The organism is Nocardiopsis yanglingensis (assembly GCF_045809185.1).
Taxonomy (GTDB): Bacteria; Pseudomonadota; Gammaproteobacteria; order Xanthomonadales; family Xanthomonadaceae; genus Stenotrophomonas; species Stenotrophomonas yanglingensis.
Genome location: NZ_JBJNRH010000023.1, coordinates 1 through 40,753 on the forward strand (window position 1 = coordinate 1; position 40,753 = coordinate 40,753).

Annotated in this window: 35 protein-coding genes and 1 tRNA gene; 16 read left to right on the plus strand and 20 right to left on the minus strand. The window is 67.4% G+C overall.

Annotated elements, in window-relative coordinates; translation table 11 throughout:
- Nucleotides 1-38: 38 nt before the first annotated feature.
- The 7 genes from ACJ7C5_RS20115 to ACJ7C5_RS20145 form a co-directional block, all read right to left on the minus strand.
- Nucleotides 39-899 carry an IS3 family transposase gene (locus ACJ7C5_RS20115; protein ID WP_412703693.1) on the minus strand — a complete coding sequence of 287 codons (861 nt, stop codon included), beginning with the start codon at nt 897-899 and terminating at the stop codon, nt 39-41.
- Entirely contained in the window at nt 896-1,189 is a 294-nt protein-coding gene (locus ACJ7C5_RS20120) for a transposase (RefSeq protein ID WP_006388655.1), read from the minus strand. Before ACJ7C5_RS20120 ends, ACJ7C5_RS20115 begins: the two co-directional genes overlap by 4 nt.
- Nucleotides 1,190-1,472: 283 nt before the next feature.
- Nucleotides 1,473-1,877, minus strand: a complete 405-nt coding sequence (gene gloA2, locus ACJ7C5_RS20125; RefSeq protein WP_164162053.1) for an SMU1112c/YaeR family gloxylase I-like metalloprotein — start codon at nt 1,875-1,877, stop codon at nt 1,473-1,475.
- Nucleotides 1,874-2,944: a serine hydrolase domain-containing protein gene (locus ACJ7C5_RS20130; RefSeq protein WP_412704891.1), complete on the minus strand. Its 1,071-nt coding sequence runs from the start codon at nt 2,942-2,944 to the stop codon at nt 1,874-1,876. The genes gloA2 and ACJ7C5_RS20130 overlap by 4 nt, the downstream gene beginning before the upstream one ends.
- A gap of 17 nt (nt 2,945-2,961) precedes the next feature.
- The gene (locus ACJ7C5_RS20135; RefSeq protein WP_412704892.1) at nt 2,962-4,902 is read right to left on the minus strand and encodes a DUF885 domain-containing protein; all 1,941 of its coding nucleotides are present in this window, start codon (nt 4,900-4,902) and stop codon (nt 2,962-2,964) included.
- Nucleotides 4,903-4,996: 94 nt separating this feature from the next.
- Nucleotides 4,997-5,782: a queuosine precursor transporter gene (locus ACJ7C5_RS20140; protein WP_093999780.1), complete on the minus strand. Its 786-nt coding sequence runs from the start codon at nt 5,780-5,782 to the stop codon at nt 4,997-4,999.
- Entirely contained in the window at nt 5,779-6,462 is a 684-nt protein-coding gene (locus ACJ7C5_RS20145; RefSeq protein ID WP_014038041.1) for a DUF502 domain-containing protein, read from the minus strand. Before ACJ7C5_RS20145 ends, ACJ7C5_RS20140 begins: the two co-directional genes overlap by 4 nt.
- A 76-nt stretch (nt 6,463-6,538) precedes the next feature.
- On the opposite strand from ACJ7C5_RS20145, the gene ACJ7C5_RS20150 reads away from it, so the two are divergent.
- A complete protein-coding gene (locus ACJ7C5_RS20150; RefSeq protein WP_412704893.1) occupies nt 6,539-7,861 on the plus strand; it encodes a hypothetical protein in 1,323 nt (440 codons plus the stop codon).
- 8 nt (nt 7,862-7,869) lie between these two features.
- On the opposite strand, the gene ACJ7C5_RS20155 is transcribed toward ACJ7C5_RS20150, so the two are convergent.
- The 5 genes from ACJ7C5_RS20155 to trxA all read right to left on the minus strand — a co-directional run bounded on the left by ACJ7C5_RS20155 (nt 7,870) and on the right by trxA (nt 13,443).
- A complete protein-coding gene (locus ACJ7C5_RS20155) occupies nt 7,870-8,586 on the minus strand; it encodes a hypothetical protein (RefSeq protein ID WP_412704894.1) in 717 nt (238 codons plus the stop codon).
- A gap of 42 nt (nt 8,587-8,628) precedes the next feature.
- Nucleotides 8,629-9,081, minus strand: coding sequence for a DUF4442 domain-containing protein (locus ACJ7C5_RS20160; RefSeq protein WP_125432301.1), 453 nt, complete (start codon nt 9,079-9,081; stop codon nt 8,629-8,631).
- 74 nt (nt 9,082-9,155) lie between these two features.
- The gene (locus ACJ7C5_RS20165; RefSeq protein ID WP_097049805.1) at nt 9,156-10,781 is read right to left on the minus strand and encodes a CHASE2 domain-containing protein; all 1,626 of its coding nucleotides are present in this window, start codon (nt 10,779-10,781) and stop codon (nt 9,156-9,158) included.
- Nucleotides 10,778-12,433, minus strand: coding sequence for a FecR family protein (locus ACJ7C5_RS20170; RefSeq protein WP_412704895.1), 1,656 nt, complete (start codon nt 12,431-12,433; stop codon nt 10,778-10,780). Before ACJ7C5_RS20170 ends, ACJ7C5_RS20165 begins: the two co-directional genes overlap by 4 nt.
- Nucleotides 12,434-12,585: 152 nt before the next feature.
- Entirely contained in the window at nt 12,586-13,443 is an 858-nt protein-coding gene (trxA, locus tag ACJ7C5_RS20175; RefSeq protein ID WP_088026714.1) for a thioredoxin, read from the minus strand.
- A gap of 123 nt (nt 13,444-13,566) precedes the next feature.
- Between trxA and ACJ7C5_RS20180 the strand changes: the two genes are divergently transcribed.
- The 9 genes from ACJ7C5_RS20180 (at nt 13,567) to ACJ7C5_RS20220 (ending at nt 21,561) form a co-directional block, all read left to right on the plus strand.
- Nucleotides 13,567-14,169: a DUF998 domain-containing protein gene (locus ACJ7C5_RS20180; RefSeq protein WP_412704896.1), complete on the plus strand. Its 603-nt coding sequence runs from the start codon at nt 13,567-13,569 to the stop codon at nt 14,167-14,169.
- A 105-nt stretch (nt 14,170-14,274) separates the two neighbouring features.
- Nucleotides 14,275-16,917, plus strand: coding sequence for a leucine--tRNA ligase (gene leuS / locus ACJ7C5_RS20185; RefSeq protein WP_088026711.1), 2,643 nt, complete (start codon nt 14,275-14,277; stop codon nt 16,915-16,917).
- Nucleotides 16,918-17,053: 136 nt separating this feature from the next.
- Nucleotides 17,054-17,638, plus strand: a complete 585-nt coding sequence (locus tag ACJ7C5_RS20190) for an LPS-assembly lipoprotein LptE (RefSeq protein WP_088026710.1) — start codon at nt 17,054-17,056, stop codon at nt 17,636-17,638.
- Nucleotides 17,639-17,647: 9 nt separating this feature from the next.
- On the plus strand, nt 17,648-18,685 hold the full coding sequence (gene holA / locus ACJ7C5_RS20195) for a DNA polymerase III subunit delta (RefSeq protein ID WP_093999786.1): 1,038 nt from the start codon (nt 17,648-17,650) through the stop codon (nt 18,683-18,685).
- Between the two features lie 3 nt (nt 18,686-18,688).
- Nucleotides 18,689-19,354 (plus strand): nicotinate-nucleotide adenylyltransferase, encoded by a 666-nt coding sequence (gene nadD / locus ACJ7C5_RS20200; protein WP_412704897.1) that lies wholly within the window; start codon nt 18,689-18,691, stop codon nt 19,352-19,354.
- Between the two features lie 58 nt (nt 19,355-19,412).
- Complete coding sequence (gene rsfS, locus ACJ7C5_RS20205; protein WP_005418109.1) at nt 19,413-19,823, plus strand: ribosome silencing factor; 411 nt, start codon at nt 19,413-19,415, stop codon at nt 19,821-19,823.
- 66 nt (nt 19,824-19,889) lie between these two features.
- Nucleotides 19,890-20,360 (plus strand): 23S rRNA (pseudouridine(1915)-N(3))-methyltransferase RlmH, encoded by a 471-nt coding sequence (rlmH, locus tag ACJ7C5_RS20210; RefSeq protein WP_005418108.1) that lies wholly within the window; start codon nt 19,890-19,892, stop codon nt 20,358-20,360.
- A 22-nt stretch (nt 20,361-20,382) separates the two neighbouring features.
- Nucleotides 20,383-20,459 (plus strand) — tRNA-Asn (locus tag ACJ7C5_RS20215).
- Nucleotides 20,460-20,595: 136 nt separating this feature from the next.
- A complete protein-coding gene (locus ACJ7C5_RS20220; RefSeq protein WP_412704898.1) occupies nt 20,596-21,561 on the plus strand; it encodes an alpha/beta hydrolase in 966 nt (321 codons plus the stop codon).
- Between the two features lie 49 nt (nt 21,562-21,610).
- On the opposite strand, the gene arcD is transcribed toward ACJ7C5_RS20220, so the two are convergent.
- From arcD to ACJ7C5_RS20240, 4 genes are all read right to left on the minus strand, one after another.
- Complete coding sequence (gene arcD / locus ACJ7C5_RS20225) at nt 21,611-23,032, minus strand: arginine-ornithine antiporter (protein ID WP_412704899.1); 1,422 nt, start codon at nt 23,030-23,032, stop codon at nt 21,611-21,613.
- 129 nt (nt 23,033-23,161) lie between these two features.
- Nucleotides 23,162-25,972, minus strand: a complete 2,811-nt coding sequence (locus ACJ7C5_RS20230) for a TonB-dependent receptor (RefSeq protein ID WP_093999790.1) — start codon at nt 25,970-25,972, stop codon at nt 23,162-23,164.
- Between the two features lie 198 nt (nt 25,973-26,170).
- On the minus strand, nt 26,171-26,821 hold the full coding sequence (locus ACJ7C5_RS20235) for an energy transducer TonB (RefSeq protein WP_097049811.1): 651 nt from the start codon (nt 26,819-26,821) through the stop codon (nt 26,171-26,173).
- A gap of 217 nt (nt 26,822-27,038) precedes the next feature.
- Complete coding sequence (locus ACJ7C5_RS20240) at nt 27,039-27,776, minus strand: SIMPL domain-containing protein (RefSeq protein WP_093999792.1); 738 nt, start codon at nt 27,774-27,776, stop codon at nt 27,039-27,041.
- A 130-nt stretch (nt 27,777-27,906) separates the two neighbouring features.
- Here ACJ7C5_RS20240 and ACJ7C5_RS20245 point away from each other — a divergent pair, with 130 nt between their 5' ends.
- From ACJ7C5_RS20245 to tldD, 4 genes are read left to right on the plus strand one after another with little or no spacing between them, the layout of a single operon-like run.
- A complete protein-coding gene (locus ACJ7C5_RS20245; protein WP_093999945.1) occupies nt 27,907-28,515 on the plus strand; it encodes a Maf family nucleotide pyrophosphatase in 609 nt (202 codons plus the stop codon).
- Nucleotides 28,508-29,995, plus strand: a complete 1,488-nt coding sequence (rng, locus tag ACJ7C5_RS20250; protein ID WP_049444954.1) for a ribonuclease G — start codon at nt 28,508-28,510, stop codon at nt 29,993-29,995. The genes ACJ7C5_RS20245 and rng overlap by 8 nt, the downstream gene beginning before the upstream one ends.
- Before the next feature lie 30 nt (nt 29,996-30,025).
- Entirely contained in the window at nt 30,026-33,883 is a 3,858-nt protein-coding gene (locus ACJ7C5_RS20255; protein ID WP_412704900.1) for a YhdP family protein, read from the plus strand.
- Nucleotides 33,884-33,943: 60 nt separating this feature from the next.
- On the plus strand, nt 33,944-35,389 hold the full coding sequence (gene tldD / locus ACJ7C5_RS20260) for a metalloprotease TldD (protein ID WP_412704901.1): 1,446 nt from the start codon (nt 33,944-33,946) through the stop codon (nt 35,387-35,389).
- Nucleotides 35,390-35,430: 41 nt separating this feature from the next.
- Here the strand turns inward: tldD and yjgA are convergent, their stop codons facing one another.
- Nucleotides 35,431-36,018 (minus strand): ribosome biogenesis factor YjgA, encoded by a 588-nt coding sequence (gene yjgA / locus ACJ7C5_RS20265; protein ID WP_093999795.1) that lies wholly within the window; start codon nt 36,016-36,018, stop codon nt 35,431-35,433.
- 74 nt (nt 36,019-36,092) lie between these two features.
- Between yjgA and pmbA the strand changes: the two genes are divergently transcribed.
- Together pmbA and ACJ7C5_RS20275 are read left to right on the plus strand one after the other, a co-directional pair.
- Complete coding sequence (gene pmbA / locus ACJ7C5_RS20270) at nt 36,093-37,454, plus strand: metalloprotease PmbA (protein WP_412704903.1); 1,362 nt, start codon at nt 36,093-36,095, stop codon at nt 37,452-37,454.
- 87 nt (nt 37,455-37,541) lie between these two features.
- On the plus strand, nt 37,542-37,913 hold the full coding sequence (locus ACJ7C5_RS20275) for a DUF4870 domain-containing protein (protein ID WP_097049815.1): 372 nt from the start codon (nt 37,542-37,544) through the stop codon (nt 37,911-37,913).
- An 80-nt stretch (nt 37,914-37,993) separates the two neighbouring features.
- On the opposite strand, the gene ACJ7C5_RS20280 is transcribed toward ACJ7C5_RS20275, so the two are convergent.
- Genes ACJ7C5_RS20280 through tilS form a run of 3 tightly spaced genes read right to left on the minus strand, consistent with a single transcriptional unit; the run spans nt 37,994 to nt 40,529 of the window.
- Nucleotides 37,994-38,872, minus strand: coding sequence for a polyprenyl synthetase family protein (locus ACJ7C5_RS20280; protein WP_097049816.1), 879 nt, complete (start codon nt 38,870-38,872; stop codon nt 37,994-37,996).
- The gene (locus ACJ7C5_RS20285) at nt 38,862-39,122 is read right to left on the minus strand and encodes an exodeoxyribonuclease VII small subunit (protein WP_005410522.1); all 261 of its coding nucleotides are present in this window, start codon (nt 39,120-39,122) and stop codon (nt 38,862-38,864) included. Before ACJ7C5_RS20285 ends, ACJ7C5_RS20280 begins: the two co-directional genes overlap by 11 nt.
- 36 nt (nt 39,123-39,158) lie before the next feature.
- Nucleotides 39,159-40,529, minus strand: coding sequence for a tRNA lysidine(34) synthetase TilS (gene tilS / locus ACJ7C5_RS20290; protein ID WP_412704902.1), 1,371 nt, complete (start codon nt 40,527-40,529; stop codon nt 39,159-39,161).
- Nucleotides 40,530-40,753 lie beyond the last annotated feature (224 nt).

Consider the following 40,753-nt stretch of genomic DNA (forward strand, 5'->3'; position numbering starts at 1 on the left):
TGATCTGGCCCCCTGAAAACGGACGCCATGAAGCCGTTTCAGGCGGCAGCCCGGAGCTGCCGGGCGTAGTTGTTAGGCGAGTGGTAGCCCAGCGCCGAGTGTAGCCGGGCTGGATTGTAGAAGCCGTGGATGTAAGCAGCGATGGACTGGCTGGCTTGTTCTCTACTGGCGTAAGGCTCGGCAGCCTCTTCTGTCTTGAGCGTGGCAAAGAAGCTCTCGGCCACCGCGTTGTCCCAGCAATTGCCAGGCCGGCTCATGCTTTGGACCACCTCATGGGACTGCAGCAGCTGGCGAAACTGGTTCCCCCAGTACTGCCCACCACGATCTGAATGGAAGATCAGGCCGGGTCGTTGTGGATGCAGAGCCCAAGCATTGGCAAATGCTTTCACCACCAGCTCTTCAGTCAGACGCTTGGAAACACTGTAGCCCAGCACCTGCCGGGTCTGGACGCTGATGACCACGGCCAGATGCAGCCATCCCTGGCGGGTGGGGACATACGTGATATCCCCGACCCAGGCCGTCGGTCCGGTTCCGGGGGCAAATTGCCGATCCAGCAGGTTGGGGGCGAGCTGAGATGAGCCGCCGGAGGATTTGGGTCGGAATCGGCCTTTGGTCTTGCCCTGGATTCGCTCCTCGGCCATTAACCGTGCCACGCGCTTGTGGCCGACTGGATGATTCCTGGCTCGTAAGGCCCTGACCAGCCGACGTCGCCCATAACTGCGCTTGCTGGTCACATGAATGGCCCGAAGCTCGGTACGGAGGGCCGAATCGACATCGTACGTTTGGGCACACTGCCGGCGCAGGTAGTCATGGAATCCAGAGACAGAAACCCCAAGAACCCGACACAGCAACCTGGTCGGGTAGTGAGTCCTTTGACTGGCGACGAAGGCGTACCTCACTTGGACTCTCTGGCAAAGAACGCCGCCGCTTTTTTTAGGATTTCCCGCTCCATCTTCAGATTGGCGTTCTCGGCCCGAAGGCGGCTGATCTCGCTTTCCAGGTCGGTGGCTGGCCTGCGAGCCTCAGAGGTCAACGACCGGCCAGCACGGACCGCGTCAAGCCAATTTGCCAGCGTCTTGACCGACATCTCCAGCTGACGGGCCGCTGCGGCAGGTCCGAGCGACTCGGCCAACTCCACGGCTTGGTGCTTGAACTCATCGGTGTAGCTACGACGGGTGATACGGGACATAAGGGACCTCCAAGTGCGATCAAAGTATCGCTTCTTGGCGTCCGCTGACGGGGGGCCAGATCAAAGCGACCATTCCGTGGGATGGCGGGGCGGTGTGGGTGGGCAGGACACGCCGTAAACCCATCCATGGGGGCTCGATGGCGCCATCCATAGCGCCAACGGTCCTGCCCACCCACACCGCCCCGCCTCCGACAGATTTCTGCGACTGTGGGTGGGTGTCGACCTTGGTCGACACGGTAGATCCACGCCATGCGTGGATGGGACTTTCCGTGGGAACGGGGGATCAACCGACTTCGTACAACTCCAGCGGCAGGTCGTCGGGGTCGGCGAAGAAGGTGAAGCGGCGGCCGGTGTATTCGTCCACGCGGATCGGTTCGCAGGCCACGCCATGTGCAGCCAGGCGTTGGATGAACGGCTCCAGCGCGGCCACGCGGAAGGCGAGGTGGCGCAGGCCCTGGGCTTCCGGGCGGCTGGGCCGGGGGGGCGGGGAAGGGAAGGAGAACAGTTCCAGCTGGCCGCCATCGGGCAGGGCCAGGTCCAGCTTCCAGGAGTCGCGCGCGCTGCGGTGGTTCTCGGCCAGCACGCGCAGGCCGAGGATGCGCACGTAGAAGTCCTTCGAGCGTGCGTAGTCACTGCAGATCAGTGCGGCGTGGTGGATGCCCAGCAGGGCGCAGGCGTCATCGCTCATTGCAGGATGTCCAGCCAGCGCTGGGCGATCTTCTGCGCCAGCGGATAGGGTTCGGGGTCGTTGCGGTTGGTCAGCACGATCACGGTCAGGTGCTTGTCCGCATGGCGCACGATCACGTTGCGGAAGCCGATGCTTTCGCCACTGTGCCATTGCACCGGGCCATTCAGGCGCCAGCCGAAGCCGTAGTGCGGCACATCCAGTTCGGGTGTTGCCGTGGCCGGGCTGAACATCGCGCGGCGCGAGGCCTTCGACAGCAGGCGGTCGTCGTACAGCGCCGCATCCCAGCGGGCCAGGTCGTCCAGCGAGGAATAGATGCCGCCATCACCGAGCACTGCGCTGGTGGTGCTCTGGTCGGTGCGCTGCCAACGGCCGTCGATCTGGCTGTAGCCATAGGCGCGTGCGGCGACCGTGTCCACGCCATCCTGGTGGGCCACCGTATGCGCCATGCCCAGTGGGCGGAAGATGCGCTGCTGCAGAAAGCTCGCGAAATCCTGGCCGGAGGCGCGGCCGACGATCAGTGCCAGCAACGCATAGCCGCTGTTGCTGTAGCGGTACTGCGTGCCGGGTACGAAATTCAGGCGGTCCTCATGCGACAGCAGGGTCAGCACGTCGGCGTCATGCACCTGGCGGGCGTCGGCCGGGTCCATCAGGTCTTCGTAGTCGAGCAGGCCACCGGTATGCGAGAGCAGCTGGCGGATCGTGATGGTTGCCGCTGCCGGTGGCAGCTCGGGCAGCCACTGCCGGGCAGGTTGGTCCAGCCCGAGCCGGCCGTCTTCCACCAGCAGCAGTACCGCCGCAGCGGTGAACTGCTTGCTGACCGAGGCCAGCCGGAAGTTGCTGGCCGCGGTGACCGCGGAACCGTCCTCGACCACCGCCAGGCCGTAGCCGCGGCGGAATACCGGTTGCCCGTCGTGCAGTACCAGCACGGCGGCGCCGGGTACCTGGCCATCGTAGGCCTGCATCAGGCCGTCGATGCCCGCATCCGGTGGGGTCAGCACCGGTGCGGCGGAGCTTGCCAGTGGTAGCAGGCCCAGCACGACGGCGAACAGGGCGGCGGCAGGGCGCATGGCGGCTCCGGAGTGGGTCAGGGTGAAGGCGTGGGTGTGGCGCTGGCCGGCTGTGCCATCCAGCGTTCCATCTTGCGGTCCAGCACGTCCAGCGGCATCGAGCCGTCCTTCAGCAGTTCGGCGTGGAAGCGGCGCAGGTCGAAGGCGGCACCCTGGTGTGCCTTGGCCTTGTCGCGCAGGGCGACAATGGTGGTCAGGCCGGCCACGTTGGACAGCGCCTGGCCGGGCTGGGCCATGATCCGCTCGACTTCCGCGTTGGCGTCGTCGCTGCTCATGTCCACGGTCTTCTGCAGGTAGGCCACGGCCTGCTGCTTGCTCCAGCCCTGCGCGTTCACGCCGGTGTCGGCCACTACGCGGGCGGCACGCAGCAGGCGCGAGTACAGATAGCCGATGCGGTCGTAGGGATCGGTGTAGATGCCCAGGTTCTCGCCCAGCGTTTCCGCGTACAGGCCCCAGCCTTCGACGAAGGCGAGGTCGCCACCGAGGCGGCGGAAGCGCGGCAGCTTGGCCAGCTCCTGCTGCAGGCCCAGCTGCACGTGGTGGCCGGGGATCGCTTCATGCAGGTACTGCACCGGCACGTTCCAGCGCTTGCGGCTGGGCAGGTCGCGGGTGTTCACGTACAGCATGCCGGGTTGCCCGGCGGCCGACGGTTGATAGGCCGCTGCGGCGGCGGTCAGTGCACGCTCCGGTTCCACTGCGCGCACGTCCAGCGTGGACTTGGGCAGCGTATCGAGCACCTGCGGCAGGCGCGCATTGACCTGCTGCTGTACCTGGCGGTAGCGGTTGATCAGCGCATTGGCGTCGCCGTACTGGAACTGGCGGTCATTGCGCATGCTGCGCAGCAGTTTGGATGGCGTGCCACGCAGCTTGGCATCCTTCATCACGGTGGCGATCTGTGCCTGCAGCTCCTGCGCGCGCTGTTCGCCCAGCGCGTGCAGCTGCGCGGCGGTCTGGTCGCTGGCAGTGGTCTGCACGATCAGGTTGGCGTACCAGGCCTGGCCATCGGGCAGTGCGCCGAGGCCACTGCTGGCGCGCGTGGCGGGCAGGTATTCGGTGGCGATGAAACCGCGCAGGGCACGATAGGCCGGCATGATGCGCAGTTCGATCATGCGCTTGTACTCGGCACTGATGCGCGCCTTGTCCTCGGCTGCGATGGTGTTCGGCATGGTGCGGATCGGCGACCAGAAGATGCTCTCTTCAGCGGTCGGCTTGATGACCGCATCCAGCTGCGGAAGAACCTTCTCCATCAGGTCGCGCGGCTGCACAACACCGGCCTTCATGCCCTGGCGCATGTTGTCGATGGCCTGGTCGAACAGCTCGGGAATGCCCAGCGAACGGCGAGACCAGGTGTCGTAGTCCTGCACGGTGTTGAACGGCTGCGCGCCGGCACCGGCACCGAGGATCGCCATGATGCTGCCGATGTTGTAGTACTGGCTGATCGGCATCATCCAGCTCGGGTAGCGCTCGGCGGCCAGCGAGGCGCGCGCATCGCGCACGAAGATCTCGTAGCTGAGCAGGTCCTGGCCCTGCAGGCCGTCGCTGCCGAGTTTCTCGACCTTGCCCAGCCACTCGGTGGTGAAGTCGTGCGATTGCTGGCGCCATGCGGCAGACAGGATGTTGGGCAGCTGGTCGTTGTAGCGGGCTTCGCCCTGGAAGGTCGCCTGCAGCGGATTCAACCGCATCGAGGCATCCCAGTACTCGTCGTACAGGCGCTCCAGCTGTACCTGCTTGGGTACAGCCCGGGCCGGCGCGACCGGACGCGGCGTGGCGCGGCGCGCCGAACTGCCACGGGCCGGCGCGGTGGCGCGGGCGGGCCTGGCCTTGGGCTTGGCGGCCTGCCGGGTCTGCGCGGCGGCAGGGCGGCTGGCCTTCTTCTTCGCTGCTTCGGCCGACGGTACGGCGCTGAACAGGAACAACGCGGCGATGGCGGCGGCCAGGGCGCGGGTGGGATGCGGCATCAGGAGCTTCCGTGGAACACAGACCGTGGAGCTTGCACGATCCGGCCGCGTACGGCCAGCGTGAAGGCGCAGTCAGCTTTCTGCTGCTGGGGCTTCAGTCAGCCGCAGCGGCAGCCCGCAACGACGCAGCACGTTCGGCACCCAGATAGCGGGTGATGGCACGCCGCATCAGGTACAGCAACGGAATCAGTGCGATCGCAAAGCCCATCTTGTAGATGTAGTTGACGCTGCTGACCGCCAGGAACAGCGAGGTCGGCCAGTGTTGCGGGCCCAGCACGAAGGCGATCCAGATCACCACGAAGCTGTCCACCACCTGCGAGATCGCGGTCGATCCGGTCGCACGCAGCCACACGTGGCGTTCTCCGGTGGCCTGGCGGATGCGATGGAACACCGCCACGTCGATCAGCTGGCCAAGCAGGAAGGCCACCAGCGAGCCGGCGATGGTCCACATGCCCTGGCCGAACACCGCCGCGAACGCGGCCTGGTAGTCGGGCACGCCGTGGCCATCCATCGACGTGACCCACCAGCTGGCCGGCGCCAGCGAAATGGCCGCGAAGGCGAACAGGAAACCGTAGCCGATCAGCACCACCGCCAGCCACGAGATGAAGCGCACGCCGCGCTTGCCGAAGAACTCGTTGATGGTGTCGGTCATGATGAACACCACCGGCCACAACAGGGTGCCGGCGGTGAAGCTGAGCGAGCCGGTCTGGCCGAACAGGTTCCAGTTCAGCGGATCGATGCCCAGGGTGTCTTCCAGCGCGAAGATCTTCACCCCGATCAGCTCGGCCAGTACCGCATTGCCGCAGAAGAACGCGGCCAGCACGATGAACAGCAGGACCGCGCGGTCCTGCAGCGGGCGCTCGATCGGCGCCGCGGTCATTCGCTGCGATCGCCGGCGCGGGTGAACGGCACGCTGGACGGCGCCACTGCACCGCCGGAAATGATGAAGCTCATGGCCTGGTCGACGGTCCAGTCGGTCGGGGTCAGCAGCTCCACCGGCACGATTTCCAGGTAACCCGAAGTCGGATTCGGCGTGGTTGGCACGTACACCGCGGCCAGTTCACGGTCGGTGCCGTGTTCCTTGATCACGCGGGTGACCAGCCCGACCGACTTCATGTCGCGGTGCGGGAAATCGATCAGCACCACGCGCTGCGTGCTGCCCGGTTCGGTCTGCAGCATGTCCAGCAGCTTCTTGGCGCTGTCGTAGATGATGCTGGCCAGCGGAATGCGCTTGATGACCGCGCCGACCCAGCGCAGCAGGCGCTGGCCCAGCACGCGGCGGCTGGCCACGCCCACCGCCAGGATCACCAGCAGGGTGGCCAGCAGGGCGATGGTGTCCTGGATCCATTCGGCGCGCACCCAGCCGAGGTAATGCGGGAAGCTGGTCGCGATCTGCTCGGAAAGTGGTACCACCAGCGGACTGGAAATGCCCGACAGCAGCACGAACACGAACTTGACCACGACCCAGGTCAGCCAGATCGGCAGCAGGGTGAGCAGGCCGGTCAGGAACAGGCGCTGCAGGGAGGGGCGGGGAACCAGGGCGGGGGCTTCGAGCGACATGTGCGCATTGTAGCGGCCACGGCCGGTCGATTACGCTGGGGAATCGACTGCGGCAACGGCACATGGAAGGGAAGCTGTGTTGAAGATTCTGCGCGGACTGGGCTGGACCCTGGCAGGCCTGCTGGTGCTGGCCATCGTGGTGTGGTGCGCCTCGCGCATGTGGCCGGTGCCCGAATCGCGTTTGCAGGCGCAGCAGCGACTGGAGGCACGCCTGCCAGCGACCGGCCACAACGGTTATGCATTGTTGTGGACGTTGCCGTTCGACGATCTGGATGCCCTGCAGCGCGAGCAGGCGCTGGCCGAGGATGTACGGCGCTGGGAAGCCGACCCGCAGGGCGGTAGCAGCGGCCAGACACACCTGGTGGCCAACCATGCCGAGCTGCGCTCGCGGCCGGGTGCCAGTTGCGGGCCGGCCGCCAGCGGCTGCCTCGCCCAGGTCCGCGCGGACCCGCAACGCTTCGCGGAGGCCCATGCCGGCCACCAGCAGTTGCATGCGCGGCTGGATCAGCTGGCCGAAGCGGACTACTTCATGTCCCCGTTCCAGCCGAAGGGCGAGGGCATCCTGGTCCCGTTGCCGACGTATGGCCTGGTGGTGGACGCCACCAGTGCACGGGCACTGACCTACGTGCAGGGCGATATCGACGGCGCACTGCGTGGCAGCTGCCGCGGACTGCTGCTGGGAAGGCGGCTGGTGCCAGGTAGCAGCTATCTGATCGAGAGCATCATCGGCGCCAGCCTGGTCCAGGCCAATGCCCAGCTGCTGGCCGACATGCTGGTCGAACTGCCTGCCGGCCACCCCTTGCCGGCGGAGTGCGAACAAGCCATGCAACCGCTGCGCGCAGAGGAACAGAGCCTGTGCCGTGCGATGCAGGGTGAGTACGCGATGAGCCGGGCGGCGATCGAGACATCGGCCCCGGAATTTGGCGGCGTCCTGGTGCTGGATCGGAGCAGTACGTTGGCGCGCGTGGCCGGCAATCTTGGCTGGGCCTGTGGCGCAGCCGCGATGGCCGCGCTGGAGGCCGATCGGCCGTTGCCGGTACAGGCACCGCCGCAGCGGGATTTCGGTTGCCTGTCCAACGTGATGGGCTGCGTGCTGACCGAGATCGCCGCGCCTGCCTATCCCGCATATTCGTCACGGCCACAGGATGCCGCGGCGATGGTGCGGCTGCTGGGGGCGCAGCGTTGGCTGCGGCAGCAGACGGATGATCCGGTGGACGCCCTGCAGCGGCTGCCGGCGCAGTTCCGCTCGCCGGTGCGGTCGCCGCAGTTGTCCGCCGATGGCCGCCATCTGCAGGTGCCGCGTCGTTCGCCACCGCGTGGCAACGCTGAGAGCCCCTGGTTGTCCGTACCGTTGGTGACCGGCGCCGGTGTCGGCGCAAGTGCCACTGCCCGTGACTGAGCCGTGGCTCAGTCGGTACCGGCCTGCGGATCGAACGCCCAGCCATCGCCGACGGTCTGCAGCGTCCAGCGGCGGGTGCCGCGTAGTGGCTGCCAGCGCACGCTGTCCTTGTCGTTCTCGATGCTGCCTTCGGCGCGCCTTACCTTGCGCGTGGAGAAGTTCACGCTCAGCGATTCGGTTTTCCCGGAATTGCGCATCACCGAATCCTGGTCGTAGCCGATCAGCGCGAACGCGCCGTCCTGCCAGCGGAAAGTGAAGGCGGTGGTACCCATCGACCAGCTTCCGGCGCTGGCGAATGAAAACAGCGCGATCTTCAACGTGCCACGCTGGATGCTGATACCCCCTTCTTCAAGCGGATCGCTCATGACCGGGTTGTCCGGGCGCGGAATCAGCTGATGGTCCTGCACCGCCAGCACATAGCCGGTTGGGCGCGACCATGCCACGGCGAGAATGCGCGGGTTGCTGTCATACGGCGAGGGGCCGAAGCCATCATGTTCGATGACGTTGCGCGGGTCCTGCTGGCGCAGTACCAGGACCAGATCGGCGCGGCCATCCTGGTCGAGATCGCCTTCGATGCTGGACTCAAGCGTCCAGCCGTTGGGCACGAAGCCGGCGGCAGTCGCAGCCCGCGCCGGCAGCGCCGGGTACTGCACCGGCGGCAGGTCCAGCGCGTGGACCGCGCACGGCAGGGTGCTCAGCAGTGCTGCAAGGGTGTACGGGCGCATCGGAGCCTCCATGGCAGAGGGCCAGAGGATAGCGCCCTTGATTCAGCGTGCGTGGGGCTTCAGGCGCAGATAGACCTGCTTGCGCACCTGGGCGACAACCTCGCCGCTTTCATCGACCACGTCGTTGCTGAACCAGCGCAGCACCTTTTCACCGCCGCCCGCTTCGGCCCGCAGTTCATCCAGCAGTGCATCGTCGATGCGGAACGACGTACGCACGGTGCCGCGGCCGGGCTTGAGGAAATCGATGGCACCGGCCCGGTCCCATACGTAGTAGTCGCGGCCGAGGATGTGCAGCAGGCCCAGCATCCAGAACGGATCGGTCATCGCGAACAGGCTGCCCCCGAAGTGGGTGCCGACGTAGTTGCGGTTCCAGGGCCGCAGGCGCAGTTCGACATCGATCTGCCGGTAGTCCGGCGTGATGCGGGTGACGTGGATGCCGGTGAACAGGAACGGCGGCCAGAGATTGATACCGAAGCGGAACAGGCGGGCGTTCATGCAGGTCCGAGGCGCAGGGCGAGGCGCCCAGTCTAACCATTCGCATGCGTATGTTGCATCCCGGGCGGCGAGGGTCACGCCTCGCCGTCGATCACGTACCCGTCGCGGCCGTTGGCCTTGGCCTGGTACAACGCGGTGTCGGCGCCTTCGACGAAATGGTGCGGTTGCAGCGTGCCGTCGGGTACGCGGGTGAACACGCCGATGGTGAGGGTGACGCCTGCTTCGCTGCCGTCACCGGGCGCCGGCAGTGCACGCACGCAGGCGATCAGGTCCTCGATGACCTGGCGCGCGCCTTCGGCCGGGGTATCCGGCAGCACCAGTGCGAACTCATCACCGCCGTAGCGCGCCGCCATGTCGCGTGGGCGTCGTGCATGCGCACCGATCAGGCGTGCGACATCGCGCAGCACGCGGTCGCCGACCTGATGCCCGTGGCGGTCGTTGTGGCGCTTGAAATGGTCAACGTCGATCAGCGCCAGGCTCAGGGACTTGCCACTGCGTCGCGCGGCATCGCATTCCTGTTGCAGCGACTGCTCGAAACGCAGGCGATTGCCGAGACCGGTCAGCGCATCGCGGTTGGCCAGGCGGTGCCAGGCCGAGACTCGCCAGATCGCCCAGGCCAGCAGCACCAGCAGGATGCCCAGCATGGCGCTGGCCGGTGCCCACCACAGGTCACCGGCGCGCAACAGCAACCAGCTCAGCAGCGGAGGAAGCGGCAGTGAGCACAGCGCAGCAAGCCATGGCAGGCGCAGGCCGAGCAGGATCACGCACAGCGCCACCAGCACGCCGCTGATGGCGTGCTGCCAGAGGCGGGGCAGCAGATCGATCTGCTTGTGCTGCAGCAGCATCGAAGCGATGTTGGCCTGGTACTCACTGCCGCTCATCCAGAACTCGCGGGTGGTCGGGGTCAGCAGCCGCGGTGCGATGCCGCTGGCGGTCATGCCCACCACGATGCGGCGGCCATGCAGCATCGCCATGTCCACGTGACCATCAAGCACGTCGGCATAGGACACCTGCGGCAAGCGCTCGGGCGGCCCGGCATAGCGCACGCGCACGTAGTCGTTGCGCCGCCATTGATAGGGCGAACCGATCTCCGGATGGGGGTCGGGCAGGCCGTGCACCGCGCCCGGCGGCAGGTCGGCCAGCGCCAGGCCCAGCGCCGGCCAATGCGCCTGGCCGATGCCGGCGTGCAGGTACACGCCGCGGGCGACGCCATCGCCGTCCACTTCAACGTCGGTGTGGCCGATGGCGGCGGCACTGGCCGCAATCTGCGGTACCGGCAGCATTTCCTCAGCCATGCGATCACCGGCCGCGGGCGCGGCCAGCACCGGCAGCACCACTCGGCCATTGCGGCGGATGGCCGCGGCCAGCACTTCGTCCTGGCGGCTGTCGCGGCGGTCCGGCTCGGACAGCATCAGGTCCAGTGCGACGCGTCCGGCACCGGCGTCGGTCAGCCGGTCCAGCAGGCGGGCATGGATCGAGCGGGGCCAGGGCCATTGGCCGATGCGCTGCAGGCTGCCCTCGTCGATCGCCACGATCAGCACGCTGGGGTCGGGACGATAGTCCCAGTTGCCGACCATGGCGTCGTAGGTAGCTTCATCCTGCCGCCACAGCCATTGGCCCTGGCTGGCAATCACGGTCAGCACGCCGGCCAGCAGCGCCAGCAGGATCCGCTTCGACCACGGCAGCGGCGAGCGCCTCATAACAACAGCCACAGCAGCAGGGCGCCGCCGCCGGCGCTGTAGCACAGGCGGCACGGCAGCTTGATCTGCTGCGCCGGCGAATATTCGCCGGCATGACCGTCATCGTCGATGTACTGCACGCGTACGTGCAGGGTGCCGCTCCACGGCCGCTTGAAGCTGACCTGGGGCTCGGCAACCGTCTCATCGACCAGGGGGGCCTTGAAGTCGCCGCGGCGATCGACCTGCACCCGGTAGCGCTGGCCTTCGCTGCCGGTCTGCCAGCGCAGGGTCAGTTCACCGTGCGCGGCCTCCGGTGGCTGCAGGGCCGGATCGACCGGTTCATTGCTCAGTTGCAGCGGCAGCGCCTGACCATAGCGGCCCTGGTGGCCGTTGCCATCGCGCGAGGCGACGCGCCAGAAGTACTCGCCCGGCGGCAGTGGCTGCGCCAGGCGCAGGTCGGTGCCCTGGGTCGTCTGTTCCTGCAGTGGCTGCACGAAGCTTGGCTCGGCGGCGATCTGCAGCACGCTGCTGCGTGCGCCGGGGGCCTGGCTCCAACGGAAACGCGGCCGGTCGCTGTTGATCGTCTGCCCATGCAGCGGGGCCACCGTCAGCGGCGGCGGCGGCTGGTCGCTGAGTTCGAAATCAGCGCTGGCATCCAGGCCTTCCACGCCCTGCGCGTCGACGGCGCGCAACAGCATGCGCAGCTGACCGGGCGGCAGGTCGCCGATGGCCAGGCGGGTGTCTTCGGTGGTAGCGGCAAACAGCAGGATTTCCGGCGTTGCCGCCTGGACCACTTCCACGCGGTAGTGCGCGGCGCCGGGCACCGCTTCCCAGGCCAGCAAGGTCGGCAGCGGCGCCAGCCGGAGCTGGTCATTTCGCAGCGTCGGCGCCGGCAGCAGGGGCGAGACCGCAGCGGGGGCTGCGTCTGCGCTGCTGCTGCGGGTGGCCTGTCCAGGTTGGACCATGCGTTGGCCATGGGTGTTGCCGACCTGCACCTTGCCCTGCAGGACCTCGGTGGCCGCGACATGGGCTGTGTCGCCAGCGCTGACCCGGAACACGGTACCGCGCACGCTGCTGGTCGCGGTGGGGGCATCGATGATGTAGCGCGATGCCGGGCCGCGGGCGGGCGTCACCCGGTTGCTGGCACGGCCCTGCTGCAGGCGCAGGCGGGTATCGACCATGCCGGTATGGCCATAGCGGCTGAGCTGGTCCAGGCGCAGGCGGGAGTATTCACGCAGCTGCAGGCGGGAGGCGTCGGCGAATTCGAGGGTGATGCTGGATTCGCCCTCGGTCTGCACGGTGTCACCGATGTGTAGCTGCTCGCCGGCCAGGATGGCGCGGGTGGCACTGCCATCGGCGCCGGACAGTTCGACCTTGCCGCGCACCGACAGCACGCGGGCCGGCGCAGGCTCGATGCGCAGCCAGCTGATCGGGAAGCGCAGCAGCTGGCCGGGAGGCAACTGGTAAGGATTGTCGATGCGGTTGTGCTGCTGCAGCTGCTGCCAGCGTACCGACGGTTTCAGGTACAGGCTGCCCAGATCCCACAGGGTATCGCCGGGACGGACCCGGTAGTTCCAGTCCTGGGCGGCGGCCACGGCTGGCAGCAGGAGGAGGGCACAGAGCAGGATGCCCTGGAAGCGCATGGCGAACGACAGCGAGCGGACGAAGGTCACAGTTTGCAATCCCGGCAAAACGGGGGTGCAGCTGCAAGACCCCATGGCCCCGACCTCATCCCCCCGAACGGATCGTGGCGGCCGAACGGCCGCCATCCCGCGCATTATTGCCCGCGTTCAGTGCAGGGATTCTGAACGAAGTGCGTTCCCGTTCAGAACAGCAGGGAGGCCATCCGGCGGCGGTACTGGCCAACCAGGTCCTCGTCGGAGATCACATTGAAGGCGTCGATCAGCGCCTTGCGCGGCAGTCCTTCCTCGAAGGCGCGGTCGATCCGCAGCATTTCCAGGAACTGGGCGAGTGCGGCCTCATCGTGGCCGCCCAGCAGCAGCTGCACGCCGCGCAGGTGACGGGCCTTGAGGTCCTTGCCGTCGGCGGCAATGCGCGCGTCCAGCACCTCGGCTGCGGGTGCGTCCTTCAGCGCGGCGGCGAAGGACAGGCGGGCACGGGCGCGTACGGCACGGTCGTCGGTAGCGAGGTTGGCGGGCAGGCCGTCGATCAGCGTGCCGGCTTCGTCCACGCCGCCGATCTGCAGCAGGGCCAGGGCCAGGTCGAGCTTCAGCTCATCCTTGTCCGGCTCGGCGGCGATCTGTGCGCGCAGCACATCCACCTGTGCCTGCGGGTCCAGCGGAGCCTCGTCCTCGGCAGCGGCGTCGCCGATGTCGGCCGGCACGATGCCGTGCTGGGCCAGGAATTCACGCAGCTGACCTTCCGGGATGGCCCCCGGGAAGCCATCCACCAGCTGGCCGCCCTTGACCAGGAATACGGTCGGCACCGAGCGGATCTGGAAGGCCGCAGCGATCTGCTGTTCGGCGTCGACATCGACCTTGGCCAGCTCGAAGGCGCCGTTGTATTCGGCGGCCAGCTTTTCCAGCATCGGGCCGAGGGTCTTGCACGGCCCGCACCAGGTGGCCCAGAAGTCGACCAGCACCGGCGTCTGCAGCGACTTCTGCAGGACTTCGGCCTCGAAGGTCGCAGTGGTGGCGTCGAATACGTAGGTCGTCTCGGTCATGGGGGAGGCATCGTTTGGCATCTGGAGACCGATTCTATGGTGACGATCGACGTCGGTCTCAACCCGCGCTGCGGCAAATACCCGACAATGCGGCCTTCCTGTCGCCGCTGTTCCGGAGCCTGCATGTCGTCATTGTCCCCGCTGTTGCGCCTGTCCGGGCTGATTGCCGCGCTGCTGTTCGTGCTGGCGGTGCTGGGCTTCGGCTCCGGCCTGGAAGGATATGCGCAGGCGCGGCACCCGGTGGCCCTGCTGGGTGCGCAGGGCGTGCCACACGCGTTGGCCTTCAATCTGCTGGGTTTCGTGCTGCCGGGCCTGCTGGCGGTGGTGGTGGCCGAATGCCTGCGCCGGCGGCTGCCGGCCAGCGCTGGCTGGGCGCCACGGGTGGGTAGCCAGATGCTGCTGTTGGGCGGGCTGGCCTTCGCCGCGATGGGCCTGCTGCCGCTGGATGTGGACGATCTGCACGGGCCAGCCAGCCAGCTGCATGCCAGCGCCTGGATGGTCTGGGTGCTGGGTTTTGTCGCCGGGACCCTGTTGCTGGGCATCTCCCAGTTGCGCCAGGCGCCCGGCCGGGCTCTGGGCGGGGTGGCGGTTGCCTGTGGCGTGCTGGCGGCGCTGGCCGCCTTTGCCCTGCAGGGCGTGTTGCCGGCACCGCTGGCACAACGGCTTGCCTTCGCCTGCTGGGCAGTCTGGCTGGCACTGGCCCTGCCGCTGTCGCGACCGCGCTGAGACTGCCTCCGGGCGCGATCGGCGCCGGCGGCCGACGGGCAGGATTGGAGCCATTTGCCGCACTGCGGTACGCTGTACCGCTTTGCCGCCGCAACCGCGTGTTACATGACCAGCGTCGAACCCAACGTTTACGATCCGCAGCAGGTTGAATCCGCCGCCCAGCAGTACTGGGATGCCACCCGTGCCTTCGAGGTCGATGAAGCCTCGGACAAGCCGAAGTACTACTGCCTGTCGATGCTTCCGTATCCGTCCGGTGCGCTGCACATGGGCCACGTGCGCAACTACACCATTGGCGACGTGATCAGCCGCTACAAGCGCATGACCGGCCACAACGTGCTGCAGCCGATGGGCTGGGACGCATTCGGCCTGCCGGCGGAAAACGCGGCGATCAAGAACAAGACCGCGCCGGCGGCGTGGACCTACAAGAACATCGACCACATGCGCAGCCAGCTGCAGTCGCTGGGCTATGCCATCGACTGGTCGCGCGAGTTCGCCACCTGCCGCCCGGACTATTACGTCCATGAGCAGCGCATGTTCACCCGCCTGATGCGCAAGGGTCTGGCTTACCGCCGCAACGCGGTGGTGAACTGGGATCCGGTCGACCAGACCGTGCTGGCCAACGAGCAGGTCATCGACGGCCGCGGCTGGCGCTCCGGCGCGCTGGTCGAGAAGCGCGAGATCCCGCAGTGGTTCCTGCGCATCACCGACTACGCCCAGGAGCTGCTGGACGGCCTGGATGAGCTGGACGGCTGGCCGGAATCGGTCAAGACCATGCAGCGCAACTGGATCGGCCGTTCGGAAGGTCTGGAAATCCAGTTCGACGTGCGCGATGTCGACGGCAGCGCGCTGGACCCGCTGCGCGTGTTCACCACCCGCCCGGACACGGTGATGGGTGTGACCTTCGTGTCGATCGCTGCCGAGCACCCGCTGGCGCTGCATGCGGCGAAGAACAACCCGGAGCTGGCGGCGATGCTGGCCGACCTGAAGCAGGGCGGCGTGTCCGAGGCTGAACTGGAGACCCAGGAAAAGCGCGGCATGGATACCGGCCTGCGCGCGCTGCATCCGGTCACCGGCGAACCGGTGCCGGTCTGGGTCGCCAATTTCGTGCTGATGGGCTACGGCACCGGCGCGGTGATGGCCGTCCCGGGCCATGACCAGCGCGACAACGAAGTGGCCAACAAGTACGGCCTGCCGATCAAGCAGGTGATCGCGCTGAAGGATGCGCGCACCGAAGAAGAGCGCAACTGGGACGGCAGCCGCTGGCAGGACTGGTACAGCGACAAGAGCCGTGCCTTCGAGCTGGTGAATTCGGCCGAGTTCGACGGCCTGGACTTCCAGGGCGCCTTCGAAGCGCTGGCCGAACGTTTCGAGCGCAAGGCCCAGGGCCAGCGCCGCGTCAACTACCGCCTGCGCGACTGGGGCGTGAGCCGCCAGCGTTACTGGGGCTGCCCGATTCCGGTGATCTATTGCGCCAAGTGCGGTGCGGTGCCGGTGCCGGAAGAACAGCTGCCGGTGGTGCTGCCGGAGGACGTGGCGTTCTCGGGCACCGGTTCGCCGATCAAGACCGACCCGGAATGGCGCAAGACCACCTGCCCGGACTGCGGCGGCGCGGCCGAGCGCGAGACCGACACCTTCGACACCTTCATGGAGTCGAGCTGGTACTACGCCCGCTACACCTCGCCGGGTGCCCGTGATGCCGTCGACAAGCGCGGCAACTACTGGCTGCCGGTCGACCAGTACATCGGTGGCATCGAGCACGCGATCCTGCACCTGATGTATTTCCGGTTCTATCACAAGCTGCTGCGCGACGCGCGGATGGTGGACAGCAACGAACCGGCGCGCAACCTGCTGTGCCAGGGCATGGTGATTGCCGAGACCTACTACCGCCCGAACCCGGATGGTTCCAAGGACTGGATCAACCCGGCCGATGTGGAAGTGCAGCGCGACGAGCGCGGCCGCATCACCGGCGCCACCCTGATCGCCGATGGCCAGCCGGTGGTGGTCGGTGGCACGGAGAAGATGTCCAAGTCGAAGAACAACGGCGTGGACCCGCAGGCCATGGTCGGCAAGTACGGCGCCGACACCGTGCGCCTGTTCTCGATGTTCGCCGCCCCGCCGGAACAGTCGCTGGAGTGGAACGAAGCCGGCGTGGACGGCATGGCCCGCTTCCTGCGCCGCCTGTGGGCCCAGGTGCAGAAGCATGCCGCCGACGGTGCCGCTCCGGCGCTGGACGTGGCCGCACTGGATGCCAACCAGAAGGCGCTGCGCCGCAAGACCCACGAGACCATCGGCAAAGTCGGCGACGACTATGGCCGCCGCCACAGCTTCAACACCGCCATTGCCGCAGTGATGGAACTGATGAACGCGCTGGCCAAGTTCGAGGACGGCAGCGAGCAGGGCCGCGCGGTGCGCCAGGAAGCGCTGCAGGCCATCGTGCTGCTGTTGAACCCGATCACCCCGCATGCCAGCCACGCCCTGTGGCAGGTGCTGGGCCATGGCGAGACGCTGCTGGAAGACCAGCCGTTCCCGCAGGCCGACGCCGGCGCGCTGGTGCGCGATGCGCTGACCCTGGCCGTGCAGGTCAACGGCAAGCTGCGTGGCACCATCGAGGTGGCGGCCGATGCCGCGCGCGAGCAGATCGAGGCGCTGGCCCTGGCCGAGCCGAACGCGGCCAGGTTCATGGAAGGCCTGACGGTGCGCAAGATCATCATCGTTCCGGGCAAGATCGTGAACATCGTCGCTGCCTGACGTACCCCGCATCGGCCACCCGCGTGGTGGCCGGTGCCTTTCCGATGCAGGGCCATGTGCATGATGGCCCTGCATTCACGCGGCTTCGGGCACGCTGTGTGTTGCCGTGATCGCCCGGCTCCGCCAGACTGTCTCCATGACCCGAATCCTGCTTGCCCTCGTTCTTGCCCTCGGCCTTGCCGGCTGCGGCTTCCATCTGCGCAACAAGCTGATGCTGCCGACCGATACGGCGCCGGTGAAGGTGGTCTCCACCGCGCCGTACAGCGAACTGGTCAAGCTGCTCAACCGCAGCCTGCTGGCGTCCGGCGCCAAGCTGGCCGATGAGGACAGCAAGGAACCCAGTACCCAGCTGCAGGTGCTGTCCGAACGCTGGGGCGACCTGCCGATCGCCATCGACTCGCAGGGCCGTGCGCAGGAATACAGCCTGCGCTATGCGGTGATCTTCATCTTCCGTCGCGAGGATGGCAGCGAGCTGGTGCCGCAGCAGGTGATCGAGCTCTCGCGTGACTACGTGTCGCCGCCAACCGACGCCACCGGTACCACCACCGAACGCGAGATCCTGGCCGATGAACTGCGCCGGGAGATGTCGGCGTCGATCATCCGCCGCATCGACAGCGTGGTCCGTGCCGAGATCGAGAAGGGCGGCAGTCTGTCGGCGCCGAAGGCCAAGCCGGATGATGGTGCGGTGCCGGCCGAGCCGGTCCCCGCAGCCAAGCACTGAGCCGCGGCGATGGAACTGCGTCCGGAGCAGCTGGCCGGCCAGAGCGCTGATACCGCGCTGGCGCCGGTCTATCTGATTGCCGGCCCGGAAACCCTGCGCGTGCTGGAGGCCGCCGACGCCATCCGTGCACGTGCGCGTGCAGCCGGTATTGGCGAGCGCGAGGTGTTCGACGCCGATGGCCGCGATTTCGACTGGAACCAGCTCGACGCCAGCTTCAATGCGCCCAGCCTGTTCAGCGCCCGTCGCCTGGTCGAGGTGCGCCTGCCCAGCGGCAAGCCGGGCAAGGACGGCGCCGAGGTGATCAGCCAGTTCTGCGCCAACCCGGCGCCGGACGTGGTGCTGATGATCACTGCCAACGAATGGAGCAAGGCCCATCAGGGCAAGTGGGCCGAGGCGGTCAACCGCATCGGCGTGCTGTCGGTGGCGTGGGCGATCAAGCCGCACGAACTGCCGGACTGGATCGAGCGCCGCCTGCGTGGCAAGGGCCTGCGCGCGGACCCGGCCGCCGTGCAGCGCCTGGCCGAGCGGGTGGAAGGCAACCTGCTGGCGGCCGCCCAGGAAATCGACAAGCTGGCGCTGTTGGCCGATGGCCAGCCGCTGGATGTGGAGCGCATGGAGTCGCTGGTGGCCGATGCCGCCCGCTATGACGTGTTCCGGCTGGTGGAGGCGGCATTCTCCGGGCAACCGCCAGCGGTGCTGCGCATGCTGGCCGGCCTGCGAGGCGAGGGTGAGGCGGTGGCTGCGTTGATGCCGATGGTGATCCGCGAGCTGCTGGCCGGTGCCGGTCTGGCCCGGGTGCAGGCCCGTGGCGGCAACCTGGCCGCCGAAATGAAATCGCGCGGCATCTGGGAATCGCGTCAGGCGCCGTACAAGCGCGCGTTGCAGCGGCACCCGGAAGGCAAACGCTGGGAGCGCTTCGTGGCCGAAGCGGGCCTGGTCGACCGCATCGCCAAGGGGCGGGCCGACGGCGATGCGTGGCTGGCACTGGAGCGCCTGCTGGTGGCCGTGGCCGAACCGCGTGCCGTGCGCCTGCTGGCGCGGGCCTGAGCAATGAGCCTGCGGATCTATTACGGGGGCACCTTCGATCCGGTGCACCTCGGTCACCTGGCGATCGCGCGGGCTGCCCGTGACGAACTGCAGGTTGCCGTGCGCATGCTGCCGGCGGCCGACCCACCGCACCGTGCGGTGCCCGGTGCCACGGCCGAGCAGCGTTGCAGCATGCTGTCTCTGGCCATCGGCGACGAACCCGGCCTGCTGCTGGACCGGCGCGAGCTGGACCGTGCTGCCCGCCATCCCGGTCGTCCTTCCTATACCGTCGATACCCTGCGCGAGCTGCGTGGCGAACTCGGCCCGAGCCGGCCGCTGGCCTGGCTGGTCGGCGCCGACAGCCTGCTGGGCCTGTCCAGCTGGCACGAATGGGAGGCCCTGTTCGGGCTGGCCCATTTCGTTGTGGCTGAACGGCCGGGCAGTCCGCTGCGGGCCTCGGTCGACGGCGAGCTGGGCCGCGCGCTGGAAGGGCGCTGGGCAGACAACGAACAGGCCCTGTTTGCCAGCCCGGCCGGGCGCATCCTGCGCCTGCACCACCCGCTGCGCGAGGAATCGGCCAGTGCCGTGCGCTCACAGATCGCCTCCGGCGGCCCCTGGCGTGCACTGCTGCCGCCGGCCGTGGCCGACTTTGTGGCTGCACACGGGCTGTACCGGCCCGCCACGCCGTGAATGGCGCGGCGGCGCCATCCCCGTATAATCGCCCCCACGTTTATCGAGTCGATCCACTTTGAGCAACCAGACCCAGCCCCAGACCATCAAGGTCGATCTGCCCAGCCCGCCGCCGTCCGTGCCGGAACTGCTGGCCAGCGTCCGCCAAGCCACCGAAGACCTGAAGGCCAAGGACCTGGTCGAGATCGACGTGCGCGGCCGGTCCAGCGTTGCCGACTACATGATCGTCGTTTCGGGCACCTCGACCCGCCACGTCAAGTCGATTGCCGATGAAGTCGTGCGCTTCGCCAAGAACATCGACGTGATGCCGCTGGGTGTTGAAGGCGAGCGCGAAGCCGAGTGGGTGCTGGTCGACCTGGGCGACGTGATCGTACATGTGATGCTGCCGCGCGTGCGTGAGTTCTACGCCCTTGAGCGCCTGTGGACCGTTGGCGACCAGCCGCCGTCCAGCGACGACGAAGTGGCCTGAGCCGCACGTTGATGCATCCCTTCGACGGCGCCGATGGCGCCGTCGACGTTTTGGAGGACCGCGTAGATGAAAGCCCGCCTGATCGCCACCGGTGAACGCGCGCCCAGCTGGGTCGCGCAGGGCTTTGCCGAGTACCAGAAGCGGCTGTCGCACTGGCTGCCGTTCGAGCTGGTGGAAATCGAGCCCGGCCTGCGCGGCAAGGGGCGTGATCCGCGCCGCGCCACTGAAGATGAAGGCAAGCGGGTCATCGCCGCCCTGCCGAAGAACGCCTATGTGGTGGCCCTGGATGTGCCCGGCCGCCAGCTCAGTTCGGAACAACTGGCACAGCGCCTGGAACATTGGCGCGGGCAGGGCAGGGATCTGGCCTTCCTGATCGGTGGCCCGGAAGGGCATTCGCCGGAAGTCTCCGCGCTGGCCGATGAGAAGTGGTCGATCGGACCGCTGACGCTGCCGCACATGCTGGTGCGCCTGGTGGTGGCCGAGCAGCTGTACCGGGCTGCCGCAATGATTGCCAATCACCCCTACCATCGCGCGTGAAGAGTGGTTATACTAGTCGTCTGCCCGAATAGCTCAGCCGGTTAGAGCACTTGACTGTTAATCAGGGGGTCGTTGGTTCGAGTCCAACTTCGGGCGCCACCTTGAAAAACCTGCATCGCGAGATGCAGGTTTTTTTTTTGCCGTGTTGTAGAGCCGAGCCCATGCTCGGCTTCGAGGATGCAGCCGAGCATGGGCTCGGCTCTACAATCTGCTGCTCCAATCATGGATGCCGATCATGCGTGCGCTCCTGTCCTCGAGCTTCCTGCTGCTTGCGATGGTGCCGTTCGCTACAGCGAAGGCCGCGCCTTCCACCTGGCACCCGCCGCAGGGCACCACCGAGCTGCCGTTGTGGCCGGAGGGCAAGGTGAAGGCGCCGCCAAAACTGAAAGGTCCCGAGCAGATCAGTGAAGCAACCTCCAGGGCCAGCGGAGAGCGCTGGACGATGTTGCAGAACGTGGCTGTGCCGACGCTCACCGTGTTTCCACCGAAGGGACCGGCCAATGGCACCGCGGTGATGGTGGTGCCCGGAGGTGGTTACCGGGTGTTGGCGATGGACCTGGAAGGCAGTGAAATCTGCGATTGGTTGAACGCGCAGGGCATCACCTGCGCACTGCTGAAGTACCGCGTGCCGGCGTCCGGGCCCAACTGGGATCCCGACTGCAACTGTCGCGACAATCCGACGGTGCCGATGGCCTTGCAGGATGCGCAACGTGCAATGGGGCTGCTGCGCCTGCTGGCACAACGCTGGAACATCGACCCGAAGCGGGTGGGGGTGATCGGTTTCTCGGCCGGCGGTCACGTGGTGGCCGGATTGAGCACGCAGGCACGCCGTCGCTACGCTGCGGTCGACGCGGCCGACTCACAGTCCAGCCGCCCGGATTTCGCGATGGTGATGTACTCCGGCCATCTGTGGGCCGGGCATGGCAAGGGGCTGTCGCTGGTCAAGGACATCGTCGTGGATGACGCGGTGCCGCCGACGTTCATTGCGCAGGCCACCGATGATCGCACCGACGATGTGCGCGAATCACTGGCCTACTACCAGGCGCTGATCGATGAAGGCGTGCCGGTCGAGATGCATCTGTTCGCGCGCGGTGGCCACGCGTTCGGTCTGCGCATGAAGAATGCACCGGTCACGGCGTGGCCGCAGCTGGCCGAGCGCTGGATGCAGGATATCGGCATGCTGCCGGAACGCCAGTTGTAGAGTCGAGCCATGCTCGGCTGCCTGTGCGGAGCCAAGCATGGGCTTGGCTCTACAGTGCAATGTTGCCTCTGCCGAACGCCACCAACGTGGCGATCGCCACTGCCAGGATCGCGCCGAACAGCACCCACTCCCAACGCGTGAATATGCGCTCGCCGCGCTGGTGCCGGGTCAGTGCGAACAGCACTACGCCGGGCACGTACAGCAGCACCGACAGCAGCAGATTGTCGAGGCCACCGGCATACACCAGCCACAGCGCATACGCGCTGGCCAGCAGCGCAACGAAGAAGTCGCGCCAGCGCGCACCCGGTTCCCCCGCATAGGCGTGCCCGCGCCAGGCAAGCTGCACCCCGAATGCCGTGGACAGGAAGTAGGGCACCAGGCTCATCGATGCGGCCAGCAGCACCAGCCCGGTATAGCTCCCCGAATTGACCAGCACCAGCAGCAGAAACAGCTGGATCAGGCCGTTGCTCAACCAGAGCGCATTGGCCGGCACGCCGCGCGCGTTCTCGCGGCCCAGGAACGCCGGCATGGTGCCGTCGCCGGCGGCGGCATACAGCACCTCGGCACACAGCAGCACCCAGGCCAGCAACGCGCCCAGCACCGAAATGATCGAACCGATGATGATCACCGTCGCGCCCCATTCGCCAACGATGGCGCGCAGCACGTAGGCCATCGACGGATTGGGCAGCCCGGCCAGTTCGGCCTGTGGCAGCACGCCCATCGACAGCATGCTGACCAGTACCAGCAGCAACCAGACGCCGATGAAGCCGATCACCGTGGCACGGCCGACGTCGGCACGTCGCGCGGCACGCCGCGAATAGATGCTTGCGCCTTCGATGCCGATGAACACCCACACGGTCACCAGCATCATGCCGCGCAGCTGCTGGCCGAGGTCACCGAGTGCGGGCGTACCGAGAAAATCCGCGCGGAATACGTCCATGCGGAACGCGCCAGCGGCCAGCACCACGAACAAGGCGATCGGCAGCAGTTTGGCCACCGTCACCAGGCCGTTGACGATGGCGGCGGTACGCAGGCCGCGCAGCACCAGCAGGTGCACGGTCCATAGCAGCAGTGACGACGCGGCTACCGCGGCCGGCGTATTGCCTTCGCCGAAGATCGGCAGGAAATGGCCGAGGCCGCTGAAGATCAGCACGAAGAAGCTGGCGTTGCCCAGTACCGAGGCGACCCAGTAGCCCCACGCTGCGGAGAAACCGATGTAGTTGCCGAAGCCTTCGCGCGCGTAGGCATAGATGCCGGTATCCAGGTCGGGCCGGCGGTTGGCCAGGGCCTGGAACACGAAGGCCAGCATCAGCATGCCGGCGCCACTTACCGCCCAGCCGATCAGCGCCGCAGCCGGGCCAGCGCTGCGCGCCACGTTCTGTGGCAATGAAAAGATGCCGGCGCCAACCATCGAGCCGACCACCAGTGCGGTCAACGCGGGCAGGCCCAGGCGCTGCGATGTCGCGGCCATGCAGATCCCCTGCGGCGGTGATGCCGCGTGCACACGGTAGCGGTGTGCTCGTGAACATGCCTGCAAGAGCCGCAACGACGAAGGCCCGGGCAGGTGCCCGGGCCTTCGAGGAGGTCGCAATGACCGCTGTTACTTGAACGAGTACTTGGCACCCACCGTGAAGTAGCGGCCAACGGCACCGCTGAAATGCATCGGGTTGTAGTTCACAGCGCCATAGGTGACCGGATCCAGCGGAGCGATGCGGTCGAACAGGTTCTGCACAGAGGCATTGAGTTCGAACTGCTCGGTGACACTCCAGCGGCCGGACAGGTCGAAGGTGGTGAAGGAGGAAATCTTCTTCACCGGCGTGCCGTCGGCATAACGGAACAGGTAGTTGCCGCCACGCTTGCCAACGTTGTCCATGCTGGAGATGTAGTTGGCGACGCCGCTGACGCTCCACGGACCCTGGCGCCAGGTGGTGCCGAAGTTGATCTTGTCCTTCGGCGTGCCGATGCAGTTGGTCACGTCGCAGTTGCCATGCGTGCCCAGGTAGTCATCGGTGCTGCCGCCACTGGTGCGCTCGAACTTCAGCAGATGGCTCCACTGCAGGTCCATTTCCAGCTGGCCCGGGCCGATATCGAACGTCTGGCGGATATCGGTATCGATACCGCGAACACGCGACGAAGCGGCGTTCACGTACTCGGTGTTGACGGCCAGGATGCTGCCGGTACCCGGAATGCCGTTGATCAGGTCGGTATCGCGGACCACGTTGCCGGCGGCGATGGCGTCGTCGGTATCACTGGCGGCGATCTCGTCCGTGCGCTTGATTTCCCAGGCGTCCACCGTCAGCGACGTGCTGCGGGTCGGCTGCAGCACCACGCCCACCGAATAGCTCTTGGATTTTTCCGGCTTCAGGTCCGGATTCGGCGTGGTGATGATGGCCACCGAGCGCGCACTGCAGTTGGTGGTGTTGTTCTGTGCGGCGCAGCGCACCGGATCTTCCGCATTGGAGAAGGCCGCCAAGCCACCGCGACCGTTCTCTGCGGGGTTCGGGGCACGGAAGCCTTCGGCATAGCTGGCGCGCAGCGCGATCCAGTCGGCCGGGGTCCACTTGATGCCCAGCTTCGGCGTGGCCTTGCCGTCACCACCATCGTACTTGTCGTAGCGGATGGCGCCGGACAGTTCGAGGGATTCCAGCACCGGCGCGGACAACTCGACGTAGCCGGCGTACACGTTCTGGATGCCGTCGTAGGCCGAATAGCCCAGGCCGATGATGTCACCCACGTCGGTGTAGGTCTGCGGGGTCAGGCTGTTGCTGGTGCGACGCCATTCGGTACCCATTGCCAGGCCGAGCGGGCCGCCCTTCAGGTCCATCAGGCTGCGCGACACGGTGAAGTCGAACATGTCCAGGCTGGACTTGGCGTTGGCGTTGATGGTCGGGGAGATGTAGTTGTACAGCGCCTGCGAGTTCTTGCCTGCATCTTCGCCGATACGCCATACGCCGCCGGCGCAGTTGCCGTCACCCAGCGCACAGCGCACGGCGCTGTAGCGCAGGAAGCCGTTGCGCTTGCTGGTCAGGTCGGTGCCCGAATGCAGGTAGGCGGTGTCGTAGCTCCAGTCGCCCCAGTTGCCCTTGACGCCGACCAGGAAACGATTGAACTCGTTGGTGTTCTCGGTCACGCGCGGGCCGACGTCCCACGCCGAATAGCGTACCCGCACCGGAACTGCACCTGCCTGGCCATAGAGCGGATTGTCAGGATGGTTGGCGCCCAGCATGGTCGCCCCCGAGCCACTGTTGGCGTTGACGGTGTGGCCCGGATAGCCCCAACCGCCGGAAACGCTCGATGGCGTGTTGCTGAAGGTGGTTTCCTTCTTCGAGTAGCCGATCTCGGTATAGACCTCTCCGCCTTCACCGAAGGCAAAGCTGGCGCGGCCGAACACGTTGACGTACTTCTCCTCCGGCGAGATGTCGCGGTATTGCTGGTTCGGATCCCACAGGCAGCCCTGCGCGGCCACCGAGGCATCGGTCTGGCCACCGATGGTGGTCAGGCCCTGGCAACCCGGCAGCGGTACCAGCAGGCCGGCGGAGTTGTAGTACGAGCCATTGGGGCCTACGCCGCCACTGGCGCCGCCGTTGGTATAGGCGCCACCCAGGAACTGCGCATTGTTGCCGTAGCCCCACTGGCGGGTGTCGCCTGTGCCGATCCACTTGCGGTTCTTGCGGTCGCTGATCTTGATCTCATCGCTCTTGCCGACATCCAGGCTGAAGAACGCGTTCCAGCCATCGGTGGCGAGGTCGCCGGTACCAGCGGTCAGGGTCGCCTTCTTCTGGTCGCCGTCGCCGTCGCCGGACATCCCGTAGGAGCCACGCAGGATGGCGCCGGTGAAGTCACTGCGCAGGATGATGTTGACCACGCCGGCGATGGCATCGGAGCCGTAGATCGCGGAGGCGCCGTCCTTCAGCACTTCGACACGTTCAACCGCGTCGAGCGGGATGGTGCTCAGGTCGGTGAAGACCTTCTGGCCGTCGTCGGCCAGGCCGTAGGTCGCCATGCGGCGGCCGTTCAACAGCACCAGGGTCGAACCGGCACCGAGGCCGCGCAGCGAGATGCCCGCACCACCTCCGGCGAAACCGCTGCCGAAGGACTTGGGAATCGAGCCGGCGCCATCGGCGGTCAGCGTCTGCAGGTACTCGGACAGCGAGGTCTTGCCGGTGCGGTCGATTTCCTGACGGGTCACCACCTGTACCGGGGACGGTGTTTCGGTGTTGGTGCGCGGAATGTTCGAGCCGGTGACCGTGATGCGGTCGAGGTTGGTGGCCTTTTCCTGCTCCTGCGCGAAGGCGGAGGTGGAAGCCACCGCGCCAACCAGCAGCAGGGTGCCGCCGGTAAGGATATGGGTGATGGACGATGCCAGGGTGCAGCGGCGGCGGCTGGCGGGCCGTTGGATCGGGTGTTTCACAGCTTCTCTCCTAACTGGAAAACCGTAGCGTTGAGGGCTGTCTCCGGAAGGGTCCGGGACGGGCCAATCTAGGTTTCCTGTAGGTGACGAAGTAGTGAAATTTTGCTTAATTCGTAACGCTTGCCCGGCAACTTTGCCGAGTCTGTCTTTTCGGGTGTGAAGGCCGGCCCGGCAGGGCGCCGGACCGGCCCGGAACCATCAGTCCGGCAGCGAGAACTGCACCGGTACCAGCCCGATGGCCGGCACTGCTACGCCATCACGCTGGGCCGGTTCGAAGCGCCAACGCTTGAGCACTTGCTGACGCGCGGCCTGGTCCAGGCTGCGCGAGCCACTGCTGCGCTCGATGCTGACCGCGACCGGCTGCCCGCTGCTGTCGACTTCCACCCGCAGCAGCACCGTGCCTTGCTCATGATTGCGCAGGGCCGGCACCGGATAGGTCGGCGGCGGTGCACTGCGGTACTGCAGCTGTGCTCCGGACAGCGGTGTTGAGCTGTCGACGCTTGGTGCGAGCTGCGGCGGGGACGGTTCGGCTGCCGGCAATGTGATGCCCTGGGTTTCCTCCACGGTTGCAGTGGGAGCGGGCAAGGGCGGCGCTACCGGCTGCGCATGCGGCTTCGGCACCACCCGCGCGACCTCCTTTGGTTCCACCAGTACCGGCGGAGGGGGCGGTGGCGGGGTCTTCTCGATCAGCCGTACCGTGGTCTTGTCACGCGGAACCTGCACGGCCTGGTAGGTCGCGGGGATCAGCAGCAACAGGAATGCAAGCAGATGCAGGGCGATGGCCGCGCTCCAGGCGGCAACGCGGGCGGGGTCGAAGTGCGGGGATGCAACGGGATACGTACGAACCATGGTCCACCTCCATGCCAGTGACGAAGTCCTCAACGCACCAGGGCCCGTGGCGGGGTTGCCGCACGCGGCTGGCAGTGCATCAGTAGCGCGGCATGGCGGCCACTGCCTAGAGGCAGGGTCGGTATCGTTGGGCTGGCCTTCAGCCAGTGCCGGCCGCAGGCATGAAAAAAGGCGGGCCCCCTGCGGGACCCGCCTTCGTTGTCGGTGCTGTGCGCGATCAGCGACCCAGTTCGAACACCACATCCAGGTTGACCGAGACGGTCGACTCGCCCGGCGCGACCGGGGTGGCCTTGTCCATCGCCGCGCCGGCCGACATCGCCCGCATCATCGGCATCGGACGGAAGCCGCCATTGCTGTTCTCGGAGATGCTGACGATGCGGCGCACCTGCAGGCCCAGCGACTTCGCATAGGTCTGGGCGCGGGCCTGGGCCTTCTTCAGCGCGGCCAGGCGGGCTTCGTCATAGACCGGCTCGGGCTGGTCGATCTCGAAGCTGGGGCCATTGATCTGGTTGGCGCCCTGCGCAGCCAATGCGTCCAGTACCTTGCCGAGCTTGGCGATGTCGCGCACCTTCAGGCTGACCGTGTTGCTGGCCTGGTAGCCGGTGATCTTCGGTGCTTCGTTGTCGGCATAGCGGTACTGCGGGTTGAGGCTGACGCCGCTGGTCTGCACGTCCCGCTCGGCAATGCCGGCGGCCTTGATCGCGGCCAGCACCTTGTCCATCTGCTGGGCGTTCTGGCGCATGGCGCTGTTGCCGTCGGCGGCCTGGGTGACCACGCCGGCCGACAGGGTGGCCACGTCCGGCACGCGGGTGGCCTCGGCGTTGGCCGAGATGTTCAGCAGGGTGCCTTCGGCCGGGGCGGCGATCGACGGCGACGACGGAGCGGCATGGGCGGTCATCGAGGTTCCAAGGGCGAGGGACAGGGCGAGCAGCAGCGGGGTGGCGGTCAGGCGCATGGATAACTCCTTGTTGTGCCGTTGAGGGTGGTGTCGTAGCGATGAACGCGCTGTGAGCCTGTTCGGGGTTGAACGCGTTCCGGAACGGGTTGCCGACGATTCAGGTGGCGGCCTCAGTTATGCTGTGCCGATGCTCTATCTTGCTTCCCGCTCCCCCCGACGCAACCAGTTGCTGGCCCGACTCGGACGCCCCTTCCAGGCCTTGGACCTGGAGGTCGTCGAGCAGCGCGCGCCCGCTGAAAGCGCCGAACAGTATGTATGCCGTGTCGCCGCCGACAAGGCGCGCGCCGGGCTGGCCCGGGTGCTGGCCGATGACCCGCAGGCGCGGGTGCTTGGCTCGGATACCGAGGTGGTGCTGGACGGTGAAGTGTTCGGCAAGCCGGCCGATGCCGCCGACGCGCGGGTGATGCTGGCCCGGCTGGCCGGCCGCACCCATCAGGTGATGACTGCGGTGGTGGTGGTCTCTGCGGAGGGGCTGGACAGCGAGCTGGTCATTTCCGAAGTGACCTTCGCGCCGATCAGCGCCGCCGACATCGCCACCTACGTGGCCACCGGCGAACCGCTGGACAAGGCCGGCGCCTACGCCATCCAGGGCGGGGCCGAGCGCTGGATCGAACATCTTTCAGGCAGCTACTCCGGCGTGATGGGACTGCCGCTGCTGCACACCGATCGTCTGCTGGCGCGCTGCGGCGTGCCGGCCCCCACTGCTGATGCCGCCAGGGAGGCTGCCGATGTCTGAGGAAATCCTGGTCAATGTGACCCCGCGCGAGACCCGGGTCGCCGTGATCGAAAACGGCATGCTGCAGGAGCTGCACATCGAGCGCGGCTGGCGCCGGGGTGTGGTCGGCAACATCTACAAGGGCAAGGTGCAGCGCGTGATGCCCGGCATGCAGGCGGCCTTCGTCGAGGTCGGGCTGGAGCGCGCCGCGTTCCTGCACGCCAACGACGTGGTGCGCCCGGCGCCGGTGGCCAGTGCGGACACCGAGAACACCACGCTGCCGCCGCCGTCCAGCGTGCCGATCGTCGAACTGCTGCGCGACGGCCAGGACATCGTGGTGCAGGTGGTGAAGGACCCGATCGGTACCAAGGGCGCGCGCCTGACCACGCAGATCAGCATTCCCTCGCGTTACATGGTGCTGCTGCCGCAGTCCAAGGTGGTGGGCGTGTCCGCGCGCATCGAGGATGAAGGCGAGCGGGCGCGGCTGAAGGCACTGGTGACCGAACTGTCGGCCCAGCATGGCGGCTACGGCTACATCGTGCGTACCAATGCCGAAGGGCAGCCGGCCGAGGCCATTGCCGAGGACATCGCCTACCTGTCGCGGGTCTGGAACGTGGTTGAGCGCCGTGGCCGCGAAGCGCCCTCGTGCAGCAACATCTATGAGGACCTGAGCCTGCCGCTGCGTTCGGTGCGTGACCTGATCCGCAAGGACGTGGACAAGGTGAAGGTGGACTCCAAGGAAACCTTCGCGCAGCTGCAGGCCTTCGTGGCCAAGTACATGCCGGTGCTGGCCGAGAAGCTGGAACTGTATTCGGGTGACCGGCCGATCTTCGACATGTTCGGCGTGGAGGACGAGATCGGCCGCGCGCTGGACAAGCAGGTGCCGCTGAAATCCGGCGGCTACCTGGTGATCGACCAGACCGAGGCGATGACCACCATCGATGTGAACACCGGCTCGTTCCTCGGCCAGCGAAACCTGGAAGAGACGGTGTTCCGCACCAACCTGGAAGCGGCGCAGGCAGTGGCGCGGCAGCTGCGGCTGCGCAACCTGGGCGGCATCATCATCATCGATTTCATCGACATGGACGATGCCGAGCATCGCCGCCAGGTGCTGCGCACCCTGGAAAAGGCGCTGGCCCGTGACCATGCCAAGACCACGGTGTACGACTTCTCGCCGCTGGGTCTGGTGGAGATGACCCGCAAGCGCACGGTGGAAAGCCTGGAGCGCCAGCTGTCGGAAACCTGCCCGCAGTGCAGCGGCCGTGGCAGCATCAAGACCACCGAGACGGTGACCTACGAGATTTTCCGCGAGATCACCCGCGCGGTGCGCCAGTTCGATGCGGCGCGCCTGCTGGTGATCGCTTCGACCAAGGTCGTTGCGCGCATTACCGACGAGGAGTCTTCGGCGGTGGCCGAGCTGGAAGAATTCCTCGGCAAGAGCATCCGCTTCCAGGCGGACGAGCAGTACCTGCAGGAGCAATTCGATGTTGTTCTGCTCTGATCCTCGCCGGCTGCAGGCCGGCGGTGGCCGATGAGCGCGCCGCCGCGCCTGCGACTGCGAAGGATCCGCCGTCATTTCATTGCCGCCTGCGCGGTGGGCCTGGTCGGGCTTGCACTGCTGGTGGGCACGCTCAGCCAGCTGCTGCCGCTGGCCGAGCGTCATCCTGAAAAGATTGCCGCCTGGCTGAGCGAGCGTGCCGGCCAGCCGGTGCGTTTCGACCAGTTGCAGACTGCCTGGACCCGTCGCGGTCCGCTGCTGCAGCTGAAGGGCCTGCGCATCGGCGCCGGCCGGGGCCTGGCGATCGGCGAGGCCGAAGTGCTGGTGTCGATGTACAGCGGGATGCTGCCTGGCCGCTCGCTGACCGAGTTGCGCCTGCGTGGCCTGGCGCTGGACCTGCAGCAGGGCGAGGACGGCCGCTGGTCGGTGCGCGGCCTGCCGAAGTCAGACACGGGCGGTGACCCGCTGGACGCGCTGCGCCGGCTGGGCGAGCTGCAGGTGATCGATGGCCGCCTGGGCGTGCATGCACCGGGATTGGGTATCGACACTACCTTGCCGCGTATCGATCTGCGCCTGCGCGTCAATGGCGACCGCCTGCGTGTGGGCGTACGTGCCTGGGCGCAGACCGATGCGCTGCCGCTGACCGCAGTGCTGGACGTGGACCGCGCGCGCGGCAACGGCCAGGCCTGGCTGGGTGCCGATCCTGTTGATTTCCACGCCTGGTCGCCGCTGCTGGCGGCCGGTGGCGTGCGCCTGCGCGAAGGCAAGGGTGAGCTGAACCTGTGGCTGACCCTGCGCGACTTCGCGCCGGTGGCGCTGACCACCGATTCGGACCTGCGTGACGTGCGCATCGACGGTGCACCGATGCCCGACGTGGCGACGCCGCAGTTGCAGCTGCAGCGCTTGCAGGCGCGCCTGCGCTGGCAGCGCCAGGCCGATGGCTGGGCGCTGCAGGTACCGCGTCTTCGTTTGAAGACGGAAGACGGCGAGCAACAGCTCGATGGCCTGCAGTTGCAGGTTGGCAGGCAGCTGCGGGTGAGTTCCGGTGAAGTACAGGCCGGTACCGCGCTGCGTGCGCTGGCGCTGAGTGATCGCCTCGAACCAGGCCTGCGCCACTGGTTGTTCCTGTCCAAACCGCAGCTGGATGTGCGAGAGCTGCAACTGGCCGGCGAACGCGATGGCGCGCTGTGGGCGCAGGGAGAGCTGCAGTCGCTGGGTTTCGCCAGCGTTGGGCATTCCCCGGGCCTGCGTGGCCTGGGTGGACGTTTCGAGGGCGATGCCGATGGCTTCAGCCTGCAGCTGCAGCCGCAACGGCAACTGCAGTTCGATTGGCCGACCGGCTTTGGTGTGCGCCATGACCTGCACCTGGCAGGACAGGTGGTGGGATGGCGCGACGAGGGCGGTGGCTGGCGTATCGGCACTGCGGCGATGCGCGTGGAAGGTACCGACTACGCGGCCGACGTGCGCGGTGGTGTCTGGTTCCAGGGCGACGGCACGCGGCCCTGGCTGCAGCTGGCGGCCAAGCTGGACGATGTGCCGATGACCGCAGCCAAGCGCTTCTGGATCCACTCCAAGATGAGCAAGGGCGCCACCGACTGGTTGGACATGGCGCTGGCCGGCGGCCAGGTGCGCAATGGCGTCGGCCTGGTCAGCGGTGACCTGGACGACTGGCCGTTCGACAACAACGATGGCCGCTTCGAGGCCACCGGCCACATCACCAACGGCGACATCCGCTTCCAGCACGACTGGCCGCTGATGAGCCAGGTCGATGCCGATATCGCCTTCATCGGCCCCGGCTTCGACATGCGTGGGCGCGGCGACCTGGCCGGTGTAGCGGTGCAGAAGTTCGAAGCGGGCATTCCGGATTTCGGCCAGCAGCCGCTGTACGTGCGTGCCGATGCCCTCAGCGAGGCGGGCAAGCTGCTGTCGATGCTGCGGCAGAGCCCGTTGCACAAGGATTATGGCGACACCCTCGACAACCTCACCGCTGCGGGACCGGCGCATGTAACCTTCGATCTGCTGCAGCCGCTGCACCTGGATGAAGGCGAGGGCCACCTGCAGGGTATGGTCGACCTCAACGGTGTGAAGCTGGTCGACAAGCGGTTCCAGTTGACCTTCGACAACATGCATGGGCAGGCGCGCTACAGCAACGGCGGTTTCGGCGCCGAGGAACTTGCGGTGCGCCACCTCGGCCAGGACGGCCGCCTGAGCCTGCGTGCCGGCGGTTACGTGCACGACAGCAAGCTGGCCTTTGAATCGCAGCTGTCGGCCAACCTCGATGCTGGCGTGCTGATCGACCGCGCACCGGAAATGGCGTGGCTGAAGCCCTACATCGCCGGCACCTCACCGTGGACCATTGCGGTGAACCTGCCGAAGGTCGCGCCGGGGGCGCCTGCACCGCCCAGCGAGCTGCGCCTGAGTTCGGATCTGGTGGGCACCCGCCTGGACCTGCCGGCGCCGCTGGACAAGCCGGCCGCCGAACCGTTGGCGACCACGGTGGCCGCGCAGCTGCCGATGGGGGCAGGCCGTATCGACGTGGCCTTTGGCCAGCGCCTGGCCCTGGCCGCGCGCAGCCACAACAACCAGACCGGCGTGCAGGTCACGCTCGGCAGCGACCACGTTGACCGTGAGCCGCCACCGAGCGGGCTGACCGTCAACGGTCGCAGCCCGACCCTGGATGCGCTGGAGTGGATCAGCCTGGCGCGTGGAGGCGGTGACGACGACGGCATGCCGCTGCGCGCGGTGGACGTGCAGGTCGGCAAATTGATGCTGATCGGCGGCGTCTTCGAGCAGACACGGCTGAAACTGCAGCCTGGCCCGCAGGCGCTGGATGTGCGCCTGGATGGGCCGTCGCTGGCGGGCCACCTGACCGTTCCCAATGCCGAGGGCGGCACCATCAGCGGCCAGCTCGACCGTGTGCACTGGCAGTCGCTGCCGGCCGCACCGGGCGCACCGGCTGCGCCGGCGCGGGTACAGGCCGGCGCCAACGACATGGATCCGGCAAAGCTGCCGCCATTCGCGCTGGACATTGCCGATCTGCAGTTCGGCAAGGTCGTACTCGGCCAGGCGGTGCTGCGTACGCGGCCGCTGGCCAATGGCCTGAACGTGGACGAGCTGCGCTTCCGTGCGCCCGACCAGGAGATCGACATCAGCGGTCGCTGGCTGGGCCGCACCGGTGGTGCCCGCACCGAGTTGACCGCACAGGTGCGCAGTGAGGACCTGGGCGGCCTGATGCAGAACCTGGACTACGGTGGCCAGCTGCGCGGTGGCTCCGGTCAGGCGCAGCTGCAGGCCTCGTGGAGCGGCGGTCCCTCGGACTTCCAGCTGGCCACTCTGCAGGGCCGGCTCGATCTGCACGCGCGCAACGGCCAGTTGCTGGAGCTGGAGCCCGGCGCAGGCCGCGTGCTCGGCCTGCTCAGTGTCGCGCAGCTGCCGCGGCGCCTGATGTTCGACTTCCGTGATTTCTTCTCCAAGGGCTTCGCGTTCAACCAGGTCGATGGCAGCGTGCAGTTCGGCCAGGGCATGGCCCGTACCGACAAAGTGCTGATCGAGGGTCCGGCGGCGAACATCACCATCCGCGGCCAGGCCGACCTGCGCAACCAGCAGTTCGACCAGACCATCGACGTCAACCCGCGCGCCGGCAATCTGCTGACCGTGGTCGGCGCGGTGGCGGGGGGGCCGGTGGGTGCGGCACTCGGCGCCGCCACCAATGCGGTATTGTCCAAACCGTTGGGCGAAATCGGCGCCCGTACCTACAAGGTGACCGGTCCATGGAAGGAGCCGAAGGTGGAAGTGATCGAACGCAGCCGCGACAAGACGCCGCCCGCACCCACACCGGCACCGGCGGTTCCGCCGACGGTGACCGACCTGCCACGCTCGCGTTCACGCTGAGCCTGGTGTTCCCGTTCACGGGGCTTGCCTGAGCGCCCCCGCATCCCCAGATCGAGGACCATGACTGATATCGCCCTGACACTTGCCCAAGACCGCCTGTTGCGCCCTGGTGGCCTGGATACCGCTGGCCTGGAGCGCACCTTCGGGCAGTTGCTCGGCCCCGGTGTGGACTTTGGTGACCTTTACTTCCAGCACGCCCGCCGCGAGAGCTGGAGCGTGGAGGATGGCATCGTCAAGGACGGTGCCCATTCCATCGAGCAGGGCGTGGGCGTGCGCGCGATTTCCGGCGAGAAGACCGGCTTCGCCTACTCCGATGACATCCATGCCGACGCGCTGCTGGCTGCGGCACAGTCGGCGCGTGCGATTTCGCGCGAAGGTGGCGCCCAGACCGGGCGTTCGCTGCTGCGCGGCAATGCGCGCGCGCTGTATCCGGCGCTGGACCCGATCGACGGCATCGGCAACGAGGCCAAGGTCGAGGTGCTCAAGCGCCTGGACGGTTTCCTGCGTGCCGCCGACCCGCGTGTGAAGCAGGTGATGGTCAGCCTGTCCGGTGGCATCGACACGGTGCTGATCGCCCGCAGCGACGGCGTGCTGGGCGCCGACGTGCGCCCGCTGGTACGCCTGAACGTGCAGGTGATCGTCGAGCACAACGGCCGTCGCGAGTCCGGCTATGCCGGTGGCGGTGGCCGCTATGGCTATGAGGAGCTGTTCGCCGGCGGCCGCCCGGAAGCCTTCGCCCGTGAGGCGCTGCGCCAGGCGCTGGTGAACCTTGAAGCGGTACCGGCACCGGCCGGCGTGATGCCGGTGGTACTGGGCCCGGGCTGGCCCGGCGTGCTGCTGCATGAAGCGGTCGGCCATGGCCTGGAAGGCGACTTCAACCGCAAGGGCACCAGCGTCTACGCGGGCCGCATCGGCGAGCGCGTTGCCGCCCCGGGCGTGACGATCGTCGATGACGGCACGCTGGACGGACGCCGTGGTTCGTTGAACATCGACGACGAGGGTCATCCCAGCCAGTGCACCACGCTGATCGAGGACGGCATCCTGGTCGGCTACATGCAGGACAGCCTCAATGCACGCCTGATGGGCATGGCGCCGACCGGCAACGGGCGCCGCGAATCCTTCGCGCACCTGACCATGCCGCGCATGACCAATACCTACATGCGCGCCGGCCAGCATGACCCGCAGGAGATGATCCGCTCGGTAAAGAAGGGCCTGTACGCGGTCAACTTCGGCGGTGGCCAGGTCGACATCACCAGCGGCAAGTACGTGTTCTCGGCCACCGAGGCCTATCTGATCGAGGATGGCCGCATCACCACGCCGGTGAAGGGCGCGACCCTGATCGGCAACGGCCCGGAAACCATGCAGAAGGTGCGCATGGTCGGCAACGACCTGGCCCTGGACGAGGGCGTGGGCATCTGCGGCAAGGACGGGCAGAGTGTGCCCGTGGGTGTCGGCCAGCCCTCGCTGTTGATCGAGGGCATCACCGTCGGCGGTACCCAGGCCTGAGCCGGGCGATGGCCAGCGCCACCGCCCCGACCGACGGGGACTCAGTCCTCGTCGGCTTCGTCGTTCTCGATGGGGTCGGCGTCTTCGGCGCTGGCCTTCAGGCCCAGCGCCGCCGGCAGCATCAGCGCGCGCAGCACCTGGTAGATCTCGCGGTAGGCGCGCGGCGGCTTGTTCTTCGCCTTCTCGGCCTGCGCGTTGCGCACCAGCGTGCGCAGCTGCTGGCGGTCGGCCTGCGGGTAATCGTCCAGCAGGGCGGCCAGCGCCTTGTCTCCTTCGGCCAGCAGGCGCTCGCGCCAGTCTTCCACGCGGTGCATCATCGCCACTTCGCGGCGGCCGGTTTCGCTGTTGGCGTCCAGCGCATCGCGGATCGCATCCAGCGTGGCGTCTTCTTCGCGGCGCATGTGCTTGGCAAGGAACGCCAGCTGGCGCTTGTGGGCGATGTGGGCGGTGATGCGCTTGCACTCGGCGATATGCGGCAGCAGGTCTTCCGGAATCGGCAGGCGCGCCAGCTGGGCCGGGGTCAACGACACCAGCTTCTCGCCCAGGGCCAGGACGTCGAGCGCGTCGCGCCGGTTCTGGCTGCGGCTCTTGTCGTGGAATTCACCGGTTTCTTCGTCGCGTCCGCGCATCGTTCCTACCTGATCTCAAAAAAAGTCGCCCGGCGTGATGCCGGGCCCAACCCGTACAGGATAAAGCATTGAACGTGATCGCCCCTGAAGTGGCCGTCGGCGACGACAGCCCGGCCCGGCTGGAACGGCTGGCCGACCTCTCCCAGCAGCTGCTCGACCGTGCCCGTGCGCTGGGCGCCAGCCAGGCCGAGGTCAGCTGCAGCGAGGACCGTGGCCTGGAGGTCAATGTCCGCCTTGGCGAGGTTGAGACCGTGCAGTCCACCCGCGACCGCGGTATCGCCGTCACCGTCTATTTTGGCCAACGCAAGGGCAGCGCCAGCACCGGCGACCTGAACGAGGCCAGCCTTGCCGCCACGGTCGAGCAGGCCTGCGCGATCGCCCGCCATACCGAGGACGACCCGGCCGCCGGCCTGGCCGAGGCGGCGCTGATGGCGACCGACTTCCCCGACCTGGACAGCTGGCACCCCTGGGCGCTGCAGGCCGACGAGGCGGTGGACCTCGCCCTGGCCTGTGAAAACGCCGGCCGCGAGGCCGATGCGCAGATCCGCAATTCCGACGGCGCCTCGGTGTCGAGCATGCAGAGCCTGTCGGTGTACGCCAATTCGCATGGCTTTTTCGGCCGTGAGCGTGGCACCCATCATTCGGTAGGCTGTGCGCTGATTGCCGGCCAGGGCGATGGCATGCAGCGCGATGGCTGGTACACCAGTGCGTTGGCCCGTGAGGATCTGGAGGAAGTGGGCCTGGTCGGTCGTCGTGCCGCCGAGCGCACTGTTGCCCGCCTGCAGCCTCGTTCGATGGCCACCGGCAGCATGCCGGTGCTGTTCGCCCCGGAAGTGGCGCGCAGCCTGGTCGGCCACCTGCTGTCGGCGGTGTCCGGCGGTGCTCTGTACCGCCAGGCCAGCTTCCTGCTGGACAGCGTTGGCCAGCAGCTGTTCCCGGACTGGATGCAGATCGAGGAACTGCCCCACCTGCGCCGTGGCCTGCGCTCGGCCGCCTTCGACGGTGACGGCGTGGGCACCCGTGCTTCGGCACTGGTCCGTGACGGTGTGCTGCAGCGCTACGTACTGGGCAGCTATTCGGCACGCAAGCTGGGCCTGCAGACCACCGCCAATGCGGGCGGCGTGCACAACCTGCAGCTGGCCGCCAACGCGGGCTCCCTGCAGGAGATCGCGCGGCAGATGGGCGATGGCCTGCTGGTGACCGAGCTGATGGGGCAGGGCGTGAACGGGGTGACCGGCGACTACTCGCGCGGTGCCGGCGGCTTCCGCGTCGAGAACGGCGAGATCCAGTACCCGGTGGATGGCATCACCATCGCCGGTAACCTGCGCGAGATGTTCAGCAGCATCGAGGCGGTCGGCAGTGACGTCGACCCGCGCTCGCACATCCGGACCGGCTCGATCCTGCTGGGGCGGATGACCATCGCCGGTAATGATTGATGGTATTGATGGCGTAAGCTATGCCCGCCTGACGCAACCAGCTGGGTGCTGGTTGGTCAAGACCACCCAATGAAAAGGAGTTTTGTCGTGAGCGAATTCGATAACGTCCCGCCGCCGCCGGCCACCACCGACGTGCCGGCCGACCAGCGCACCATGGCCCTGGCCGCGCACCTGCTGGGCATCTTCACCGGCTTCATCGGCGCGCTGATCATCTGGCTGATCAACAAGGACGATGCTGGCAAGGCCTTCGTGACCGACCAGGCCAAGGAAGCCCTGAACTTCCAGATCACCGTGACCATCGCGATGGTCATCAGCATCATCCTGATGATCGTGATCATCGGCGGCATCCTGGCCCCGATCGTCGGCGTCATCAACCTGGTGTTCTGCATCATTGCTGCAGTGAAGGCCAACAACGGCGAAGCCTACCGCTACCCGTTCACCCTGCGCCTGATCAAGTAAGACCCGCTGCGTGCGGAACTGAAAACGCCCGGCATTGCCGGGCGTTTTCGTTGGGGGGCCGCACAGGGTGACGCGATCGATCAGTGATCGCGCTCCACCGCCAGTGTTGCCAGCGCGCGCAGCGGATCGGCTTCCTCGCCGTACCCGGCCAGGATCGCCTGCATGCGTGCTGCGAGCTCGTGCAGCTGGGCCTTTGCGCCGTCCATGCCAAGCAGGGCGGGGAAGGTGCTCTTGTCCTGCGCCTGGTCCTTGCCGGCGGTCTTGCCCAGCTGCTCGGAACTGGCCTCGACATCGAGGATGTCGTCGCGTACCTGAAAGGCCAGGCCGAGCGCATCGGCGAAGCTGTCCAGCTGGGCCAGCTGCGGTTCGTGGGCCTGACCGCACAGCGCGCCCATGCGCACCGCTGCGCGGATCAGCGCGCCCGTCTTCAGCGCGTGCATGCGGGTCAGCGCCGCCAACGTCTGCTGCTGGCCGGTGGCATCGATATCCAGCGCCTGGCCGCCGCACATGCCAGCAGCGCCGGACGCGTGGGCCAGGGTCTGCAGGCAGGCCACGCGCAGCGTGGCCGGCAGCGGTGCATCGGCCAGCAGGCCGAAGGCACGGGTCTGCAGGGCGTCGCCGGCGAGGATCGCGGTGGCTTCGTCGAAGGCGATGTGGGTGGTCGGCTTGCCACGGCGCAGCGCGTCATCATCCATCGCCGGCAGGTCGTCATGCACCAGCGAGTAGGCGTGGATGAGCTCGACGGACATGGCCGCCGCATCCAGGCTTTCCGGCTGCGCACCGAACAGGTGGCCACTGGCGTAGACCAGCAGCGGGCGCATGCGCTTGCCACCGCCCAGCACCGAATAGCGCATGGCCTGGTGCAGGCGCTGCGGTGCTTCGGCAGGCGAGGGCAGGGCGGCGTCGAGCTGGCTTTCGATACGGTCGCGCCAGCGCGCGAACAGAACCTCAGCCGTCATGGCTGGGTGGATCGAAAGGTTCGGATGCTTCCGGCTGCGCCGGATCGCTGAGCAGGCGCACGCGCAGTTCGGCCTGCTCCAGCGCCTGCTGGCACTGGCGATACAGACCGACGCCACGTTCGTAAGCACTGAGCGAGGCTTCCAGGCTCAGCTCGCCGGTTTCCATCTGCTCCACCAGCTGTTCCAGCGATTCGAGCGACTGCTCGAACTGGGCAACCGGGGAGGCGTTTTCGGGGGACTTCTTGGCCATGTGGCAAGTGTGGACGGGCCGCGCGCGGGGGTCAATTCACCAGCCGCCGGGACGCCACTGCAGCTGAGCATCATGGGCCTGCAACCAGGCGTGCAGAGGGGCCGCGATGACCACGTCGGCGGCGGCCAGCAATTGCGGGCCATCAAAGATCAGCGGCAGCTGCGCGCGTCGCCAGGGGGCGAGGTGTTCGCGTTGCAGGCAGTCTTTCAGCGCATGCGAATGCTGGCGACCGGGCAGCAGAATGCGCTCACCGCCCACGCGTGCACGGACCTGCAGCGGGCGTTCGAAGGCTGGGGTGCCCTGCAGGCGCAGCTGTCCGCCATCGGGCAGCGGCAGCGGTGCGCGTCCATCCCATTCGACCTGCCACTGGAGGGGAAGCGCAGGCAGCTGGGCCGGCAGCAGGTAGGCGTGGTCGCGCCACTGCTGGATCGCGTGATCGTGCCAGCTCACACGGGCCTGACGATCGTTGTCGGCCGGCAGCAGCTCGTGCAGTGCCTGCTGCAGCACCGTGGCCGGCAGCGGCGCCGCACCGTGGCCGGCCACCCAGGCACGCAGCACGCGTGCGGCACGGCCCGGTGAGATCTGGCGCAGCAGCTGCAGCGACAGCACGCGTGGGGCGACTTCCAGGTGTGCGATCAGCTCGGCGTCTTCCTCATCGAGCAGTTCGCGGGTCTGCCCGCAGTGCATTGCGCTGCCCGCCAGCGCCGCAGCGGCATGCGGCCAGCGTTGGCGCAGCAATGGCAGCACCTGCAGGCGCAGGAAGTTGCGATCCGCCTGGTCGTCGCCATTGCTGGGGTCTTCGATCCAGTGCAGCGCATGTTGGTGGGCATGGTCGATCAGCGCACTGCGCGGTACCGCCAGCAGCGGGCGCCACAAGGGATGTTCGCCAAGGCGGCTGTGGGTGGACATCGCCGCCAGGCCATCAACGCCGGAAGCGCGCAGGGCGCGCAGCAGGAAGGTCTCGGCCTGGTCGTCCAGGTGCTGCGCCAGTGCCAGCGTTTCGCCGTCGCGCAGTTCCGCCGCGAACGCGGCGCGTCGTGCCTGCCGCGCCGCGCCTTCAAGGCCGAGGCCCGCGCGGTTGTCGACCTGCACGCGATGCACGGCCAGTTCGATGCCCCAGGCCTCGCATTGCTGCTGGCAGTGCAGCACCCAGTCATCCGCATCGGGCTGCAAGCCGTGGTGCACGTGCACCGCGCGCAGTGCCGTGCCGGAGGCCTGGGCGCAGCGCCACAGCCAGTGCAGCAGCACGGTGGAGTCGATACCACCGCTGTAGCCCACCAGCAGCGGCGCATCCAGCGGAACAAGGGCAGGGAAGGCAGTCACGGCGGCAAGTATAGGGTTGGTCGGCAGGGCTGCGCCCTGCACCCGCAGACGCGCAAGCAACGGCAACGGCCGAAGCAACAGCAACAGCTGGTTTCCTGAGGGTTGGCGGGGTGGGTCCGGTTGCGGGAGACGCCGTTAACCCGTCCATGGGGGCTTGGCCGCGGCATCCATGCCGCGGACACTCCCGCAACCGGACCCACCCCGCCTTCGACAGTTTCCTGCGAGCTGTTGGGCATGTTGATGGGGTCAGATCCGTTTTCCTGCGGAAAACGGATCTGACCCCGGATTCAATTCGATATCTGACAGAT

What these genes read in the sequence shown, in the direction of transcription:
- ACJ7C5_RS20240 (WP_093999792.1), bottom strand. Translation starts at nt 27,776, where the DNA reads ATGCGCCTGACCGCCACCCCGCTGCTGCTCGCCCTGTCCCTCGCCCTT.
- ACJ7C5_RS20160 (WP_125432301.1), bottom strand. Translation starts at nt 9,081, where the DNA reads ATGAACGCCCGCCTGTTCCGCTTCGGTATCAATCTCTGGCCGCCGTTC.
- ACJ7C5_RS20285 (WP_005410522.1), bottom strand. Translation starts at nt 39,122, where the DNA reads ATGGCCAAGAAGTCCCCCGAAAACGCCTCCCCGGTTGCCCAGTTCGAG.
- ACJ7C5_RS20255 (WP_412704900.1), top strand. Translation starts at nt 30,026, where the DNA reads ATGAGCGCGCCGCCGCGCCTGCGACTGCGAAGGATCCGCCGTCATTTC.
- trxA (WP_088026714.1), bottom strand. Translation starts at nt 13,443, where the DNA reads ATGACCGAGACGACCTACGTATTCGACGCCACCACTGCGACCTTCGAG.
- ACJ7C5_RS20130 (WP_412704891.1), bottom strand. Translation starts at nt 2,944, where the DNA reads ATGCGCCCTGCCGCCGCCCTGTTCGCCGTCGTGCTGGGCCTGCTACCA.
- ACJ7C5_RS20135 (WP_412704892.1), bottom strand. Translation starts at nt 4,902, where the DNA reads ATGCCGCATCCCACCCGCGCCCTGGCCGCCGCCATCGCCGCGTTGTTC.
- ACJ7C5_RS20245 (WP_093999945.1), top strand. Translation starts at nt 27,907, where the DNA reads ATGCTCTATCTTGCTTCCCGCTCCCCCCGACGCAACCAGTTGCTGGCC.
- ACJ7C5_RS20145 (WP_014038041.1), bottom strand. Translation starts at nt 6,462, where the DNA reads ATGTCGCTCGAAGCCCCCGCCCTGGTTCCCCGCCCCTCCCTGCAGCGC.
- ACJ7C5_RS20280 (WP_097049816.1), bottom strand. Translation starts at nt 38,872, where the DNA reads ATGACGGCTGAGGTTCTGTTCGCGCGCTGGCGCGACCGTATCGAAAGC.
- arcD (WP_412704899.1), bottom strand. Translation starts at nt 23,032, where the DNA reads ATGGCCGCGACATCGCAGCGCCTGGGCCTGCCCGCGTTGACCGCACTG.
- ACJ7C5_RS20235 (WP_097049811.1), bottom strand. Translation starts at nt 26,821, where the DNA reads ATGGTTCGTACGTATCCCGTTGCATCCCCGCACTTCGACCCCGCCCGC.
- nadD (WP_412704897.1), top strand. Translation starts at nt 18,689, where the DNA reads ATGAGCCTGCGGATCTATTACGGGGGCACCTTCGATCCGGTGCACCTC.
- holA (WP_093999786.1), top strand. Translation starts at nt 17,648, where the DNA reads ATGGAACTGCGTCCGGAGCAGCTGGCCGGCCAGAGCGCTGATACCGCG.
- yjgA (WP_093999795.1), bottom strand. Translation starts at nt 36,018, where the DNA reads ATGCGCGGACGCGACGAAGAAACCGGTGAATTCCACGACAAGAGCCGC.
- ACJ7C5_RS20180 (WP_412704896.1), top strand. Translation starts at nt 13,567, where the DNA reads ATGTCGTCATTGTCCCCGCTGTTGCGCCTGTCCGGGCTGATTGCCGCG.
- ACJ7C5_RS20120 (WP_006388655.1), bottom strand. Translation starts at nt 1,189, where the DNA reads ATGTCCCGTATCACCCGTCGTAGCTACACCGATGAGTTCAAGCACCAA.
- ACJ7C5_RS20140 (WP_093999780.1), bottom strand. Translation starts at nt 5,782, where the DNA reads ATGACCGCGGCGCCGATCGAGCGCCCGCTGCAGGACCGCGCGGTCCTG.
- rng (WP_049444954.1), top strand. Translation starts at nt 28,508, where the DNA reads ATGTCTGAGGAAATCCTGGTCAATGTGACCCCGCGCGAGACCCGGGTC.
- ACJ7C5_RS20190 (WP_088026710.1), top strand. Translation starts at nt 17,054, where the DNA reads ATGACCCGAATCCTGCTTGCCCTCGTTCTTGCCCTCGGCCTTGCCGGC.
- ACJ7C5_RS20220 (WP_412704898.1), top strand. Translation starts at nt 20,596, where the DNA reads ATGCGTGCGCTCCTGTCCTCGAGCTTCCTGCTGCTTGCGATGGTGCCG.
- leuS (WP_088026711.1), top strand. Translation starts at nt 14,275, where the DNA reads ATGACCAGCGTCGAACCCAACGTTTACGATCCGCAGCAGGTTGAATCC.
- ACJ7C5_RS20165 (WP_097049805.1), bottom strand. Translation starts at nt 10,781, where the DNA reads ATGAGGCGCTCGCCGCTGCCGTGGTCGAAGCGGATCCTGCTGGCGCTG.
- rlmH (WP_005418108.1), top strand. Translation starts at nt 19,890, where the DNA reads ATGAAAGCCCGCCTGATCGCCACCGGTGAACGCGCGCCCAGCTGGGTC.
- tldD (WP_412704901.1), top strand. Translation starts at nt 33,944, where the DNA reads ATGACTGATATCGCCCTGACACTTGCCCAAGACCGCCTGTTGCGCCCT.
- gloA2 (WP_164162053.1), bottom strand. Translation starts at nt 1,877, where the DNA reads ATGAGCGATGACGCCTGCGCCCTGCTGGGCATCCACCACGCCGCACTG.
- ACJ7C5_RS20155 (WP_412704894.1), bottom strand. Translation starts at nt 8,586, where the DNA reads ATGCGCCCGTACACCCTTGCAGCACTGCTGAGCACCCTGCCGTGCGCG.